A 57,671-nucleotide genomic window follows, 5' to 3' on the forward strand; every position below is an offset into this window, starting at 1 on the left:
GGGTGCCCGGCGAGCTGTCCCTGACAGCCGTCTGCCCGTCCCCGGTGGCCGCGGCGGCCCGCGTGCCGGTCACCTCGGTGGCCGTGCCGGCCGCCGAGCTGGGCGCCCGCGCGGTGCATCTGCTGGTACGGAAGCTGTCCGGGGCCCCCGTACCGGGCACCACCCTGCTGCCGCCCCGGCTGACGGAGCGGGCGAGCACGGCGCCGCGCGGGCGGTGAGACTCAGCCGAGCTGCCAGGCCTTCCCCAGCCGGTACGCGGCGCACAGGTTCACGTCCAGGAAGTACGCCCCGGCCGCCCCGCACTGCGCGTCCCCGGTCCCGGGGTCGACGGGCTGGCCATGCCCCATCCCGGTGATGCTGTACGTCTCCACGACCGCGTTCCCGGCGGGGCCCCGGTAGACGCGGTGCGGGTACCCGGCGACGGTGTCGCTGACATCGGCGGTGCGGTCGGCGCCGTGCACGTTCGTCCACTGGTCGACCAGGGCGGTCATGTTGGCCGGCTTCACCGTGTAGTCGGCCGTGCCCTGGAACACGGTGAGCGCCGGCCAGGGCCCGGAGTACCCGGGCCGCGCGGCCCGCACCCGGTCGCCCCACTGCGCGGGAGTCTGGGTGGCCCCGACGTACATGCACACGTACGCCGTCCCGGCGGCCTGCGCGCACCCGTAGGGCAGTCCGGCGACGATCCCGCCCGCGGCGAACTTCTCCGGGTAGGCGGCCATCATCACGGCGGTCATCCCGCCGCCGGCGGACAGCCCGGTGACGTAGACGCGGGACGGGTCGCCGGAGACGTCGGCGAGCTGCCGGTCGACCATCTGCGCGACCGAGGCGGCCTCGCCCTGGCCGCGTTTGATGTCGGCGGACTCGAACCAGTTGAAGCACTGGCTGAGGTTGTTGCCGCTCTGCTGCTGCGGCAGCACCACGGAGAAGCCCCACCGGTCGGCGAGGGTGGTCCAGCCGGTGCCGGAGGCGTACCCGGCGGCGTTCTGGGTGCAGCCGTGCAGGGCGACGACCACGGGGCGGCCCGCGGGCAGCCCGTCGGGGACGTAGCGGTACATCTTCAGGGCGCCGGGGTTGCTGCCGAAGCCGGTGACCTCCTGGAGGGAGGCGGCGGAGGCGGGCGCGGGGGTCAGCAGGACGGAGAGGAGCGCGGCCAGGAGGGCCGTCAGCACGGTGGGGCGCAGTGCGGCTCTGGTCTGTGTCATGGAGAGCGAAGGTAGAAGCGTGAACCACCCACCGATATGGGTGCGGCCCCCACATCCCGGGGGCGCGCCCATGTGGCCGGGCATGTGGACGGGCATGTGGACGGGCATGTGGACGGGCATGTGGCCGCGCATGACAAAGGCCCCGCCGCTCGCGCGACGGGGCCTGTGCCCACATGGGGTAAGTGGAGATGGCGGGAATCGAACCCGCGTCCAACGGTGCAGAAGCAGGGCTTCTCCGTGTGCAGTCGGCTGTGCTTTTCTCGGCCCCGGAGATCACGCCAACAAGTCTCCGACGGGCCCAGTCACTGTTGGATTTCCCTTTTCACCCCGTGACCGGGATCAAGGTTTAGTTCCCTAGATGATGCCAGGAACCGGGTCGGGAACACTCCCGGGCTGACACTCCCTTAAGTAGGGGAGCCGCTGCTCGCTACCTGAAGATCAGGCAGCGAGGGCGAGCTCGCCCTGGGAGATGGATCGCTTGGAATTGGCGATTATTTTTTTCGGCCTGTGGTTTACGAGATCATGGCCGCTTCCTCGACACGCTTCCCCTGCTTCGACAGCCGTTGTCGAAACCGATCATCCCCATGTTGTGTTGTCAAACCCTCCCGGAGGAGGTGACCCGCACCCTCAGTGAGGTGCGTAGCCATCGTACGTGACCAACGCGGGTCGATGCCAGCCTATTCCCGCGAGGCCCGGGAACCTCAGGCCCGCTGCTTGCGGCGGACCGCGGAGATCGCCCGCTCGGCCTCCCGCCGGTCCTGCTTCTCGCGCAGCGTCTGCCGCTTGTCGTACTCCTTCTTGCCCTTGGCGAGCGCGATCTCGACCTTCGCCCGGCCGTCCTTGAAGTACAGGGAGAGCGGCACGATGGTGTGGCCGGTCTCCTGGGACTTGGCCTCCAGCTTGTCGATCTCCTCGCGGTGCAGCAGCAGCTTCCGCTTGCGCCGGGCGCTGTGGTTGGTCCAGGTGCCCTGGCTGTACTCCGGGACGTGCACGTTGTGCAGCCACGCCTCGTGGTCGGTGAGCTGGACGAAGCCGTCCACCAGCGACGCCCGGCCCTGGCGCAGCGACTTCACCTCGGTCCCGGTGAGCACCAGGCCCGCCTCGTAGGTGTCGATGATGAGGTAGTCGTGGCGCGCCTTCTTGTTCTGCGCGATCAGCTTGCGCCCTTTTTCCTTAGCCATAGTGCCGCCCATTTTCGCACTACGGAGGGGGTCCCGGGGAAGCCGATTACCGGGGGCGGCTCACCTGCCGAGTCCGCTGACGACCGTCTCGGCGCGCTCCAGCGCCTGTCCGCCCGCCTCGAGGTCGGGGGTGATGCCGCGGCCGTCGACGCCGCGGCCGGAGGGGGTGCGGTAGTGGCCGACGGTGAGCTCGGCGACGGAGCCGTCGGGCAGCTCGGTCGGCATCTGCACCGAGCCCTTGCCGAAGGTGCGGGAGCCCACGACGACCGCCCGTCCGCGGTCCTGGAGGGCGCCGGTGAGGAGCTCGGCCGCGCTCATCGTCCCCGCGTCGACCAGCGCGACCAGGGGTCTCTTGGTGTCGCCGCCGGGCTCGGCGTGCAGGGCGCGCTGCTCGCCCGAGACGTCGTAGGTGGCGACCAGGCCGCCGTCGAGGAAGGCGGAGGCGGCGGTGACCGCCTCGGCGACCAGGCCGCCCGGGTTGCCCCGCAGGTCGAGGACGATGCCGGACCCCTTCGGCGCCTCGCGCACGGCGGCGCCGACCCGCCGGCCGGAGCCCTTGGTGAAGGCGGACACCTGGACGACGGTGACGCCGGAGGCGAGGGAGCGGACGGTGACCGGCTCCCGGGAGAGCCGGGCGCGCCGCACGGTCTCGCTCCACGAGCGGGAGCCGCGCTCCAGGCCGAGGCGCACGGTGCTGCCGGCGCTCTTGCCCGCCCTGTCGCCGCGCAGCAGCGAGACGACCTCGGTGACGGGCCGCCCGTCGACCTTCTTGCCGTCGACGCTGCGCAGCCGGTCGCCCGCGCGGATGCCGGCCTCGGCGGCGGGCGTGCCGCTGCCGACCCTGCTCACCTCGATACGCCCGTCCCGCTCGCGGGCCCACAGGCCGACGCCGGTGTAGGCGCCGTCGAGGGTGGCCTCGAACTTCTCGTACTCGCCGCGTGAGTACACGGCGCCCCAGCGGTCTCCGCTGCGGCTGACCGCGCGCTCCGCGGCCTCCAGCGGGGACCCGCCGTGGGCGGCGGCCTCCTCGGCTGCCCGGGCGACCTCGGCGTGGTGGCCGACGGGAGCGGCCTGCGCGGCGCCGTCCGCGGCGTCCCCGCGGTCGGTGCCGGGAAGGCTGCCCGTGGCCGCGCCGGCGACGAGCACGCTCGCGAAGACCAAGGTCAGGGCGGCGCCGCGGCGGACGCTGCGGGGCCGACAGAACGGGTCACGACCTGACATGCCGGTGAGTCTAGGACAACGCGAAGGGGCGCACGGCCTGTTGGCCGCGCGCCCCGGTTGGCAAGAGTCACACCTTCAGATACTTGCGCAGCGCGAAGAACGCGGCCAGCGCCGGCATCAGCAGGCTGGTCGCCAGGATGAGCGGAAGTTTCGTCAGGACGGCGTCCCAGCCGATGAAGTTGATCAGGCTCAGCTTCTCCGACAGGGCGAGCCCGTGGTCGATGATGAAGTACCGCGCCAGGAGCAGGAAGGCGCACGCGAGGGTGCCGCCGATCAGTCCGGCGACCGCGGCCTCCATGATGAACGGCGCCTGGATGTAGAAGCCGGAGGCGCCCACCAGGCGCATGATCCCGGTCTCGCGCCGGCGGCTGAAGGCGGACACCCGGACGGTGTTCACGATCAGCATCAGGGCGACGACCAGCATCAGCGCCATCATGGCGAGGGCGGCGATGTTCATGCCCTCCAGCAGGCCGAAGAGGTTGTCCAGCAGGCCCTTCTGGTCCTGCACGGACTGCACCCCGTCCCGCCCGTCGAAGGCGGTCGCGATGACCTGGTACTTCTCCGGGTCCTTCAGCTTGATGCGGTACGACTCCTGCATCTGGTCCGGGGTGAGGGAGCTGGCCAGCGGCGAGTCGCCGAACTGCTCCTTGTAGTGCTTGTACGCCTCGTCCTGCGACTCGTACGTCACCGTGTCGACGACCGACATCTTCTCCAGGTCGGCCTTGATCTGGCCCTTCTGGTCGTCGGTCACCGCGCCCTTGGCGCAGTTGGGGTCGGACTCGGCGTCGGACTTGTTGCACAGGAAGATGGAGACGTTGACCTTGTCGTACCAGTAGCCCTTCATCGTGCTCACCTGGTCGCTCATCAGGAGCGACCCGCCGAACAGGGCGAGCGACAGGGCGACGGAGACGACGACCGCGAAGGTCATCGTCAGGTTGCGGCGGAGACCGACGCCGATCTCCGACAGGACGAACTGGGCGCGCATGGCGTCTGATCAAGCCTTTCCGTGGAGCGTCAGTGCTGGTAGCCGTAGACGCCGCGTGCCTGGTCGCGCACGAGGCGGCCCTTCTCCAGCTCGATGACGCGCTTGCGCATCTGGTCCACGATGTTCTGGTCGTGCGTCGCCATCACCACGGTGGTGCCCGTCCGGTTGATCCGGTCGAGCAGCTTCATGATGCCGACGGAGGTCTGCGGGTCGAGGTTGCCGGTGGGCTCGTCGCAGATGAGCAGCTTGGGCCGGTTGACGAAGGCCCGCGCGATGGCGACGCGCTGCTGCTCACCGCCGGACAGCTCGCCCGGCATGCGGTCCTCCTTGCCGCCGAGCCCGACCAGGTCGAGCACCTGCGGCACGGACTTGCGGATCTCGCCGCGCGACTTGCCGATGACCTCCTGCGCGAAGGCCACGTTCTCACCGACCGTCTTGTTCGGCAGCAGGCGGAAGTCCTGGAACACGGTCCCCAGCTGCCGCCGGATCTGCGGCACCTTCCAGTTGGAGACGCGGGCGAGATCCTTGCCGAGGACGTGCACCTGCCCGTGGCTGGCCCGTTCCTCGCGCAGGACGAGCCGCAGGAAGGTGGACTTACCGGAGCCGGAGGACCCGACGAGGAACACGAACTCGCCCTTCTCGACCTCCAGGGAGACGTCCCGGAGGGCTGGGCGGGTCTGCTTGGGGTAGACCTTGGACACGTTGTCGAATCGGATCACGGATGCACCACGGGTAGCCGGGGGTAGATGAGCGTGACCATACGCGACCCGGGGAGCCGAGCGCAGTCACCGGAGGGGGTTGTGGAAGAGATGCGCCCTTTGTTCCGGTGCCGGACAAGGGCAGCACCCCCAGGGGCGCGGGGCTGTGACATGTGCGGCTCCGCCGCGTGGGCGCGAGCAACCCCAACGGCGCCGCGGGCGCGCATCCTCATGAACCACCCTCTCCGTGAGCGACCCGGCGCAGCTTCCGCGGGAACCTGGCACAGTGGAAGGGGAACGTTCACGCGGTGGTGGGCGTTGAACCCCAGAGATCGGCGCGAGGAGGGCGAGCGCATGACGTACGACCGGCTGGTGTGCGCGAACTGCGCCGCGCCCGTGAGCGAGGGCCGGTGCCCCGTGTGCCGTGCGAACCGCGAGCGGATGCAGCAGGAGAACTTCTTCGCGGGGCTGACCCCGATGACCCTGATCGTCCTGCTGGCGGTCCTGGTGGCGGCGGTGGCACTGCTCGCCCACCAGACCGTCTGACCAGGACGGCCAGAAGCCCCACAAGTCCCACAGACACGGCGAGGGCCCGGAGCGCGGCGGCGCTCCGGGCCCTTGTGTCATGTCGTGCGTACGGTGCGTACGCGCGCGGCCACCGTCAGGCGGCGGCGCCGCCGCGGCCGGCCATCAGGCGCGGGAGCACCCGGAAGCCGATACCGCCGGCGATCATCGTGGCGGCGCCGATCACCAGGAAGGTGGTCTCGGCGGCGCCGGTCTCGGCCAGCTCCTTGCCGTTGCCCTGCGCCGAGGCCGCCGGGGCCTCCTCGCCGGTGTCGGTCAGGGAGGAGGAGCCCTCCTCCTGCGGGGAGGCGCCGCCGTCGGGGTCGAGGCCGCCGCCGGGGGCGGACTCGGAGGGCGCCTCGGTGGGCTCCTCGGTGGGCTCACCCGGGGTGGTGGGCTCCTCGGTGGGCTCCTCCGGGATGGTGGGCTCCTCCGGGGTGGTGGGCTCCTCCGGGGTGGACGGCTCTTCGCCGGGCTCCTCCGGGCAGTCCGGGCTCGTGCCGATGCCGCAGCCCGGGTCCGTCTCGTCGTCGTCGCCAGGCTCGTCGCCCGGGTCCTCGTCGCCGGCGCTCAGGCTGACGCCCAGGCCGAGGCCCGCGTCGTTCGCCTCGGCGCTCACGCCGATCTCCAGGGCGGAGGCGGCGCCGGCCGCCGTGAGCGAGGCGCCGGCCGCTATCACGGCACCGGCCGCGATACGAGCGACACGGATCCGCGTCTTCTTGGTCATGTGGTTGCTACCCCCAGTAGCTCATCGTCAGTGAGGCGGCGCCCGGGGCCGTGATCAACGGAGGTAACTGTGGTGAAACGCCCCCCGGTTCACATGCGCCCCAGAAATGCGCATGCCACGCGCCACCCTTCCCACTTTCCAAAAGAACGTCAAGGGCGTTGCGTACGAGATGTCCGGCTCCGCACGCTTTGCCGCACACGGAAGCTGTGAGTGTGATGTAAATCCCGGACATCCCCGACACGACAAGCCAACTGCCGCTGTATCAGCGGCAGTTGGCTTGTCGACAAATCGGTGTGCGGGAGGGGTCTTACTTCTCCTGCTGCTTGCGCCAGCGAATTCCGGCCTCGAGGAACCCGTCGATCTCGCCGTTGAACACGGCCTCCGGGTTGCCCACCTCGAACTCCGTGCGCAGGTCCTTGACCATCTGGTACGGGTGCAGCACGTACGAACGCATCTGGTTGCCCCAGGAGTTGCCGCCGTCGCCCTTGAGGGCGTCCATCTTGGCCTGTTCCTCCTGGCGCCGCCGCTCCAGCAGCTTGGCCTGGAGGACGTTCATCGCCGTGGCCTTGTTCTGGATCTGCGAGCGCTCGTTCTGGCAGGAGACCACGATGCCGGTGGGGAGGTGCGTGATGCGGACCGCGGAGTCCGTGGTGTTCACGCCCTGGCCGCCGGGGCCCGAGGAACGGTAGACGTCGATGCGCAGCTCGGACTCGTCGATGTCGACGTGGTCGGACTGCTCGACGACGGGCAGCACCTCGACGCCCGCGAAGGACGTCTGGCGGCGGCCCTGGTTGTCGAAGGGCGAGATGCGCACCAGGCGGTGGGTGCCCTGCTCGACGGAGAGGGTGCCGTAGGCGTACGGCGCGTGCACGGCGAAGGTGGTCGACTTGATGCCGGCCTCCTCCGCGTACGAGGTCTCGATCAGCTCCGTCTTGTAGCCGCGCTGCTCGGCCCAGCGCAGGTACATGCGCTGGAGCTTCTCGGCGAAGTCGGCGGCGTCCACGCCGCCGGCCTCGGCGCGGATGTTGATCAGCGCCTCACGGGAGTCGTACTCGCCGCTGAGGAGGGTGCGGACCTCCATCTCGTCCAGCGCCTTCCTGACCGAGACGAGCTCCGACTCGGCCTCCGCGCGGGTGTCCGGGTCGTCCTCCTCCTCGGCCATCTCGAACAGCACGGCGAGATCGTCGATCCGCGAGCGCAGGGCCTCGGCCTTCCTGACCTCCGCCTGGAGGTGGGACAGCTTGCTGGTGATCTTCTGCGCCTCGTCCGGGTTGTCCCAGAGGGACGGCGCGGCCGCCTGCTCCTCGAGCACGGCGATGTCTGCCCTCATCTTGTCGAGGTCCAGGACGGCCTCGATGGACTCCATGGTGGAGGAGAGGGACTTGAGCTCTTCGGATACGTCGACGACTGCCACGCCCTCCAGCGTAACGGCTTCCCGCCGTGGGCCATGCCGGGCGGGGGCGCCCGGCTCCCTCCCCCTCGTCCAAGGGCTGCGCCCCTGAACCCCGTTTTGCGCAGTTCCCCGCGCCCCTGTGGGCGGCTTCGGGGGCTCCGCCCCCGGGCCCCCGTTCGCGCAGTTCCCCGCGCCCCTGAAGGGGCTGTCCCACCGTGGCCTGCCGGGTGTCGCAGGTCTCCCTCGCGTTCCTGGAGGGTTCGCCCCCAGACCCCCATCGCCAGTCCCCCGGCACCCCCGTGCGCGGTCTCGGGGCCCCGCCCCCAGGCCCCCGTCGCGCAGTTCCCCGCGCCCCTGAAGGGGCTGCCCCGCCGTGGCCTGCCGGGTGCCGCAAGCCTCCCTCGCGTTCCTGGAAGGTTCGCCCCCAGAGCCCCATCGCCAGTCCCCCGCGCCCCCGTGGGCGGCTTCGGGGCCCCGCCCCCAGGCACCCGTCGCGCAGTTCCCCGCGCCCCTGAAGGGGCTGTCCCACCGTGGCCTGCCGGGTGCCGCAAGCCTCCCTCGCGTTCCTGGAAGGTTCGCCCCCAGACCCCCATCGCCAGTCCCCCGCGCCCCCGTGCGCGGTCTCGGGGGCTCCGCCCCCGGGCACCCGTCGCGCAGTTCCCCGCGCCCCTACGGGGCGCGGCTCACGGGGTCGCCGGGGCCGAGTTCTCCATGTCCGGGGGTAGGGGTGGGGTGTCGTCGGAGGTGGCCAGCCAGGTGGCCACGCCTCCTGCCGCGAGGAGGGTGGCCGCCACGGCCAGGGTGAGGCGGCGGCGGCGTGTCACCGCTCTGTTGCGGGCCGAGCCGGGGCGGGGGGCGCCTGCGGCGCGGGGGGCGCGGGCCGTGCCGTGGGCTCCGCCGGCCAGTTCGTCGGGCGCGGGGACCCGCATCGACGTGTGCGTGTCGCGGTTGGAGTCGGAGGGCCGGGCGCCCGGCACCAGGGGGACCGCGCCCCGGCGGCGTACCGGCTGTCCGGCGGCGGGGGCGGCGCCGGAGAGTTCCTCGGCGGTCTCCTCGGCGTCGCCGGTGTCCGGCTCGTCCACGTCCAGCGGCGGCATCCCGGCCAGCAGGGGCAGCAGCTCCCGCAGCCGGGCGGCCAGCTCGGAGGCGCGCAGACGGGAGGCGGGGGCCTTGGCTAGGCACTGGACCAGCAGCTGCCACAGCTCGTCCGGGATGCCGGGCAGCGGCACCACCGACTCGGTGACGTGCCGGCGCAGCACCGCGCCCGGGTGGCCGCCGCCGAACGGGGTGAAGCCCGCGAGCAGCTCGTAGAGGACCGTGGCGAGGGCGTAGATGTCGACGGCGGCGCGCGGCGGGAGGCCCTCGACGATCTCCGGGGCCAGGTAGTCCGGCGTGCCGATGATCTTCGACGCGCGGGTGCGGCGCGGGGTGTCGATGAGTTTCGCCACGCCGAAGTCGGTCAGTAGGGCTCGGTGCGAGCCGCCGGGGCCGAGCGGGCCCTGCATGTCCAGCAGGACGTTCTCCGGCTTGACGTCGCGGTGGACGACCCCGGCCGCGTGCGCCGCCGCCAGGCCGTCCGCGACGTCCGCGGCGATCGCCACCGCGGCCTCCGGGGCGAGCCTGCGCTCCCGGTCGAGACGGGTGCGCAGGTCGGTGCCCCGGACGAGGTCCATGACCAGCGCGAGGTCGTTGCCGTCGACGACCAGGTCCCGCACGGACACCACGTGCGGATGCTCCAGACCGAGCAGCGCCGTCCGCTCCTGCACGAAGCGGCCGACGAGCTCCTGGTCCGAGGAGAGATCCTCACGCAGCAGCTTGATGGCGACGGGCCCCTCGGGGCCCTCGCCCAGCCACACCGTGCCGGCGCTGCCCCGCCCGAGGATCTGATGGGCGGTGTACCGGCTGCCGATTCTCCGTGCCAAGACTGCTCCTACCGACGCGTGTTGTCGCCAAAGCTACGCGTCCGGACAGGTGACCTTCACCGGAGACCCGGAAATCGGCCCCCAGATGTCGACAAAGCGGCAAACAAGCCTAGTTCGTGGGTTCCGAGGGGCCGCCGAGGTTTTCGATCCAGCCCGTGATCGAGCCGAACCAGTCGCTGAGCTGGTCCCAGTAGCCCTTGCCCGTGCCGATCCAGTCCTGGAGCGGGCTCAGCTCCCAGATGAGCCAGCTCGCCACGAACAGGATGAGCAGCGTGAACAGGCATCCCTTGAGGCAGCCGAGGCCGGGGATGCGCATCGGGTTGGCGCTGCGCTGCCGCGGCTCCCGCGCGGGCCGCTGCGGCTCCGGCGGGGGCGCGTACCGCTGCGGCGGCTGGGGCGCCTGGCGGCGCTGGCGCTCCGGCGGCGGGGCGTACTGCTGCGGCTGGGGCTGCTGCGGGTAGCCGTACCCGGGGCCGGGCTGCTGCTGGGGGTGGTGCTGCGGCGGCTGCTGGGGCTGCCGGGACACCTGCCGCTGGGGGCGGCGGCGCAGCGGGTCCTGGCTGGGGTCCAGGTACTGGACCTGGGTCTGCTCGTTGCGGTCGCGGGCCGCGCGAAGCTGGTTCTGCCAGGGGTGCGGGTCCTCGGGGCCGCCGCCGGGCTGTCCGGGCGGCACCGGGGGCATCACGGCCGTGGGGCCGGCCGGGCCGGTCTGCGGCAGGACGCTGGTCGCGGCGTTGGGGTCGTATGCGCCGTTCGGGTTCTGCGGCAGCACCTGCGTGGGGTCGGAGGCGCCCGGGGCGGACGGCTCGCCGGGGACCCGCGCGGGCGCGAGGTCGGGGGCGAGGAGCACGCCGACGTTCTCCGCGGCGGAGATCTGGCCGGAGTTCGCGTGCACGCCGATGCCCTCGGCGACGACCCGCAGACCGCGCGCCAGGTTCTCGGCGCTGGGCCGCTCCTCGGGGTTCTTGCGCAGACAGCGCTCGATGACCGTCCACAGCGGGTCGGGCACGGTGGACGGGCGGCGCGGCTCGGCGCTCAGGTGCTGGTGCAGCACCTCCAGGGCGGACGCGCCGGAGAACGGCGGACGGCCGGTGACCAGCTCGTACAGCAGGATGCCTGCGCCGTAGATGTCGACGGCGGAGGTCTGCGGGCGGCCCTCGGCGGACTCGGGCGCGATGTACGCCGGCGTGCCGACGAACTCCTGGGTGCGGGTCAGGCCCGGGGAGTCGGCGAGGCGCGCGATGCCGAAGTCGGTGAGCATCGGGTGCAGCTCGTCGCCCTGCTGCTTGAGCAGGACGTTGGCGGGCTTGAGGTCGCGGTGGACCACGCCGTCGGCGTGGCTGGCGCCGAGCGCGTCGGCGATCTGCGCGGTCAGCAGGGCCGCGGCGACGGGGGTGAGGGGGCCGTTCTCCCGCAGATAGCGGTGCAGGTCGGGGCCGTCGATGAGGTCCATGACCAGCGCCAGCAGGTCGCCCTCGACCACCAGGTCGCGGACCCGGACGATGTTGGGATGGGTCAGCCGGAGCAGCACCGAGCGCTCCCGCAGGAAGCGCATCACCACATCGGCGTCGCTCGCGAGCTCCTCCTTGAGGACCTTGATCGCGACGGTCTCGCCGGGCTGGCCCGGCACGGCCGCCTCGGCGCCCGCGGTCTCCCGCTGGCGCGCACGCCAGACGGTGCCCGTGGCGCCGCGTCCGAGCGGCTCCTCGAGCAGGTACTTGCTCCCTACCGGCCGCACGTCATGCGCTCCCTGCTGCTTGCTGGCTGGCGTACACCGTGGTCCACCCTGCTGCGGAATGTTCCGACCCACTGTAGTGCCGCCGCACGGGATACCGGCCGGCCGACTTCCGCGCCGCCCTGTGCTGGGTCTTACGCACCGGGTCCCGTTCCTGTTCGACGGTTTCGACGGTTCCGCTGAATTGTCCGCGGACTCCGCGTGTGCGGAGTCTGCCGGAAAGACGCCCGACTCTGTCCGTTGGTTGCCGCGGGCCGGACGTGACCGATCTCAAGTCGGCGCGGAACGATCATCCGTGCATCACTGGTCAGGCATTTTTACGGGCAGAGCCGACCAATCAAGATCATTTGATGCCCGGAGGCGGGCGCACTGTCCGTGACAGGTGCGAGGATGCGGGCAGTACTGGCCGTACCGTGCGCGTGTGGCGGTGGGGGACGTCCGCGGAGGGGGACCGCGGGGTGGCTTCGTCCCTCCGGTGTCGCGGGCGCCCGCGCAGAAGGGACCGCTGACGGCGATGCAGATCCGGCTGACCGTCGTAGACCCGCTGGGCCCCACCTCCCCCGTCCGGGAGCGGGCCGTGAGCTGCGACGTGCTGGTCACGGCGCCCGCGGGCACGGCTCTCGCCGCGGTCGCCTCCGCGCTCGCCTCGGCGGTTTCCGGCGGCGACTCCTCCGGCTCCACGGGCGCGCCCGTGCTGTACGCGGGTGACCAGCGTCTCGACGCCCAGCGCTGCACGCTGGGCGAGCCGCCGCTGATCGACGGCGCGGTGCTGGCGGTGGGCGCCCCGGGCGAGCCCGAGCCGCACCCGGAGCTGGACACCGCCCCCACCCGGCTGCACGTGGTCGCCGGGCCCGACGCGGGCGGGGTGCATCTGCTGCACGGCGGGGAGATCCGCATAGGACGCTCGGCCGACGCCGACGTGCCGCTGGACGACCCGGACGTCTCCCGGCTGCACTGCGCGGTGACGGTCGGCGCGGACGGCCGCGTCTCGGTCGCCGACCTCGGCTCCACCAACGGCACCACGCTGGACGGCCGCCCCGTCGGCGCCCGCCCGGTCCGGCTCACCCCGGGCGCGCTGCTGCGCATCGGCGAGTCCGCCCTGCGGCTGACCCCGGCGGAGGGCCCGTCCGCCCGTACGGCGACCACCCCGGACGGCGAGGGGCACGTACGGGTGCCGGGGCCGCGCACGGGGGAGGCCGCCCGCGACGCCGTGGGAGCGCCAGGAGGTCCCCTCAGCGCCCCCGAGGGACCGCGCGCCCCGACCCACCACGCCTACGGCTCCGCGGACCGGGCCACGCCCGGCCGCGCCGAGGCTCCTCCGTCGGGCCCCATCTCCCATGTGCCGGAGCAGAGCGGCCCCCCGGCGGCCGAGCGGCGCGGCGACGGGGCGCCCGGGCAGCGCGCCGTACGGATCGCCGCCCAGGGTGACGTGCCCCGGATGCCCCAGGGGCGGCGGGTGTCCCGGCCCGCCCCGGCCGACGAGACGCACGCGGGCCGGGGGCCGGCACACGGTCTGTACGCCGGCCCCGTGCACGGCCAGACGCGGGACGAGGCGCCCACCGCGCACCCCGGGACACCGCCCGTCGGCCCCACCGGACGCACCACCGGCGACGCCCGTGACGGGCGGTACGCCGACGCCACCGCCGCGCAGACCTCCGACGCCCCCGACGGCACCCGCAAGGGCACCCCCGTACGGGGCACCGACGTCCCCGAGCCGGCGCGGGCGCGCAGGCGGGGCGGGATCGGCGCCTGGGCGCGGCGGCTCACCGGCGGGCGGACCGAACGGGACGCCGATGCCGCCCTCCTCGACGACCCGTCGCGGGCAGCGGCGTACGCCCCCGCGCCCGCCGGCCCCGCCCAGCCCGAGACCTGGCCGGACCCGGCCACCCTGCTGCTGACCGCGCTCGGTCCCGGCCCCCGGCTGTGGGAGCGCGGCCCTGACCACCCCGAGGCGCTCGCGGTGCGGCTCGGCACCGCGGACCGGCCCGCGCCGGACGGCTCCGGGCTGCTGCCCGTCGTCCCCGTGACCGTGGGGCTGCGCGAGGTCGGCGCGCTGGGGCTGGCCGGACCGCGCGAGCGGCTGGCCGGGCTGGCCCGCGCGGCGCTCGCCCAGCTCGCCGCGCTGCACTCCCCGACACGCTGGAGATCGTCCTGATCGCCGCGGACCCGTCCCGTCCGTCGGACGAGCGCACCGCCGAGTGGTCCTGGCTGGGCTGGCTGCCGCATCTGCGGCCCGGGCACGGCCAGGACTGCCGGCTGCTCCTCGCCCACGACCGGGAGCAGGCCGCGGCCCGCGCCGACGAACTGCTGCGCCGCCTCGCCGACCACGACCACGCGGGCGCCCCGGACGGCGCCGGGCCGTACACGGTGGTCGTGGTGGACGGCGACCCGGGCGGCGCCGACGTGCGGGACGCCGTGGCGCGGCTGGCGGTCGAGGGGCCGCGCGCCGGCGTCCATCTGCTGTGCCTCGCCGAGACGCCCGCCGCCTCGCCCGCGTCCCCGGTGACGGAGACGTACGAGGCGGCCTGCGCGGTGGCGCCCGCGTTCCGTGACTGCGGGGCGGTCGCGCTGCTCAGCGGGGACGTGGCGACCGCGCTGCGGCTGCTGCGGGTGGCGCGGACCGGCGACGGCTCCCCGCCGGGCCCGGTCGGGCACGGCACGCTCGCCGCCGTGGACGCGGTGTCCGCGGCCTGGGCGGAGCGGTTCGCGCGGGCGCTCGCGCCGTTGCGGCCCGACGGGCCCGCGGCCGGGCCGCACCCGCGCGTGTCGGCGCCGCTGCCTCCGTCGGCGCGGCTCCTCGACGAACTGGGCCTGGCCCGGGCCACGCCGGCGTCGCTGATGGCCCGCTGGGCCGACGCGGCCGACGACACGGGTGCGCTCGGCGGTCGCGCGACCGCCGTCCTGGGAGCCGGTCCACGCGGGCCGGTCACCGCCGATCTCGCCGCCGACGGGCCGCACCTGCTGGTGGAGGGCCCGTCGGGCAGCGGCCGTACGGAGCTGCTGCGGGCGGTCGTCGCCTCGCTGGCCGCGGCCGAGCGGCCGGACCGGCTGGGGATCGTCCTGGTCGACGGGCGCTCCGGGGCCGGTGAGGGCCTGCGGGTGTGCACGGACGTGCCGCATGTCTCCACCCATCTGAGCGCCGACGACCCGGTGCGGATGCGGGAGTTCGCGCAGTCGCTGAGCGCCGAGCTGAAGCGGCGGGCGGAGCTGCTGGGGCGGTCGGACTTCGCCGAGTGGCACACGGGGCGGGAGCTGGCGGACCGGATGGTGGCGCAGCGGACCGCCGGGGGCGGCGGGACCGGCGGGAACGGGGATCTCGACTCGCCGCCCAGTGCGACGGTGCGGCTGCGGCCGGGCGCGGACCGGAGGAAGACGCAGGCGGCGCCTGCGCTGCCTCGGCTCGTGGTCGTCGTGGACGACCTCGACCAGCTGGTCTCCCCCGCGCTCGGCGCGCCGGGGCGGCCGGCCGCGGGGTCGGTGATGCGGGCGCTGGAGGCGGTGGCGCGGGACGGTGAGCGGCTGGGGGTGCACCTGGTCACCGCGACCGCGCCGTGTCCGCGGACGGCGCAGTCCGAGCCGGTGAAGCAGGCGTCGCTGCGGGTGGCGCTGGACGCGGTGGTCGTGGGGCGGGGGCCTGACGATCCGGCGCCGGGGCGGGGGCGGCTGGTCCTGCCGGACGGGCGGGGGACGGAGTTCCAGGGGGGCCGGGTGACGGGGCGGATCCCGCGGACGGCCACGCTGCGGCCGACGGTGGTGCCGCTCGAATGGCACCGGATGGGTGATCCGCCGGCACGGCGTCAGGTCCGCGAGCTGGGCAACGGCCCCACGGACCTCGCCCTCCTCGCCAGCGCCCTGGACAGGGCGGCCCGCCAGGTGGCATCACCAAGGGTGCCGTCACTCCTGTAAACGGCCGCGCCGAAAACACCCCCAGGGCCGCGGGGAACTGCGCGCCCGCCGGCAGGGGCGGAGTGCTGTCAACGGGCCGCTGCGAAACGCCCCCAGGGGCGCGAGGAACTGCGCGCCCAGCCACGGACGACCCGCACCGGCCGGCGTGCTCCCCCGACGCGGGGCCCATACCGCCGGCCGCACCGAAAACACCCTCAAGGGGCGCGGGGAACTGCGCGACCAGCCACGAACTGCCCGCAGCCAGGGCGGGCGGCGGCGCGCCCGCCGGCAGGGGCGGAGTGCTGTCAACGGGCCGCTGCGAAACGCCCCCAGGGGCGCGAGGAACTGCGCGCCCAGCCACGAACTGCCCGCACCCGGCGTCGAAAGGGTGCCGCTGCACCCCCGTGCCGCCCTGGGGGCACCTCCCAGACCCTTAAGGCACTGGGAGAGGCACGACTGCCCGCAGCGGCGGCGGCAGCCAGCCCGCAGCAGCGGGGTCGGAAGGACGCCATAGGGGCGCGGGGAACTGCGCGACCAGCCACCGACCGCCCGCAGGCGGACCCGCGCCGCCATGTGACCCCCGGTCACGACGGCATCACGATCGCCGAGTTGACACGGGACGCGCTCTTGCCACCCCCTCCCACCCGGCGTAGACCAGACCGCACGGAACAGCGCTCGAACGTTCGGCCAAGTACGACGGAGTACGGGAACGGGGCAGTGATGCGCAGGACGAGCAGGAACTTCCGGATACGCGGGACGGCCGGGCCGCACGGGCCGGCCGGCCCCTCCCGACGGGCCGTCAGAGCCGCCGCGGCACTGGCCGCGGGCGTGCTCGCGGTCTCCCTCACCGCCTGCGGAGGCGACGGCGACGGCGATGGCGGCGACGACAAGGGCAAGGCGTCCGGCGACACCGGAACCACCGTCACCCTGCCGAAGCTGGACGGCCAGACCCTGGAGGTCGCGGCCGTGTGGACCGGTGCGGAGCAGAAGAACTTCAAGCAGGTCCTCGCGGAGTTCGAGAAGCGCACCGGCGCCAAGGTGACCTTCGTCCCCGCCCAGGACCCGATCATCAACTTCCTCGGTTCGAAGATCGCGGGCGGCGCCCCGCCGGACGTGGCCATGCTGCCGCAGCCCGGTGCAATCAAGCAGGCCGTGGAGAAGAACTGGGCCAAGCCGCTCGGCCCGGATGCCACCAAGGAGCTGACGAAGAACTACTCGCAGGGCTGGCAGGACATCGGCAAGGTCGACGGCAAGCAGTACGGCGTCTACTACAAGGCCGCGAACAAGTCGCTGATCTGGTACAACGCCCAGGTCTTCGAGAACGCGGGCGCGTCCGAGCCGAAGACGTGGGACGAGCTGCTGAACACCGCGCAGATGGTCTACGACTCCGGCGTCACCCCGTTCTCCGTCGGCGGGGCCGACGGCTGGACCCTCACCGACTGGTTCGAGAACATCTACCTCTCGCAGGCGGGCCCGGAGAAGTACGACCAGCTCGCGAAGCACGAGATCAAGTGGACGGACCCGTCCGTCAAGGAGGCGCTGACCACCCTCGCGGCAGTCTGGGGCAAGAAGGACTACCTCGCGGGCGGCCCGAACGGCGCGCTGCAGACGGAGTTCCCGGCGTCCGTGACGCAGACCTTCACCGGCGGCGACCAGCCCAAGGCCGGCATGGTCTACGAGGGCGACTTCGTGCAGGTGAACATCGGCGAGACCAAGGCGGAGGTGGGCACCGACGCGAAGGTGTTCCCGTTCCCGGCGGTCGGCGACACCCCGCCCGTGGTGTCCGGCGGCGACGCGGCGGTGATCCTGGAGGACTCCGAGGCGGCGCAGGCGCTGGTGACGTTCCTCGCCTCCCCGGACGCGGCGGCCGTCCAGGCGAAGCTGGGCGGGTACCTCTCGCCGAACAAGAACGTGCCGCAGTCGGCGTACCCGAACGAGGTCCAGCAGAAGATGGCCAAGGCGCTGATCGACGCCGGCGACGACTTCCGCTTCGACATGTCCGACCAGGCCCCGCAGGCCTTCGGCGGCACGCCCGGCAAGGGCGAGTGGAAGGCGCTGCAGGACTTCCTGAAGAACCCGTCGGACGTGGCGGGCACACAGGCGAAGCTGGAGGCCGACGCGGCCGCGGCGTACGGGAACTGACCGGCGATGGCGGCGGACACGGCGGCGGGGGCCGCGAAGACGGCCCCTGCCGCCCCCAGGTCACGCAAGAGCGTCACCGGCACCCGCAAGGCCGTGGCGGCGCTGTTCCTGCTGCCCGCCCTGGTGCTGCTCGGGGCGCTCGTGGTCTACCCGATCGGGTACTCGGTCATCCGCAGCTTCTACGACCAGTCCGGCGACTCCTTCGCCGGGTTCGACAACTACCGGGCGCTGTTCACCGACGACGGCATCCGCACGGCGCTGAAGAACAACATCATCTGGGTGGTGTTCGCCCCGACGGTGGCGACCGCGCTCGGTCTGATCTTCGCGGTGCTCACCGAACGGGTGCGCTGGGGCACGGCGTTCAAGCTGGTCGTCTTCATGCCGATGGCCATCTCCATGCTGGCGGCGGGCATCATCTTCCGCCTCGTCTACGACCAGGACCCGGACAAGGGCGTGGCGAACGCCGTGTGGGTGGGCGTGCACGACACGTTCGCCCAGTCCTCGGCCTTCCCGAAGGCGCACCCGGGCCGCGAGTCGCCGCTGGAGCCGGCCGGCGGGGGCGCGTTCGTCACCAAGGGCACGGTGAGCGCCGGTGACACGGTGACGCTGCCGCTGGTGGGCGTCCCCCCGGACGTGATGCCGGACGACGCGAAGCCGGCGGCGGCGCCGAAGCCGGAGGACGACCGGATCACCGGCTCCGCCTGGCAGGACTTCACCCGCGGCAAGGGCGTCGGCACGCTCAACCAGGTGGACCCCTCCGAGCTGGGCTACGCCGGCATGCGGATCGAGGCGGTGAAGGACGGGAAGGTGGTGGAGACGGCCACGGCCGCCGCCGACGGCGCGTTCTCCTTCTCCTCGAAGGCCGACGGGGCGCAACTGCGGCTGCCCGCGAGCAACTTCAAGGAGCCGTACAACGGTCTCGACTGGCTCGGCCCGTCGCTGGTCACCCCGGCCGTGATCGGCTCGTACATCTGGATGTGGGCGGGGTTCGCGATGGTGCTGATCGCGGCCGGGCTCGCGGGGATGCCCCGTGAGCTGCTGGAGGCCGCCCGGGTGGACGGCGCCAACGAGTGGCAGGTGTTCCGGCGGGTCACGGTGCCGCTGCTCGCGCCGGTCCTCGCGGTGGTCACCGTCACCCTGATGATCAACGTGCTGAAGGTGTTCGACCTGGTGTTCATCATCGCGCCGGGCTCGTCCCAGGACGACGCCAACGTCCTCGCGCTGGAGCTGTACCGCAAGGGCTTCTCCGAGGACCAGCCGGGCGTCGCGAGCGCCATCGCGGTGTTCCTGCTGCTGCTGGTGATCCCGGTGATGTGGTTCAACGTACGGCGGCTGAGGCGGGAGGTGCGGCGATGAGCGCGGACGCCGGAAGCGTCACGAAGGCGGGCGTGCGGTCCGCCGAGCCGGTCCGGGCGGAACGGTCGTTGGGTTCACGGCTCGCCGGCCGGGTGAGCGGGGGCGCGGTCCGCGTCTTCCTGATCGTGGTCGGCCTGTTCTGGCTGGTGCCGACGGTCGGGCTGCTGCTGGCCAGTCTGCGCTCGCCGGAGGACATGGCGGTGGACGGCTGGTGGACGGTGTTCACCGAGCCGTCCGAGCTGACCTTCGGCGCGTACCGGACCCTGCTGGAGAACGACGACATCACCGCCTCGCTGCTGAACACGGTGTACATCACCGTGCCGGCGACCGTGCTGGTGGTGGTGATCGGCGCGCTCGCCGGGTACGCCTTCGCGTGGATGGAGTTCCCGGGCCGCGACTGGTGGTTCCTCGCCGTGGTGGGGCTGCTGGTGGTGCCGGTGCAGGTGGCGCTGATCCCGATCGCCGAACTCTTCGGCAAGCTGGGCATCTTCGGCTCCCTGACCGGTGTGGTGGTGTTCCACGTCGGGTTCGGTCTGCCGTTCGCGGTGTTCCTGCTGCGGAACTTCTTCGCGGAGATCCCGAAGGAGCTGCTGGAGGCGGCCCGGCTGGACGGCGCGGGCGAACTGCGCCTGTTCGTACGGGTCGTGATGCCGCTGGCCGGTCCGGCGATCGCCGCGCTGGGCATCTTCCAGTTCCTGTGGGTGTGGAACGACATGCTGGTCGCGCTGATCTTCACCGACTCGGGGAGCCAGCCGATCACGGTCGCCCTGCAGACGCAGGTACGGCAGTTCGGCAACAACATCGACGTGCTGGCGCCGGGGGCGTTCATCTCGATGGTGGTGCCGCTGGTGGTGTTCTTCGCGTTCCAGCGGCAGTTCGTGTCCGGTGTGATGGCGGGCGCGGTCAAGTAGGCACATCACACGTGCGGTTGGGGGGCGGACCGGCCGAGGTCCGCCCCTTCGTGCGACACGGTTCCCCCGGATGCCGCACGGTTGCGTAACCAAGGCGGGCCAACGGGCGTTGCCGGGCAGAACGCCCGCACCGACCGTTGGATGCCCCTTGCCCAGGTTCAGTGTCATTGTCCCCGCGTACCAGGTTCAGGCGTATCTGCGCGAGTGCCTGGAGTCGGTGCTGACCCAGTCGTACCCGGATCTCGAACTGATCGCCGTGGACGACTGCTCGCCCGACGCCTGCGGAGCTGTGATCGACGAGTTCGCGGCCCAAGACCCGCGGGTGCGGCCGGTGCATCTGCCGGCCAACGTCGGCCTGGGCCCGGCCCGCAACGCGGGCATGGCCCGCGCGACCGGCGACTACCTGGTGTTCCTGGACGGCGACGACACCCTCACCCCGGACGCGCTGCTCGCCGTCGCCGACCGGCTGAAGGAGACCGGCGACCCCGACGTCCTGGTCTACGACTACGCCCGCGCCTACTGGACCGGCGAGACCGTGCGCAACCAGGTCGCCGACCGGCTCGCCCAGCACGGCCCGGCGCCGTTCGCCCTCGCCGACCGGCCCGGGCTGCTCGGCCTGCTCGCGGTGGCCTGGAACAAGGCGTACCGGCGGGAGTTCGTCGAGCGGGAGGGCTTCACCTTCCCGCCCGGCTACTACGAGGACACCCCGTGGACGTACCCGGTGCTGATGACGGCGGGGACGATCGCCACCCTCGACCGGGTGTGCGTGCACTACCGGCAGCGGCGCGCCGGAGGCATCCTGCACACCACCAGCGAGCGGCACTTCGAGGTCTTCGGCCAGTACGACCGGGTCTTCGCCCACCTCGACGCGCACCCCGGCCTGGAGCGCTGGCGGCCGGTGCTGTTCCGCCGCATGGTCGACCATCTGCTCACCGTCTACACCCGCCCGGACCGGCTGCCGCGCGGCTCGCGCGCCGCCTTCCTGCGCCGGGCCCGCGACCAGTACCGGCGCCACCGCACGCCCGGCGCGCCCGTCCCGGCCCGCACCCGGGTGCGGCACGCGCTGGTCCGGTTCGGGCTGCACCGCACCTACCGCACCCTGCGCCTCGCCTCCGCCCTGGGCCGCCGCGCGGGCCGGCTGCGCCGCCGTGCGCTGCGCGGGCTGCGCCGCGTCCTGCTGGGCGCCCACTACCGCCTCCAGCGGCTGCTCCCGCTGGACTCCCGCCGGGTGCTGTTCACCGTCGAGGACGACGGCGGCTACGGCGGCGACCCGGCCGCCCTGGAGTCCGCGGTCCGCGACCACGCCCCGCACGTCCGCACCGCCTGGGCGACCCGCCCCGAGCTGCACCACACCCTGCCCGCCGCCACCCGGCACCTGGTGCCCGGCACCGCCGCCCATCTGACGGCGCTGGCCCGCAGCGCGTACCTGGTGACCGACCGCACGCTCGTGCCCGGCCTGGTCAAGCGCAAGGGGCAGATCCTGGTGCACACGCCGCCCGGCACTCCGCTGGCGTACGCGGGCCTCGACCTCCAGGACCGGCCGGCGGCGGCCCGGGACACGGACTTCGCGCGGCTGCTCGAGGGCGTCGACCAGTGGGACCACGTCGTCACCGGCGACCTGCACTCGACGCTGACGTACGAGCGGGTGCTGCCCGGCCGCTACCGGACGCTGGAGTACGGCAGACCGCGCACCGACCGGTTCCACACGGCGAGCCCGGCGGACGTGGCCGTGCTGCGGGACTGTCTGGGCGTCCCGGCGGGCGCGGTGGCGATCCTGTACGCGCCCGCTCCCCGCGACTACCGCCGCTCCCCGGTGCGCACGCTCGACCTGGAGCGCGTGGTGCGCCGGCTCGGGCCCCGGTTCGTGCTCCTGTCCCGCGCCCCGCGCCCCGACGGCGAGCCCCAGGAGGCCGCCTCCGACCGGGTGGTGGACGTGAGCGCCCACCCGGACCTGATGACGCTGTGTCTGGCCTCGGACGCCCTGGTCACCGACTTCTCCCCGCTGATGTGCGACTACGCGGGCCTGGACCGCCCGATCGTGCTGCACGCCGAGGACCGGGAGGCGTACGCGGCGGCGCGCGGCCTGTACGTCGACCCGTGGACCTTCCCGCCGGGCGCGGTCGCGGACAGCGAGGACGAGCTGATCGAGATCTTCGCCGGGGGCCGCTGGTGCGGGCCGCGCGCGACCCGGCTGCGGGCGGCGTTCCGGGACCGCTTCTGCCCGCACGACGACGGGCGCGCCGCCGAGCGGGTGGTGCGCACGGTGCTGCTCGGGGAGTTCGCCGAGCCGCTGTCCGTCCCGCCGGGGCGCCGCCGCCCGGTGCCCGCCGCCGCGAGCGCCCCGGAGACGCCCGTGGTGTCGCTGCCGCCGCAGCCGGCGGTCTTCTGACCGTCACTCAATCCGTCCGCCCGTCGTTGCCCTTACTGGGAGTACGCAATGTCCCCCGGCTCGTCACGGCCGCCCCGGCCGGCCGCCGCGCGGCGTCCGACGGGCGGCCCGCGGCGGCCGCCCGCTGAGCGGCCGCCGTCACGCCTCGTCAACGGAAAGAGCAGAATGCCCCGCTTCAGCATCATCGTCCCGTCCCATGGGTCGCAGGCCGCTGGGCCAGGCGCTGGACTCGGTCCTCGCCCAGTCGTTCGGAGACTTCGAGCTGATCCCGGTCTGCGACGCGGCGGGTCACCGGCGGCCGGTGTCGCCGCCGGCACGCCGAGCTGGACTCCCGGGTGGCGCCCGTCCACGCGCCGCCGTCCGAGGGCTGGCGGGTCGCGCAACGCGGGCGTGCGGGCGGCGACCGGGACGTATCTGCTGTTCCTCGACGGGGACGACGTGCTGGTGCCGGGCGCGCTGGCGGCGCTGGACGCGCGGCTCGCGGAGACCGGCCCGGTGGACGTGCTGCCCTGCGAGCACGAGCGGGTCCCCTGGTGGGAGGGCGAGGTCACGCGACCCGTCGCACCGCTGCTGGAGCAGACCCCGGCGGCGCCTTCCCCCGCCGCGCCCCGCGGCTGACCGGGTGGGGCTGCCCGCGTGGAGCGCGGCCTGGCGGCGCGCCTTCGTCGCCGAGCACGAACTGGCCTTCCCGCCCGGGTGGTTCACGGACGTCGGCTGGTGCGGGCGGCGCTGCTGCGGGCGGAGCGGGTGGCGGTGTCGCGCCGGGTGCTGGTGCGGCACCGGGCGCGTCGCCAGGGCGACCGGCTGCGGCTGCCCGGGCGCACCACCACGACCTGCTGGACCAGACGGAGCGGGTGCTGGACGAGGCCCGCGCGCTGGGGCTGCCGTCGGAGCGGTCGGGGCCGCTGTTCGAGCAGCTCTTCGCGGCCGTGCTGAAGACCGCCGCGCACCCCCGGCGGCTGCCGTCCGGGCGGCGGGAGTTCTTCCGCCGGGCGAGCGCCCTGTACCGCACGCACCGGCCGGCCGGTTCCGGCCGCCGGCGGCAGCCTGGGCGTGCAGCACCGGCTGCTGGCGGCCGGTCGTACGAGGCGTTCGCCGCGCTGCGCGACGCCGGCGCGCGGCCGGGCGGGCGGCGGCCGCGCTGCCCCGCCCGAGCGGTCTGCGCACCCGGCTGCACTACGGCCTCCAGCTGCGCCGCCCGCTCGACCCGGACCTCGCCGTGTACTGCGCGTACTGGGGCCGGGGCTACGCCTGCAACCCGGCCGCGATCCACGCCAAGGCCCGCGAACTCGCCCCGCACATCCGGGGCGTGTTCCTGGTGGAGGCCGACCAGGCGCACACCGTGCCCGACGGCGTGGAGTACGCGGTGCTCGGCAGCCACCGCGCCTGGGAGCTGCTGGCCCGCGCCACGTATCTGGTGAACAACGCCAACTTCGCGGAGGGCGTGGTCAAACGCCCCGGCAGCGTGCACCTCCAGACCCAGCACGGCACCCCGCTGAAGACCATGGGCGTGGACCAGTCGTTCCATCCCGTCGTGGCGGCCGCCACCGGCAGCTTCACCAAACTGCTGGGACGCGTGGACCGCTGGGACTTCAACCTCTCCTCCAACCCGCACTCCACCCGCGTCTGGGAGCGCGCCTTCCCCGGCTCGTACGAGCAGCTGGAGTACGGCTACCCGCGCAACGACGTGTACGTGACGGCCGGCGCCGACGACGTGGCCCGGGTCCGCGCCGAGCTGGGCGTCCCGGAGGGCGCGCGGGCCGTGCTGTACGCGCCGACGCACCGCGACCACCACACCGGGTTCGAGCCGGGGCTCGACCTGGAGGCGTTCTGCGAGGCGGCCGGCGAGGACGTGGTGGTGCTGCTGCGCGCGCACTACTTCTACGACCGGGGCGGGCGCAAACGCAGCGGCCGGGTCAGCCGAGTCATCGACGTATCCGCGCACCGGTCCTCGGAGGACGTGTGCCTGGCGGCGGACGCCCTGGTCACGGACTACTCGTCGATCATGTTCGACTACGCCAACCTGGACCGCCCGATCGTGGTGTACGCGGACGACTGGGAGGTGTACCGGGAGACGCGGGGCGTCTGCTTCGACCTGATGGCCGCCCCGCCGGGCCGGGTCGCGCGGACGCCCGAGGAGCTGGCGCGGGTGTTCCGCGACGGCTCGTACGCGGACGAGGAGGCGACGGCGCTGCGGGCGGCGTTCCGGGAACGGTTCTGCCCGTTCGACGACGGCCGGGCCGCCGAGCGGGTGGTGCGCCGGGTGCTGCTCGGCGAGCCGCCCGAGACCCTGCCGCCCGTGATCCCTCTCGCGGAGCGTGTCCCCGCCCCCGCGGCCGCCACCCTGGTGAGGAGCTGACGTGCCCCGCTTCACCGTCGTCGTCCCCGTCCACAACGTGCAGGGATATCTGCACGCCTGTCTCGACTCGGTGCTTTCGCAGTCGTACCGCGACCTCGAGCTGATCGCCGTCGACGACCGCTCCCCCGACGGCTGCGGGGCGATCCTCGACGACTACGCGGCCCGCGACGAGCGGGTGCGGGTGCTGCACCTGGAGGAGAACGTGGGCCTCGGCCGGGCCCGCAACGCCGGCATGCCGCACGCGACCGGCGACTACCTGCTCTTCCTGGACAGTGACGACACCCTCACCCCGGGAGCGCTGCGCGCCCTCGCGGACCGGCTCGACGAGACCGGCGACCCGGACGTGCTGGTCTTCGACTACGCCCGCACCTACTGGTGGGGCGGCACGCGCCGCAACGTCCTCGCCCATGTGCTGTCCGAGGCCGCCGGAAGCACCTTCACGGCCGCCGAACGGCCGGAGATCCTCGACCTGCTGATGGTGGTGTGGAACAAGGTCTACCGCCGCGACTTCGTCGAGCGGGAGGGCTTCACCTTCCCGCCCGGCTACTACGAGGACACGCCCTGGACCTTCCCGGTGCTGCTCAGCGCGGAGCGCATCGCCACCCTGGACCGGATCTGCCTGTACTACCGGCAGCGCCGCCAGGGGAACATCCTGTCCACCACCAGCCGCAAGCACTTCGACGTGCACGAGCAGTACGCGCGGGTGTTCCGGTTCGTCGACGCCCGCCCTGCGCTGGGGCACTGGCGGCCGTTCCTGCACGCCAAGATGGGCGAGCACTGTCTCGACATCCTGTCCAAGCCGGACCGGCTGCCGCCGTCGGACCGGGCCGAGTTCTTCCGCCGCACGGCCGAGATGTTCCACGCCCACCGCCCACCGGGCGCCCGGGTCCCCGCCGAACTGCGGGTCCTGTTGGGCTCTTACGCCGGGTACGTGCTGCGCCGCCGGGCCACGCGCACCGGCCGCGAACTCCAGCGACGGGCCCAGCAGGTCCGCGCGGTGACGGCCGCGAAGGCGGTGCGCGCCCGGTCGCTGCCGCGCCGCCCGCTGGACCCGCACCTCGCCGTGTACTCGGCCTTCTCGCACCGCGGGATGCTCGGCGACCCGGCGGCCGTCTACCGCGCGGCCCGCGAACTCGCCCCGCACATCCGGGGCGTGTGGGTGGTCGCCGACGAGGAGCGGGCGGCGACCCTGCCGCCGGGCACCCCGTACGTGCTGCCGGACACGCCGGAGTACCGCCGGGTGACCGGGCGGGCCACGTACTTCGTCAACAACGTCAACTGGGCGGGCACGCTGGTGAAACGGCAGGGCAGCGTGCACGTCCACACCCACCACGGCACCCCGCTGAAGTACGCGGGCGCCGATCTGCTGGAGAAGCCGGGCGCTCGCCTGCACTTCGACGTGCCGCAGATGCTGCGCCGGGCCGACCGCTGGGACTACGGCCTGGTCGCCAACCGCCACTCGGAGCTGGTGTGGGAGCGGGCCTTCCCCTGTCACTTCACCTCGCTGCGGTCGGGCTCCCCGCGCAACGACGTGCTGGTGCGCGGCGACGAGGAGCGGGCCCGCGCGACCCGGGAGCGGCTCGGCATCCCGGAGGGCGACACGGTGGTGCTGTACGCGCCGACCCGCCGGGACTACCGCAGGGACGGTCTGGTGGAGCGGATCGACCTGGCCCGGTTCGCCGCCGACCTGGGCGAGGGCCGCACCCTGGTGGTCCGGCTGCACCCCACGCTCGCCGACGGACCGGCCCGCGGACTCGGTCTGTCGGAGCTGCACCGGCGGGGCGTGCTGGTGGACGCGACCGACGAGCCGGAGGTGCAGGACGTGCTGCTCGCGGCGGACGTCCTGGTGACCGACTACTCGTCCGTGATGTTCGACTACGCCCTGCTGGACCGGCCGGTCGTGGTGCACGCCGACGACTGGGACGCCTTCCGCGCGAGCCGGGGCGCGTACCTGGACGTCACCGCCGAGGCGCCGGGCCATGTGACGCGCTCCTACCGGGAGCTGGCGTGGCTGTTCGCGTCGGGCACCTGGGCGGACGAGGAGTCGGCGCGGCTGCGGGCGGCGTTCCGGGAGCGGTTCTGCGAGTACGACGACGGCCGGGCCGCCGAGCGGGTGGTGCGCGCCGTGATGCTGGGCGAGCCGCTGCCGGAGCCCACGGGCGATCCCGGCCTGGTGCCCGCGCAGACCGCCGGCCGCGACCTGCTGACCCCGTCGTGAGGCCGCGCACCTGGGTGCTGCTGCTGGCCGCCCTGTTCGCGCTGATGCAGCTCGCCACCGTGGAGGGCCGCGACACCCCCGACAGCAAGAACTACGTGTCGTACGCGCTGAGTCTGACCGGCGCGGACAAGCGGGAGGCGGCGGCCGCCACCATCGACCACTACTGCTCCGGCAAGGCGGCGATGGCCCACCGCGCGCAGCTCGTGGACGTGGTGCGTTTCCACGCCCCCGACCCGGCGCCCCAGGTGTTCGAGGAGTGCCGGGAGCAGGAATGGCGTCAGGTGGAGGCGCGTCTCGCGGCCGGGGACACCGCCGGGCACACGGTGCCGTTCATGCCGGAGCGGTTCATGCGGATCTTCGAGGTGCGGCCCGGCTATCCGCTCGTCCTGGCGCCGTTCGTCGCGCTGCTCGGGGTGACGTGGGGGGTGTGGACGGCGGGCGTGCTGATCACCTGCGCGGGCGGGGTACTCGCGTACCTGGTGCTGCGCACGCTGGCGGCCCCGGTGCCGCTCGCGCTCACCGGGATGACGCTGTACCTGGTCCTGCCGTGCGGGACGACGGCGATGCGCCCGATGACCGAGGGCCTGATGCTGGCGCTCACCCTGGCCGCGCTGTGGGGCTGCGCCCTGGTGCTGGGCGGGACGCGACCCCGGGCGGGGCTGGCGCTGGTGGGAGGCGCGCTGGTCGCGCTGTTCACGGTGAAGCACTCGCAGGCGCTGTTCCTCGGCGCGTGTCTGGCGGCGGCGGGCGTGGCGGTCGCGGTAAGGCGGCGAGGGCGGGGGATGCCGGCGGGACGGGGTCCCGTGGCGCTGGCCGCGGTGGCGTGCGCGGGGGCGCTGGGCACGGTGCTGGTGTCCCGGCTGCTGGACTACCCGTCGATGTCGGAGAGCGTGCAGGACCTGCTCACGGACCACTTCGCCCGGCCGGACCGGGAGCAGCCGTGGGCGGAGTTCTTCCAGCTCCAGGGGAACTTCTGGACGGAGTGGGCCCGGCGGCAGCTGTGGGAGCCGTTCCTCCTCGCGGCGCTGGCCGCGGGCGCGTGGGGAGCGCTGCGGCGTCCGGCGTTCGGGGTGTTCCTGGCCGCGGCGGCCTGCACGGGGTTCCTCAACCAGGCGGGGCACCCGGACATCAACATCTGGGGCGACCGGCTGATCACGGTGGCCTGGCTGCTGCCGGTGCTGGGGGTCCCGCTGCTGCTGGAGCCGGTGCTGCGGCGGGCGGTGGTGCCCGCGCAGGGCGCGCCGGTGGAGCCGGTGGGCTGACCGGGCGTCACCCGAAGCGGTGATGGCCGGTCAAAGGTGAGCCATACACGGGAACAGTGGGCAAATGCCTCGAATGCTCCTTTCTCTTCGCATCCGATGAGCGCCGGCGTCCTCGTCCGGCGCCGCACGGTGGACGGCGCCACGGCGCTGCGCGGCGGCGGGTCCTGGCGCCCGTCGCCGTACCAGTGCGCCGGCTTCCTGTTCTTCCTGGTGATGACCCTGGCGTTCTGGCGGGTGCCGCTGTGCTGCGACGCGGGGCAGCACGCGGCGGTCGTGGAGCGCCTCAAGGCCGGTCTGCTGCACCCCCGGCACCCGATGGCGGACCTGCCCGGCGCGGGCAGCCCGTACTACTCGCCGTACGCCGTGGCACAGGGCGTGTTCGCGCGGCTGACCGGCCTGGGCGGCTGGGAGGTGCTGCGGCTGGCCGGGCCGGTGAACCTGCTGGTGCTGCTCACCGGGCTCGGCCGCTTCGTGCGGGTGCTGACCCCGCGCCCCTGGGCGCCGGTGCTGGCCCTGACCGCGATGGTGCTGCTGTGGGGTGTGGAGCGGGCCTGGTGGAGCGGCTACCTCAACCTGATGTCGATGACGGGCACCCTGCCCTACCCGTCGGCGTTCGCGATCGGGCTGGCGTTCTGGGCGTGGGCGCTGACCGGCGCGCGGGCCCGGGACACGGGGGGTGTGCGCTATCTGGGCCCGGGCGGTCTGCGTCCGCTGTCCGGGTACGCGGGCCTCGGTCTGCTCTACGGGCTGATCCTTCTGGTGCACCCGATCACCGCGGTCGCGGCGGCGCTGGGGGCGCTGGCGCTGGTCGCCGGGTGGCAGCGGCGGTGGTCGGCGGCGCTGGCCGGGCGCTGGGCTCTGACCGGCGCGGTGGCGCTGCTGACGGCGGCCTGCTGGCCGTACTTCGACGTGTTCGCGCTGGCCGGGGACTCCAGCGTGGACGCGATGCACCGGCGGCTGTACCTGGATCTGGCCGGGCAGTTCGGGCTGGCGCTGCTGGGGCTTCCGGCGCTGTGGCTGCGGGCCCGGCGCTCATGGCGGGACCCGCTGGTGCTGATGTTCGCCCTGGACTGCGCGGTCGTGGCGTACGGCTGGGTGAGCGGCCACTACACCTACGGGCGCGTGCTCGGGCTGACGCTGGTGCCGCTGCAGCTCGCGCTTGCGGTAGAGCTGGCGGCGCCCCGCCCGTGGCCGGTGTGGCGGCGACTGCTGGGCGGGGCCGCTGCGGCAGGGGCGGTCGCGGGGCTGCTGACCGTGCACGCGGGGGCGCTGGTGCCCCCGGCGGCGGACCCGGTCGGCTTCCGGCAGCCCCCGGACTGGCCGTCGTACGACTGGGCCGCGCGGCACATCGCCCCCGGGGAGGTGGTGATCACCGACGGCTACTACGCGATCCACGCGATCGCCGGGTACGGACCCGACCTGGCCGCACCCGCCTGGCCGGACGCCTCGCTGGACGAACGGGAGCGGCTGCGGCGGCTGGCCGATGTGCGCGCGTACCTGGATCCCGCCTCGACCCGCGCCCTGCGGGACACGGTGGTCCGCCGCTACAAGGTGCGCTGGCTGCTCCTCACCCGCTACCAGCGGGTGCCCGAGGAGGCCGTGGTGGTGGCCTGGAGCCGGCGCACCGGAGAGGTGCTGGCGCGGGTCGGGGCGGCCCCGCGGGACTACTCGACGACGAGCTCGACGTCGATGTTGCCGCGGGTGGCGTTCGAGTAGGGGCAGACCTGGTGGGCCTGCTCGACCAGCTTGCGGCCGGTCTCCTCGTCGAGGCCGTCGGGCAGCTCGACGCGGAGCGTCACGGCGAGGCCGAAGCCCTCGCCCTGCTTGCCGATGCCGACCTCGGCGGTCACGGCGGCCTCGCTGACGTCCACCTTCGCGGCACGGCCGACGACACCGAGGGCGCTGCCGAAGCAGGCCGCGTAACCGGCGGCGAAGAGCTGCTCGGGGTTGGTGCCCTTGCCGTCGCCGCCCAGCTCCTTCGGGGCGCTCAGGCCGACGTCCAGCTTGCCGTCGGAGGTGACGGCGCGGCCCTCGCGACCGTGGGTGGCGGTGGCGACTGCGGTGTAGAGCGCGTCCATGGGGACACCTTTCGTCTTCGGCGGGTGACCGGCCGGTTCCTGGGGACCCGGCCTCCGTGGATCCAAGTAGAGCACACAACTTAATTGGACACAACCAAATGGCTCGCGCAGCGCTACCCTGGACACATGACAGCGACACCCAGCCCCTCCCCGGCGACGGACGCGCCGGCCGTGTCGGACGACTGGCTCCGGCTCGACCAGCAGATCTGCTTCAGCCTCAACTCCGCCGTCCGCGCCTTCAACGGCGTCTACCGGGTGGTGCTGAAGGATCTCGGCCTCACCTATCCGCAGTACCTGGTCATGCTGGTGCTGTGGGAGGACGGCACGGTGCCGGTCAAGCGGCTGGGCGAGCGTCTGCGTCTGGACTCCGGCACGCTCTCCCCGCTGCTGAAGCGGCTGGAGGCGGCCGGTCTGGTGCACCGGGAGCGCAGCGCGCGCGACGAGCGGTCCGTGGAGGTGCGGCTCACCGAGGAGGGCGCCGCGCTGCGCGAGCAGGCCGTGCGGGTGCCGCGCCGGATCGCCGCCGCCACCGGGATGCGGGCGGAGGAGATGCGCGCGCTGAGCGCCACCCTCGCCGGCCTCACCGCCGCCCTGGACAAGGCGGCCGCGGAAGGGGCGTGACGCCCGCCGGGACCACCCCGGGGTGCGGGACGGCACGCGGCGGGCGAGCGTGGAGTGAACCTCCGCAGCGCGCCTTGAGGATGCCATGCCCCCCGACCCGTCCCCCGCCGACGCGGACGCCGGCCCCGGCGCCGTCTCGGTCGTCGTCATAGGCCACGACGACGCCGCCCACGTGGCGGACGCGGTGCGGTCCGCGCTCTCGCAGGGGCCCGCCGTGCGGGAGGTCGTCGCCGTGGACGACTGCTCCACGGACGGCAGCGCGGAGCTGCTGGAGCGGCTGGCCGCCGCCGAGCCCCGGCTGCGGGTGCTCCGCCTGCCCGTCAACAGCGGCGGCTGCGGCACCCCGCGCAACACCGGCCTCGACGCGGCGGCGTCCCCGTACGTGATGTTCCTGGACAGCGACGACGTGCTGCCGCCCGGCGCGGTGGACGCGCTGCTCGCCGCCGCGCGGGAGACGGACGCGCAGGTCACGGGGGGTCTGTGCGTGCGCCGCGAGCTGCCGTCCGGACGTGAGGTGCCGTGGGAGCCCGCCCTGTACGCCTCCCCGGCCGTCCTCGCCCGCCCGGCCGACCACCCGCGCCTGGTCCGCGACACCCTCAGCGTGAACAAGCTGTACGCGACGGACTTCCTGCGCGCCCACGGCATCCGCTTCCCGGACGGCCGCTTTCCCTACGAGGACATGGTGTTCACCGCGCGGCTGTGGGCCGCCGCCCCGCGCGTCGCCCTGGTCCCGGACCGGGTGTACGTCTGGCACGTGCGCCGCGCCGCGCGCCGGCTGTCCATCTCGCTGGACCGCGCGGACGTCGGCAACTGGCGCGCCCGCACGCACGCCTGCCGCACCGCCCACACGATCCTGCTGGACGCGGGCGAGAAGGGGCTCGCGCGCGCCGTACGGGCCAAGTTCCTCGACCACGACCTGCGCATGTACGTCCGCGAGCTGCCGCTGCGCGACGAGGACTACCGGCGCGCCTGGTGGGCGCACACCCGCGAGCACCTCGCCGAGTACGACGCCGCCGACCGCTCCGGCGACCCGGCCGCCCCCGGCCTGCTGCTCGCCCGGGTGCTGCTCGCCTCCCCCGAGCCGCGCGACCTGCCCCGGCTGCGCGAGCTGGCCGCACGCCCGGCCCGGCTGTGCCCGCCGTACGCCCGGACCGCCGAGGGCGCGCCCTGCTGGTCGGCGAAGCTGCCCGAGGTCACCCTGGAGACCCTGCCCGAACGTCCGGTCCGCCTGCTCCCGCTCGCCGTGGACGCCGAACTGCGCGCCCGCACCCGCCTGCTGCGGCTGCGCCTGCACGAGCTGTACGGCGCGGTCGGGCGGGCCGGTCCGGTCGACGCGGAGGTGGAGTGGCGCCACCGGGACCGCGCGGGCCTGGCCCTGCGCCGCACAGTCCCACTCCGCCCGTCCGCCGACGACACCTGGACCGCGGTCGCATCCGTCCCCCTGGACCGCCTGGCGACGCTCGGCGCGGGCGCCTGGGACCTGCGCCTGAGGCTGCGCTTCCGGGACGGAGCGGCCCGCACGGTCTCGGCCCACGCCCTGCCCGGCCCGGGCCTGCTGCGCCCATGGGCGGTCCCGAGCCACAGGTACGGCCTGATCCTGGTCCGCCCGTACGCCACGCACGGAGGCGCGCTGGCCCTGCGGGTGGCGGCGGGCGCTCAGGGGGCGGGGCGGGTACTGGCGGGACGGATGCGGAGGTGGTGGCCGTGACGCGGGCCGGAGCCGCGTCCGCCCGCCCCGGGGACGCACCGGCCGGCGGATGCCGACGCCCCGCAGGAAACGAGCCGGCCCATCCCCGGAAACACACCCGCCCGCAGAATGCGACACCCCCCGTACACGAACCCGCCGACGCCTGCACCCACGGCCGCCCTGACACAGGCCCGCGCCGCCTGTCCCGCCGCGCTCCGCGCCACCCTGAGCCACAGGCGCGGCCCGGACGCTCGTCCGCCCTCTACCCTCTACGCCACTGCCGGAGGCACGCCCGCCCGGCGAGTGGCGGCCGGGGCTCAGGGCGCGGTCCAGCCACTGGCAGGACGCCTCCGCCGACAGCCGTCCCGGCGCGAGTCCGAACTCACAGCGCCTTGAGCGCCGCCGCCGTCGCGCGGGCCAAGCCCTCCAGGTACCCCTTCGGCAGCTTCGGGCTGCGGATCACCACCGAGCGCCAGTACAGCGGTCCGGAGATCAGGTCGAGGGCCAGGGCGTGGTCCACGCCGGCGCCGATCTCGCCCCGCTTCTGGGCCGCCGTCACGATGCCCTTGGCGACCCCGTCCTGGCCCTCGCGCAGGGCCTTCTGCACGGCCTCGGCGATCTCCGGGTTGCGGGCGGCCTCGGCCTGGAGGTCGGGGAGGATCTGCGAGGCGACGGGATGGCGCAGGGCGCGTGAGCTGACCTCGTAGAGCAGCCGCAGGTCGCTCTCCAGGGAGCCGGTGTCGGGCGCGGGCAGGCCCTGGACGGCGAGGGCGGAGACCACGTCGAGGACGACGTGCAGCTTGGAGCGCCAGCGGCGGTACACCGCGGTCTTGCCGACGCCCGCGCGGCGCGCGATGCCCTCGATCGACATCCGGGCGTAGCCGACGGCGGCGAGCTCCTCGAACACGGCCGTCCGGATGGCCTCGGTGACGTCCTCGCGCAGGACGGCGGCCCCGGCGGGAGCCCGGCGGCGCGGACGTGGCTCGGGCGCGTCGGCGTTCGTCATGCGCTCCAGCATAGGGGCCGCCCGCGTAGCGACGATACGGTTGCGTTCCGACGTACATTCCACCTACGCTCGTCGACACGACGATACGGTACCGTTCCGACGTCAGAACCGTAGCAACCGTCGCCCCACCCCCCTCCTAGCGAAAGCAGCGGATGTGAGTCAGGCACTCGGCACACCGCCCGCCGCGTCGGCGCGTCCGGAACCGCACGGGACCGACCTCGCGGCCCTCGCCGCCCGGCACGGCCTCACGGTCAGCGGAGCCCGCCCGCCCCTCGGCGCGTACGTCCGCCAGCTGTGGGGGCGGCGCCACTTCATCCTGGCCTTCTCGCAGGCCAAGCTGACGGCCCAGTACAGCAAGGCGAAGCTGGGCCAGCTGTGGCAGGTGGCGACACCGCTGCTGAACGCGGCCGTGTACTTCTTCATCTTCGGCCTGCTGCTCGGCGCCCGTAAGGGCATACCCAGCGACGTCTACGTGCCGTTCCTCGTGACGGGCGTGTTCGTCTTCACGTTCACGCAGAGCTCGGTGCTCGCGGGCGTGCGGGCGATCTCGGGCAACCTGGGGCTGGTACGGGCGCTGCACTTCCCGCGGGCGTCGCTGCCGATCTCGTTCGCGCTCCAGCAGCTCCAGCAGCTGCTCTTCTCGATGCTCGTCCTGGTCGTCGTCATGATCGGGTTCAAGAGCTACCCGGACGCGTCCTGGCTGCTGGTGATCCCCGCGCTGGCGCTGCAGTTCGTGTTCAACACCGGGCTCGCGCTGATCTTCGCGCGGATGGGCAGCAAGACCCCCGACCTGGCGCAGCTGATGCCGTTCGTGCTGCGGACCTGGATGTACGCGTCCGGCGTGATGTTCTCCATCCCCGCGATGCTCGAGGACAAGAACGTCCCCGCCTGGCTGGCGGACGTCCTGCAGTGGAACCCGGCCGCCATCTACATGGACCTCGTGCGGTTCGCGCTGATCGACAAGTACGACGCGTCCTACCTGCCCCCGCACGTCTGGGCGTTCGCGCTCGGCTGGGCAGTAGTGGCCGGCGCGGTCGGCTTCGTCTACTTCTGGAAGGCAGAGGAGAGGTACGGCCGTGGCTGACACCCCCCAGGACAGGAGGCCGACGGTCGTCGCCGACGGCGTCGACGTGGTCTACCGGGTCAACGGCACCGGCGCCGGACGCGGCACCGCGACCGCCGCGCTCAACCGCATGCTCCGCCGCAAGGAGACCGAGAAGGCGTCCGGCGTGCGCCGGGTGCACGCCGTGCGGAACGTGTCCTTCGTGGCGTACCGCGGCGAGGCGATCGGACTGATCGGCACCAACGGCTCAGGCAAGTCCACGCTGCTCAAGGCCGTCGCCGGACTGCTCCCGGTGGAGAACGGCAACATCTACACCGACGGCCAGCCGTCCCTGCTCGGCGTCAACGCGGCCCTGATGGCCGACCTCACCGGCGAGCGCAACGTGATGCTCGGCGGGCTCGCGATGGGCATGTCCCGCGAGGAGGTGAAGGCGCGCTACCAGGACATCGTCGACTTCTCCGGGATCAACGAGAAGGGCGACTTCATCACCCTCCCCATGCGCACCTACTCCTCCGGCATGGCGGCCCGCCTCCGCTTCTCCATCGCCGCGGCCAAGGACCACGACGTGCTCCTCGTCGACGAGGCCCTCGCGACCGGCGACCGCTCCTTCCAGAAGCGCTCCGAGGCCCGCATCCGCGAGCTGCGCAAGCACGCCGGCACGGTGTTCCTGGTCAGCCACAACAACAAGTCCATCCGCGACACCTGCGACCGGGTGCTGTGGCTGGAGCGCGGGGAGCTGCGCATGGACGGGCCGACGGACGAGGTGCTCCGCGAGTACGAGAAGTTCACGGGCGCCCGTTAGCAGCCCCGGCGCGGGCGCGGACACCGCCGTTCGGGCGGACTTCCCACGGACCGATTCGCCCCATCGGTGTCACTATGTCTGGATAGCGACCGACGGGTAACGACCGACGGGACCGTCCGCGCCGACGAGCAGCCGAAGGAGCCCCGTGATGCCCCAGCTCAGCGTCATCGTCCACGGGCCGAACACGCAGGACCACCTGACCGGCCTGCTCGACTCGCTCGTCGCCCACCCGCTGCCGGACGTGGAGGTCGTCGTCGCCGCCGTCGGCGACTGGGCCCGTGAGACGGCCGAGCGGCACACCCCGCAATTCCAGGTGGTCCCGCTGCCCGACGGCACCTCCGGCGCGGCGGCGAGAGCGGCGGGGGCCGCGCGGGCCACCGGCCGCTGGCTGCACTTCGTCCGCGCCAAGGACGCCCTCCCGCCCGGCAGCCCCCGCGCCGTCGCCGAACGCACCGCCGAACTGCCCGACACCGTCGACGTCCTCCTCCTGGACCATCTGCGCAGCACCTGGCGCAGCGCCGCCCTGCCCTCGGCGGACGGCCCCCTCCTCGCCCGCGCCGGACGCACCGAGCCGGCCCTCGCCGACAGCGCCTACCTGCTGCGCCTCACCCCGCTGCTCGGCACCCGCGTGCTGCGCGCCGACTTCTGGCGGGCCCACGAGGAGCACCTCACCACCGACGACGAGCCCCGCGCCGCCCTCGCCGCCCTGCTGCTCGCCGACCGCGTCTCCTGCCTGCCGCACATCGCCTACGAGGACCGGCGGCTGCGCCCCGCGAGCCTCCCGCCCGTCACCCCCGAGCAGCACCTCGCCGCGGTCGACCGCTACGAGGCCCTGCTCGACCTCGCCCAGGACCGGCCCGCGGTCTACACCGTGCTCTACGAGATCATGGTCCGCGACTGCCTGCGCACCTTCGCCCGCGGCGCCGTGCCCGAGCCGGCCGCGCGGGAGTTCTTCCTGCGGGCCGGATCCGCCGCCGCACGCCGCCGCCCCGAGGGGTACCGCCGGCCCGGCGGCCCGGAGGGCGTGCGGCGCGCGCTGCTGGAGGAGGGCGCCTACACCCGCTACCGGGCCTTCCAGGCCGCCAACCACGCCCGCCGCGCCGTGCGCTCCACGGTGCGCGCGGGACGGCGGCAGGCGGGCGCCCTGATCCGCGACCACCAGTACCGCACGGCGCTGCGCCGCCCCGTCGACCCGCACCTCGCGGTGTTCTCCGCCTACTGGAACCGGGGCGTCGCCTGCAACCCGGCCGCGATCGCCGCGAAGCTCGCCGAGCTGGCCCCGCACATCCATCCCGTGTGGGTGGTGACCGCGCGCAACGCGGCCCTGCTGCCGCCCGGCACCGACCACGTGGTCCCCGGCACCCGCCGCTACTGGGAGACGCTCGCCACGGCGAAGTACCTGGTCAACAACGTCAACTTCCCGAACGCGGTGGTCAAACGCCCCGACGCGGTGCATGTGCAGACCCACCACGGCACCCCGCTGAAGCGCATGGGCCTCGACCAGATGGCCTACCCGGCCGCCGCGCAGGGCCTGGACTTCGACGCCCTGCTGGCGCGCGTCGACAAGTGGGACTACAGCGTCTCCGCCAACAGCCACACCACCCGCATGTGGGAGCGTGCCTACCCGTCCCGGTACGTCTCCCTCGACCACGGCTATCCGCGCAACGACGTGTACTACACGGCCGGCGCCGACGAGGTGCGCGCGGTCCGCGAGCGGCTCGGCATCGCCCCCGGCCGCCGGGCCGTCCTCTACGCGCCCACCCACCGCGACTACGAGGCCGGCTTCACCCCGCGCCTGGACCTGGCCGCGCTCGCCGACCGGCTCGGCGAGGACACCGTCCTGCTGGTGCGCGCCCACTACTTCTACGACCCGGGCCTCACCCCGCTCGCCGGCCTGCGCCGCTCGGGCCGCGTGATCGACGTGTCGTCGTACGACCCGGTCGAGGAGCTGTGCCTGGCCGCCGACGCACTGGTCACGGACTACTCGTCGATCATGTTCGACTACGCCAACCTGGACCGCCCGATCGTGATCCACGCCGACGACTGGGAGACGTACCGCACCACGCGCGGGGTGTACTTCGACCTGATGGCCGAGGCGCCGGGGCCGGTGGCGCGCACCCAGGACGACCTCACCGAGATCCTCGCCGGCGACGCCTGGCGCGACGAGGGCGCGGCGAAGGCGCGGGCCGCGTTCCGCCGCCGGTTCTGCGAGTTCGACGACGGCCGGGCCGCCGAGCGGGTCGTGCGCCGGGTGTTCCTCGGCGAGGACGAGGCGTCCCTGCCCCCGGTGCTGCCGCCGGAGGAGCGCACCCCGGCGCCGGCCCCCCAGGAGGTGACCGCGTGATGTCCACGACCCGGCTCCCCGACGTCACCGTCACGGTGATCGTGCACAACGACGCCGGACGGCTGCCCCGCGCCGTGCGGTCCGTGTGCCGCCAGACCCACCGCGACCTGGAGATCGTCATCAGCGACGACCACTCCACGGACGACACCCCCCAGGTGGCGCGGGAACTGGCGGCCGCCGACCCGCGCATACGGTACCTGCGGCTGCCGGAGAACAGCGGCGGGTGCAGCGCCCCCCGCAACCGCGCCCTGGAAACCGCCCGGGCGCCGTACCTGATGTTCCTCGACAGCGACGACGAACTGCCGGAGGGGGCGGTCGCCGCGCTGCTGGCCGCACACCGGGAGCGGGAGATCGACTTCGCGATGGGCGCGGTGCGGCGGATCCGGGTGGACACCGGGCGCCGCTCCACCTGGATGCCGCACCTGGTGGGCGAGCGCCGCACCCTGGACGGCATCGAGGACGACCCGCGGCTGTTCTTCGAGCACCTGGCGACCAGCAAGATGTACGCCCGCGCCTTCCTCGACCGGCACGCGCTGCGCTTCCCGGAGGGCATCCACTACGAGGACCAGCTGTTCTCGGCGCAGGCCTACTGCCTGGCGGAGCGGTTCACGATCGTCCCCGAGCCGGTCTACCTCTGGTACATAGCCCCGTACGTGAGCTCCGACGCCGCGTCCATATCCAACCAGCGGCACCTGATCGGCAACGTCCGCGACCGGATCCATGTGCAGCGGCTGATCGACGCGTTCCTGGCGGAGAGCGGGCACGAGGGGCTGCGCGAGGACAAGGACCACAAGTTCCTGAAGCACGACTTCCGGATGTACGCGGGCGATCTGCCGTACCGCGACGAGGAGTGGCTGTCCGCCTTCGCCGACGAGGTGAACCCGTACCTGGAGACGCTGTCCCCCGGCGCGTACGCGCGGCTGCCGCGCGCCGAGCGGGTGGTGCTGCAGCTGGTCCGGGACCGCCGTCTGCCGGAGGCCGCGCTCGCGGCACGGGGGCTGGGGTACGGCGTCGCCCCGAGGCGGATGGCCGCCGACGCGGACGGCCGGGTCTACTGGGGCGACCGGGTGCCGGGCAGCGTGGCCGCCCGCCGGGAGCTGGACCTGACCGAGCTGGAGCCGGACACCCGCCCGTTCCCCGGCGCGCTGTTCCGGCACGAGATCACCGACATCGCCCGCGTCCCCGGGGGCGGCGCCCGGATCGACCTCACGGTGCGGACCTACGACCCGGCGCTGCGGCTCCCCGTCGGCCCGCACCGGGCGAGCCTGGTGATCTCCCCGGGCCGGCGCCGCCTCACCGTGCCGTTCCGCCTGGACCCGGTGCGGCCCGGCGTGTTCGAGGGCACGGTACGGCTGGACCTGGCCGGGGCGCGGCTGCCGCTGGGCGGCTTCGCCGGGGTACGGCACCCGCTGGTCCGGCTCGCCGCCGGCGGCCAGAGCAACCAGGCGCTGCTGCTGGCGCCCCTGGACTTCCCGCCGCTGACCGCCCGCGTCCCCTACCGCTCCGGGGCCGCCCCGCACCAGGTCACCGTCGAGCCCGAGGGCCACAACCCGGGCCGCCTCCAGATCCGCTGGCAGCCGGCCGGCGCCCCGGCCGCCCTCCGCCCGCTCGCCACCCGCCTGGTCCACCCGCGCCTGCGACGGGCGGTGCAGCTGGTGGCGGGCGCCGTGCACTGACGGCCGGCGCCCCTACCGCGCCGCCCCTCACCGGTCACCGCCGACCGGGCGGCCCACGCCCCGGCCGGCCACGGGCAACTCCCCCGGCCCTTTCGCCGCGGCGCGCCGTGCGCCCGGCGACGACGGCAACCCCCTGCACCGACCGTCCGCGCTTCCCACCGCTCCGCCCCCGGACCAGGTCACCGTCCCACCGGATCCACGCCCCGCAGCCCCCCGGCCGTCCGCATCGGGCCGCGCAACCCGGTGGTCGGCCCCCCGCGCCGACGTGTGCGGCCCCAGCGCTCGGGAGCCGCACCTCTGCTGTCCACCGTCCAGCGGAGAGCCACGCCTCGGAAGGCCACAGCCGACTCACCCGGGGCCCTCCTCGCGCGGGCCGCACGCCCCGTGCGCCCCATGCGCCCCGGGCCGTACGACAGGTGACGGGTGCCCTGCGCCGACCTCACGCCCCCGGGGAGGCCACGGCCGCCCGCACCGTCCACCCCGGCCCGCCGGGCCCTGCGACTGCCGTCGGGTCCCGCCCCCCTCACGGCACCGCGTACAGCACCTCCCCCCGCGGCCCCCGGGCCACCGCCCGCAGCGCCGGGTCGTGCAGTACGCCCCGGTGGTCCAGCACCCAGCGCACCTCGTACTCCCGCTCGATGCGCCGCCGCTCGAACGGTGACGTGCCCGCCGCGAAGTACGCACGGGTGGCGGCGACGCGGCGTTCCTCGTCGGCCAGGAAGAAGTCCGGGTAGCCGGGGGCGACCGTGTAGGGGCCGTAGGCCGGGACCTGGCGGGCGACCCGGCCGTCGGCCATGACGACGTCTCCGTACCGCACCCGGGAGGTGATCCACCCGTACCCCGGCCACGGCCGCCGGTACTTCTCCGCGACCGGACCGGGCAGCGCGTCGGCCGGGACGACGTAGCCGAGCGCGCCCGCCTGCGCCCAGGCGCCGGCCAGCAGCGCCGCGGCGAGCAGCGCCGCCCACACCCGCCGTGACCCCGCCTCCACGACCGCGAGCGCCGCCGCGAGCTGCGCCGGGATCACCGCCGCCGGAAGGGCCCGCGCCCATGAGTAGTGTCCGGTGACCCGGCCCGCCGCGACGGCCAGCACACCGAGGGCGCAGAACACCACCAGCGGGTCCCGGTGGTCGCGCCGCCACCGCGCCACCAGCGCGGCCACCCCGAGCAGCGCGAGACCGAACCGCGCCACCGGGTGCGCGTACAGCACCCGGTGCACCGTCTCCAGCCGCTCCCCCGCGTCCGCCAGTGCGAAGAAGTCGTAGTACGGCCACGCCCCGAGCACCGAGACGCCCAGCAGCAGCGCCCCGCCGAGCCGGGGCCACACCGCGCGCCCGGGACGCGCGGCGGCCACCGTGGCGGCCGCGCCGGCCGTGGCCACCACCCCGGAGAACTGGTGGCAGAGCAGGATCACCGCCCACAGCACGCCCAGCCCCAGCCACACCCTCCACCCGGCGGGCCGGCGCAGCGCCCCGCTCAGCCAGGTCCAGAAGTGGAAGGCGAGCCCCAGCGTGAAGGTGCTCGGATACGCGGCGGTCAGGGCGAGCGAGTGCAGCCCGGTGAAGCCGCTCCACAGGAGGGGCTCGGTGCCCCACAGGAACCACAGGGACAGCAGCGCGAGCACGGGGGCGGCCGGGTGCGCGCTCAGCGTCCGCACGTACCGCCACACGCCCGTGACCAGCAGCGACAGCCCGACCGCGGCGGCCAGCCGCAGCACCACGAAGACGTCGAGGCCGGTCGCCCGGGCGACACCGCCGAGCACCAGCGTCCACGGCGAGTAGTACGGGCTCGGGGTGTTCGCGTCGACCAGCGGGTTGCCCGGGGCGAGCGGGGAGTGCCGCAGCCGCTGCACGGTCGCCGCGTGGATGCCGAGGTCGCCCATCCACGGCAGCCGTACGACGACCAGGACCAGCAGAAGCAGGACCAGTCCGGTGACGCCCGTGGCCAGGGCCCGGCCGACGGCGGCCGGGCGGATGCCGGAGCGCCGTGCGCCGGTCTCCCCGGACACGCCGGACGACGAGAAGCGGACAGTCACACGGGAGCCCTATCCCGTCGCACCGCCGTCCCCACGGGTTCGCCGCCGTTTCCCGCCCAACGCACCACACACGCGCGAGGGGCGCCCCGGACCGTGACGGTCCGAAGCGCCCCTCGACGGGTCCGCCGCGCTACGAGTTCCTGAGCAGCGTGCGCATGGTCCGCATGGCCACCGACAGGTTGGCCAGGTCGAACGAGTCGGAGTTGTGGATCTCCTCCAGGGTGGTGCGGGCCCGGCCCAGCAGCGCCGCGTTCTTCTGCTCCCACAGCGCGAACCGCTGCTCCGGCGTCGACGCGTCGTCGCCCTCCGCGAGCACGTCCGCGGTGACCGCCGCGTGCGCCGCGTACAGGTCCTCGCGGATCGCCGCGCGGGCCATGGACTGCCACCGGTCCGCGCGCGGCAGCTCGATGATCCGGTCCATCAGCTGGGTGATCCGCAGCCGGTCGGCGAGGTCGTAGTACACCTCGGCGACGTTCAGCGGCTCCTTGCCCATCCGGTCGGCCACCGACACGATGTCGAGCGTCGGGAAGGCGGAGGAGAACCCGGCGACGCGCGTGGCCAGCTCGTCCGGGACCCCGGCCCCGCTGAGCTCGTCGTAGATCTTCCGGTACCACTCCAGGTCCTCGCCGCGCAGCAGCTTCGGCAGCTGCGACCAGACCAGCTCCACCCGCTCGGCGAAGAACGACACCGTCTCCTGGAGCTGCAGCGGCTGCGGCCGGTTGTTCAGCAGCCAGCGCGTGCCGCGCTCCACCAGGCGGCGGGAGTGCAGCCGGATCCGGGTCTGGGTGGCCGCGTCGACCTTGTTGTCGAGCGCCTCCACGCCGTCCCACACCCACGAGGAGCGGAAGATCGCGCGGGCCGCGGTCTGCGCCCGGACGATCTCCTCCAGCGACGCCCCGGTCTCCTCGCGCATCCGGTGCAGATACGTGGTGCCGCCGGTGTTGACCGTGTCGTTGACCAGCACGGTCGTGGTGATCTCACGGCGCAGCGGGTGGGTGTCGATGTACTCCCCGAACTGCTCGCGCAGCGCGGTCGGGAAGTACGCGTGCAGCAGGCCCTTCAGGTACGGGTCGTCGGGCAGCGAGGTGTGCAGCAGCTCGTCGGCGACGGTGATCTTCGTGTACGCCAGCAGCACCGCCGTCTCCGGCCCGGTCAGGCCCTGCCCGGAGGCGAGCCGCTCGCGGATCTGCCGGTCGGTGGGCAGGAACTCCAGCGCCCGGTCCAGATGGCCCTCGCGTACCAGGTGCTTCAGGAAGCGCTGCTGCGCGTGGATCATGTCCTTCGACTGGGCGAGCGCATTGGCGATGGCGGTGTTCTGCGCGTAGTTGTTGCGCAGCACCAGGCGGCCGACCTCGTCGGTCATCTCGGCGAGCAGCTTGTTGCGCTGCTTCACCGTCATGTCGCCTTCCTTGACCAGGCCGTTCAGCAGGATCTTGATGTTCACCTCGTGGTCGGAGGTGTCCACGCCCGCGCTGTTGTCGATGGCGTCGGTGTTGATCCGGCCGCCGTGCAGCGCGAACTCGATCCGGCCGAGCTGGGTCAGGCCCAGGTTGCCGCCCTCGCCGACGACGGAGACGCGCAGGTCCTTGCCGTCGACGCGGATCGCGTCGTTGCTCTTGTCGCCGACGTCCGCGTTCGACTCGGTGGACGCCTTGACGTAGGTGCCGATGCCGCCGTTCCACAGCAGGTCGACCGGCGCCCTGAGGACGGCCTTCATCAGGTCGGCCGGGGTCATCTTGGAGATCTTCTCATCGATGCCCAGCGCCTCACGGATGTGGCTGTTGATCTGGATCGACTTCGCCGTGCGCGGGAAGACGCCGCCGCCCGCGGAGATCAGCTCCGTGTCGTAGTCGGCCCAGCTGGAGCGCGGCAGCTCGAACAGCCGGCGGCGCTCGGCGTACCCGGTGGCCGCGTCCGGGTTCGGGTCGATGAAGATGTGCCGGTGGTCGAAGGCGGCGACCAGGCGGATGTGCTCGCTGAGCAGCATGCCGTTGCCGAACACGTCGCCGGACATGTCGCCGATGCCGACGACCGTGAAGTCCTCGCTCTGGGTGTCCACGCCCAGCTCGCGGAAGTGCCGCTTGACGGACTCCCAGGCGCCGCGGGCGGTGATGCCCATCTTCTTGTGGTCGTAGCCGGCCGAGCCGCCGGAGGCGAAGGCGTCCCCGAGCCAGAAGTTGTAGCTCTCGGCGACCTCGTTGGCGATGTCGGAGAAGGTCGCGGTGCCCTTGTCGGCGGCGACGACCAGGTAGGTGTCGTCCCCGTCGTGCCGGACGACGTCCGCCGGCGGCACGACCTCGCCGCCCACCATGTTGTCGGTGATGTCGAGCAGCGCGGAGATGAACGTCCGGTAGGAGGCGATGCCCTCGGCCATCCACGCGTCGCGGTCGACGGCCGGGTCGGGCAGCTGCTTGGCGACGAAGCCGCCCTTGGCGCCCACCGGCACGATGACGGTGTTCTTCACCATCTGCGCCTTGACCAGGCCGAGGATCTCGGTGCGGAAGTCCTCACGCCGGTCGGACCAGCGCAGACCACCGCGCGCGACCTTGCCGAAGCGCAGGTGCACGCCCTCCACCCGCGGCGAGTACACCCAGATCTCGTACGCCGGGCGCGGCGCGGGCAGGTCGGGGATGGCCTGCGGGTCGAACTTCATGGAGACGTAGTCGTGCGGCTCGCCGCCGCTCGCCTCCTGGAAGAAGTTGGTGCGCAGCGTCGCCTTGATGACGGTGAGGAAGGAGCGCAGGATGCGGTCCTCGTCGAGGCTGGCGACCTGGTCGAGGGCGGCGTCGAGCTCCTCCAGCAGGGCGTCCACCAGCTCGTACCCGGCGCGCTGCCGGTCCGGCGACATCCGCGCCTCGAACAGGGAGACCAGCAGCCGGGTGGTGTGGACGTTGTGGCGGAGGGTGTCCTCCATGTAGTCCTGGCTGAAGGTGGATCCGGCCTGGCGCAGGTACTTGGCGTACGCGCGCAGCACCACCGCCTGGCGCCAGGTCAGCCCGGCGCTCAGCACGAGGGCGTTGAAGCCGTCGTTCTCCGCCTTGCCGGTCCAGGTCGCCGCGAAGGCGTCCTGGAAGCGCTCGCGGGCGTCGTCGCCGAGGTAGTCCACCCCGCCGCCGGGCGCCTGCGGCATGCGCAGCCCGAAGTCGTAGATGTAGGCGACGCTGCGGTCGTCGCACCGCAGCTCGTACGGCCGCTCGTCGATGACCTCGACGCCCAGGCGCTGCAGCACGGGCAGCACCGCGGACAGGGAGACGGCCTGGCCGGTGCGGTAGATCTTGAAGCGGCGCTCGTCGGGCGCCGCGCCCACCGGCTCGTACAGGCTGAGCGCGAAGTCGTGCTGCTCGCCGAGCTCCTCCAGGCGCACCAGGTCGGCCACGGCGCTGCGCGGGCTGTGGTCGGCCTTGTAGCCCTCGGGGAAGGCGCCCCCGTAGCGGCGCAGCAGCTCGGCGGCGCGCTCCTCGCCGAACTCGGTGGTCAGCGCCTCGGAGAAGCCGTCGGACCAGGAGCGGGCGGCCTCGGCGAGCCGGGACTCGAGGCGTTCCTTGTCGCTGTCGGACAGATGGCGCAGCTCGGTGCCCTGCGGGACGCGGACGACGAAGTGCAGCCGGGAGAGGACCGACTCGGTGTTCCACGCGGTGAAGTCGACGCTGACGCCGCCGAGCTCCTCCTTGAGGATGTCGATGATCCGCAGGCGCACCGCGGTGGTGTAGCGGTCGCGCGGCAGGTAGACGAGGGCGGAGTAGTAGCGCCCGTACTCGTCCTGGCGCAGGTACAGCCGCAGCCGGCGGCGCTCCTGGAGGTAGAGCACCGAGGTGGCGATGGCCTGCAGCTCCTCGACCGGGGTCTGGAACAGCTCGTCGCGCGGGTAGGTCTCCAGGATCTGGAGCAGGTCGCGTCCGTCGTGGCTGTGCGGGGAGAAGCCGGCCCGCTCCAGGACGTCCTCGACCTTGCGGCGGATCACGGGCACCCGGCGCACGGACTCGGTGTACGCGGCGGAGGAGAACAGTCCGAGGAAGCGGCGCTCGCCGATGACGTTGCCGTCGGCGTCGAACTTCTTCACGCCGATGTAGTCCAGGTACGACGGCCGGTGCACGGTGGCGCGGCTGTTGGCCTTGGTGAGGATCAGCAGCTTGTGCTCGCGGGCCTTGGCGCGGGCGTCGGCGGGCAGCCGCTCGAAGGACGGGCTGACCGGGTGTTCCTCGTCGGTCGCGTGGTGCGGGTCGGAGCGCAGGATGCCGAGTCCGGTGCCGGGCACGGCGGCCAGCGAGTCGTCGGCGCGCAGTTCGTACTCGCGGTAGCCGAGGAAGGTGAAGTGGTCGTCGGCGAGCCAGTGCAGCAGCTCGCGGGCCTCCTCGACCTGCAGCGGGGGCAGGTCGGCGGGCATGGGCTCGTCGGGCAGGGCGTCGGCGAGGGAGGTGGCGGCCTGGCGCATCTTGCCCCAGTCCTCGACGGCCTCACGGACGTCGGAGAGCACCCGCAGCAGATCGGCGGTGATCTGCTTGAGGTCGCCGCGGTCGGTCTCGCGGTCGATCTCCACGTGAATCCAGGACTCGACGTGCGCGTCGTGCGGCAGGTCGCGGGCGTCCTGCGGGAGGTCGCCGCCGACCGGGTCGGGGAGGACCTCGATCAGCTTGCCGGTGACGTCCCGGCGGACCACGAACTGCGGGTGGATCACGACGTGGATGCCGCGGCCCTGGCGGGTCAGCTCGTTGGTGACGGAGTCGACGAGGAAGGGCATGTCGTCGGTGACGACCTCGACGACGGAGTGGCTGCAGGTCCAGCCGTTCTCCTCGACGGTCGGGGTGTGCACCCGGACGTTGGCCGTGCCCTGCGGGCGGTTCTCGGCGAGCCGGCGGTGCGAGACGGCGGCCCCGAAGATGTCGACCGGGTCGCGGTCGGTGAGGTCCTCCGGGGCGGTGTGCAGGTAGTAGCGCTGGAGGAACGCGAGGACGGCATCCCGGTCGGGCGTGTCCCCCTCCGTGGTCCCAGTCGGTAGTTTCCCCCCGGCCGGGCTGTTCTCAGCTACCCGGGCGGCTCGGTCGAGCAGCTCGGCCTTGGCTTCGTCCAGCTTGGTCTGCATGGTCCTCTGGCTCCTGTCGCGCGCCGTTGCGTGACGTAGAAGGAAGTACGGTCTCCGACCCTGAGGTGCGGCGGTACGACACGGGGTGTCCGGTCTGTGCCGACGGTATGCCGCAGGGTGAGAGGAGCGGGGGCGTCTCGGCGGAATTCGGTGCGTCCGACGGGTGTGACGTGGATCTCCGTGACGCCTGCCCCTCCGGGGTGCGCCGCGTCCCGTGCCGCCCGCGAGGATCAGCGGTCGCCACCCGGTCACGGATGTCCTCCGTGGTCGCCGGGCGCACAGCGGGGACGCCACGGTCCCCGCGAGCTATCGCGCTGATCACGGTGCCTAGGCTATCGCTCTCCGGAGGGGCCCCGTCATGAGCCGTATGTGTACAAAACCGGGGGGCGAACTTTGACGTTTCGCACAGTGCGCCCGGGCCCCTGGATCAGCCGGAGACCGCGAGGCGCTCCGCCTGCGCCACGGCTTCGCTCAGGCTGTCGACGACCGGAACCCCGACCGCCTCCAGACTGGCCCGGCCGTGCGAGCCGCCGGACCAGAGGACGGCGTGCGCGCCGACGTGGAGCGCGGCCAGCGCGTCGTCGGCCGCGTCCCCGATCACCACCGTGCGGCGCGGGTCCACCGCGTCGCGCAGCGCGTCCAGGTGGCGGACCATGTGCTCGGCCTTGCTGCCGCCGGAGAGGCCGGTGCGGCCGTCGACGCGTATGAAGTGGGAGGAGATCCCGAAGTCCTCCACCAGCGGGACCAGGTCCTCGTGCCCGTACATGCTGAGGATGGACTGGCTGCGGCCCGCCGCCACCCAGTCCTTGAGCAGGTCCTCCACGCCGTCGGCGAGACCGCAGCGCACCCGGTGCTCGGTGTAGTGGCGGTGGAAGACGGCGTCCATGACCTCCCACTCGGCCTGGCTGGGCAGCCGGCCCATCAGCCGCTCGTAGAAGCGCGGCACCGGCACGCAGTACAGCTCCCGGTAGAGCTCCAGCGTGATGGGCGCGAGGCCCAGCTCGGCGAAGGCCGCGTTCGTCGCCCCGATGACCGCGTCGACGTCGTGGAACAGCGTGCCGTTCCAGTCCCAGACGATGTGCGCGTCCGTGTGCGTCCCCATGCGGAAAACCTACCCGGGCCGTCAGGAGACGAGCTGCGGGATCTCCTGCGTCGCGAACCACAGCAGCTCGTGGTCCTCCGCGCCGTCCACGACGAACTGCGCGTCGTCGTCGCCCTTGTCCGCCGCGTCCAGCGCCCGCGCGGCGGCCGCCACGTCCTCCTCGGCGTCCTCCGCGTCCACGTGCACCGCGGCCGCCTTCGCGAGCCGTACGGGCCCGGCGAGGCGCACCTCGCCCAGCGTGGCCGGGTCCGGTCCCCGGCCGGGGTCGGCGGAGGCGGCGCCGTCGGCCACGTCCACGGCGACCACGACCCTGCGGCGGGGCGCGGCGGGGTCGGCGGCGAGGAGGCGCAGGGAGGCCAGCGCGGCACGGCCGAGCGCGGCGTACTCCAGTTCCTCGATGTCGTCGGAGACGTACCACTCGCGCAGCGCGGGCGTCACGGCGTACGCGGTGAACGGCCCGTCGCCCAGCTGCCCCGTCCTGTGCGCCTCGGCGAGCCCGGGGAGGGTGAGGGGGACGTAGACGCGCATGGTCGGCCGCTTTCGTCAGCTCGGATCACTTCTTCGGCAAGGTCTCAGAATACGTCGCACCCGTCCCCCTTCGAGCCCTCGCGACCCCCTCCGGGGCCGTCACCGTGAGTCCGGGGATTCACCCGCCCGACCCGCTTGAACAGAGGCTCGTCACGACGACGACCACCCGGATAAGTGAACTTCCCACCCCGTCCCGCACACCCCCGCCCTTCCTTGCCCCGCCCCCGCACGGCCCCGTACAAGATCCACGTCACGAAGTTACTGCCCGGTACCCGGCTCCCCCGCCGGCCCGGCCTTCAGAACGGGGCCCTCGTGCACAAGGTCATGAGCAGAACACCACGCCGCTCCCCCGCGGCGGTCCCCCCGCGTGTCCCCACAGCGGGCACCCCCCTCTCTCCGTCCCCGGGCCCGGGCCGCCCCAGAGCCACGCCGAGCCGCCGCACCCGTCCCACGGACAACCGCCCGGCGGGCCGCGCGCCGACGCGCGGCGGCCGTACGGGCTCAAGGCCGGGAGCGCCGTCCGCCGCGCCGTACGAGCACCTGGGCGGGCCGCTCGAGCCCAAGGACGGAGCACCCGCGGGCACACCCGCAGGGGCCGCGGGAACCGCGCCCGCGGGCTGGGGCTCAGCACCCGTAGGGGCGCCCGCCCAGGCCGCACGCAGGGCGCCGGACGGCACCGCGCCCATGCGGCCGGGCGGGATGCCTCGGGGCGTCCCGCAGCCCCGGCCCACCGACCGGTTCGCCGAGCTGCTCGTCGCCGTGCTCAGCGGGCAGCGCCCCGTCCACGCCATGCTGCGGCACAGCGCCGGGCAGGCCTACGACGAGCTGATCCGGCTCGCGGAACGCGGGCCTCTGCGGACGCGGGGCGTGCGGCCCGTCGTGCGGGACATCGGGTGGTTCGTGCCACGCGAGGGCGCCATCGAGGCGTTCGCGCGGATCGGCGCCGGGGACAGGCTCCGCGCGATGGCGTTCCGGCTGGAGCGCGGCCGGGACCTCCGCTGGCGCTGCACCGCCGTCGAACTGGGCGGCCCCCGCTGACGACCCCGCACAACGGCCGGGGCCGGACACCCTCAGGTGCCCGGCCCCGGCCGTCAGTGCCGTCGGTGCGACGGCGGTCACGTCACTTCTTGCGGCGACGCCCGCCCCGCGCCTGCTTGCGGCGCTCCGCACGGGTGAGCCCGTCCGCCGACGAGCGCACCGGCTCGTCGTCGGTGGCCAGCTCGCCCTCGATGGTGCCGCCCTCGCCGTCCACCGTGGGAGCGGAGAAGTGGAGGCTCCGCCGCTGCGGGGCGTCCAGCCCCTTCGCCCGGATCTCCGGCCGCGCCTGCGCCGGCACCGCGTCCTGCTTCTCCAGGTCGGCGGTGGGCTTGACGTCCTCGACCGGCACCTCCTCGACCTGCTGCTCGACCTGGACCTCCAGGTTGAACAGGTAGCCGACGGACTCCTCCTTGATGCCGTCCATCATCGCGCTGAACATGTCGAAGCCCTCGCGCTGGTACTCGACCAGCGGGTCCTTCTGGGCCATCGCGCGCAGGCCGATGCCCTCCTGGAGGTAGTCCATCTCGTAGAGGTGCTCGCGCCACTTGCGGTCCAGCACCGACAGCACGACCCGCCGCTCCAGCTCACGCATGATCTCGGAGCCGAGCTGCGCCTCGCGCGCCTCGTACTGGGCGCGGATGTCGTCCTTGATGGACTCGGAGATGAACTCGGCGGTCAGACCGGCACGGTCGCCGGCCGCCTCCTCCAGCTCCTCGATGGTGACGCTCACCGGGTAGAGCTGCTTGAAGGCGCCCCACAGCCGGTCCAGGTCCCAGTCCTCGGGGAAGCCCTCGGCGGTCTCCGCCTGGACGTACGCGTCGATGGTGTCGTCCATGAAGTGGTGGATCTGCTCCTGCAGGTCCTCGCCCTCCAGGACGCGGCGGCGCTCGCCGTAGATGACCTCGCGCTGCCGGTTCAGCACCTCGTCGTACTTCAGGACGTTCTTACGCGTCTCGAAGTTCTGCGTCTCCACCTGCGACTGCGCGGACGCGATCGCACGGGTGACCATCTTGTTCTCGATCGGCACGTCGTCCGGCACGTTCGCCATGGACATCACGCGCTCGACCATCTGCGCCTTGAACAGCCGCATCAGGTCGTCGCCCAGCGACAGGTAGAAGCGGGACTCGCCCGGGTCGCCCTGACGGCCGGAACGGCCGCGCAGCTGGTTGTCGATACGCCGCGACTCGTGCCGCTCCGTGCCCAGCACGTAGAGGCCGCCGAGCTTCTCGACCTCTTCCTTCTCGGCCTTCACGGCCTGCTCGGCGCGCGCCATCGCCTCCGGCAGGGCCGCGGCCCACTCCTCGATGTGCTCCTCGGGGTCGAGGCCGCGCTGCCGCAGCTCCGCCTCCGCGAGGTCCTCGGGGTTGCCGCCGAGCTTGATGTCCGTACCACGGCCGGCCATGTTCGTCGCGACCGTGACCGCGCCGCGGCGGCCGGCCTGGGCGACGATCTGCGCCTCACGCTCGTGGTGCTTGGCGTTCAGCACCTCGTGCTGGATGCCCCGCTTGGAGAGCTGCTGCGACAGGTACTCGGACTTCTCGACCGAGGTGGTGCCGACGAGGATCGGCTGGCCCTTGCGGTGCTTCTCCTCGATGTCGTCGACGACCGCCTCGAACTTGGCGACCTCGGTGCGGTAGATCAGGTCCGACTGGTCCTTGCGGACCATCGGCCGGTTGGTCGGGATGGGCACCACGCCGAGCTTGTAGATCTGGTGGAACTCGGCGGCCTCGGTCATCGCCGTACCGGTCATGCCGGACAGGCCCGGCAGTTCCTTGCCGTTGTGGTCGTGGCGCTTGTAGAGGCGGAAGAAGTTCTGCAGCGTGATCGTGGCGAGGGTCTGGTTCTCGTCCTTGATCGGCACGCCCTCCTTGGCCTCGATGGCCTGGTGCATGCCCTCGTTGTACCGGCGGCCGGCGAGGATACGTCCGGTGTGCTCGTCGACGATCATGACCTCGTCGTCGATGATGACGTAGTCCTTGTCCTTCTTGAAGAGCTCCTTGGCCTTGATGGCGTTGTTCAGGTAGCCCACCAGTGGCGTGTTCACCGACTCGTAGAGGTTGTCGATGCCGAGCCAGTCCTCGACCTTGGCGACGCCGGACTCGTGGATGGCGACCGTGCGCTTCTTCTCGTCGACGTCGTAGTCGCCGGTCTCCTCGATGCCCTTGAGCGGGTTGCCCGGCTCACCGCGCTTGAGGCGCTTCACCAGCTTGGCGAAGTCGCCGTACCACTTGGTGGCCTGGTCCGCGGGGCCGGAGATGATCAGCGGCGTACGGGCCTCGTCGATGAGGATCGAGTCGACCTCGTCGACGATGGCGAAGTTGTGGCCGCGCTGCACCAGCTCGTCCTTCGACCACGCCATGTTGTCGCGCAGGTAGTCGAAGCCGAACTCGTTGTTCGTGCCGTAGGTGATGTCGCACGCGTACTGCTCGCGGCGCTGGGCCGGCGTCATGTTGGCGAGGATGCAGCCGACGCTCAGGCCCAGGAAGCGGTGGACGCGGCCCATCATCTCCGAGTCGCGCTCGGCCAGGTAGTCGTTGACCGTGATGATGTGGACGCCCTCGCCGGACAGGGCGTTCAGGTACGCGGGAAGCGTGCCGACGAGGGTCTTGCCCTCACCGGTCTTCATTTCCGCCACGTAACCCATGTGCAGGGCCGCGCCGCCCATGATCTGCACGTCGTAGTGGCGCTGGCCCAGCACGCGCCGGGCGGCTTCACGGACGGTGGCGAAGGCCTCGGGCAGCAGGTCGTCCAGGCTCTCACCGTCGGCGTAGCGCTGCTTGTACTCATCGGTGAGGGCCCGCAGCTCGGCGTCGGAGAGGCCTTCGAAGTCCTCTTCGATGGAGTTGACCTGGTCCGCGATGCGGTGCAGCTTGCGCAGGATTTTGCCTTCGCCTGCACGCATGATCTTCGAGAGGACGGACACGGGGGTTGGTCTCCTTGCCGGTCGGGCCTGGGACGGTCGGTTTCCGTTTCACTGACTGAGCAACGGCCATCGTATGCGAGGACCCCGTCACGCCGGGAGGCCTGCCGGGGCGGTGACCGTCCGCCGCAGCCGAACCGTGGCACGGCTGCTACACGGACAACGTCCCAGGCGCCCGGATGGTGCCGCAGGCGTACGGCGAATCACACGCAGGGTGATCATCGGACCACCGCTGGGGAAAGGTATGGCGTCCGCCGCCGCGACGTGCGCAGAATCGCCCGATGGAACCCGTCACGCTCACCACCGACCGTCTGTTCCTGCGCACCGTCGGCCCGCAGGACACCGACACGGTGTACCGGATCTGCCAGGACCCGGACATCCAGCGCTGGACCACGATCCCTTCGCCGTACCTCCCCGAGCACGCGCGCGGTTTCACCGAGCAGATGGTCCCGGACGGCTGGGCGAACGGCACGATGTTCACCTTCGGCGTCTTCCTGCCCTCCGGGGAGCTGGCCGGCATGCTCGGCATCACCATGCGCTCGCTCGCCACGGGTGAGGTCGGCTTCTGGAGCGCCAAGGAGCACCGCGGCAACGGCTACATCACCGAGGCCACCGTGGCCGCGTGCCGCTGGGCCTTCACCGAGATGTCCGTCGACCGCATGGAGTGGCGCGCCGAGGTCGGCAACACGGCCTCCCGCGCGGTCGCCGAGCGGGCCGGCTTCACGATCGAGGGCGTGCTGCGCTCCTCGCTCGTCAACAAGGGGGTGCTGCGCGACGGCTGGGTCGGCTCCCTCCTCCCCTCCGACCTGGGCCTTGCTTCGACCACCCCGTACGTGCCGGCCCGGGGCTGACGCCACGGCGCCCGCCGTTGTCAGTGGGGCCCTCTAGGGTGCGGACGTATGACGACCCTGCCGCGTCCGACCACGGAACTCTCGGCCGACGAGGCCCGCCGCATCGCCCTGCGGGCCCAGGGACTCCTCGGCGCCCCCGACCGCCGCGCCGGTGTGCGCGGCGTCCTGCGCCACCTCGGCGCGGTGCAGCTCGACACGATCTCCGTCCTCGCCCGCTCGCACGAGCTGATTCCGTACGCCCGTCTCGGCGCGGTGGGCCGCCGCGCGGTGGAGGAGGCGTACTGGAAGCAGGGCGACCGGCCCGCCCACACCTTCGAGTACTGGTCGCACGCCGCGTGCATCCTGCCCGTCGAGGAGTGGCCGCACTTCGCCTTCCGCCGCCGCGCCTACCGCGCCCGCCCGCACTGGAACCACGAGCTGCCCGACGATGTGTACGACCAGGTGATCAAGCAGCTGCGCACCGACGGGCCGCTGACCGCCACCGAGCTGGGCGGCGCCAAGCGCACCAGCGAGTGGTGGGACTGGTCCGGCACCAAGGTCGCCGTGGAGCGCGCCCTGATGTACGGCGAGGTGGTGTGCGTGGAGCGGCGCGGCTGGAAGCGGGTCTACGACCTGGCCGAGCGGGCCGTGCCGGCCGAGCTGCTGACCGAGGAGCCGACGGACGAGGAGTGCCTGCGCCGTCTGGTGGGGCTGGCGGGGCGGGCGCTGGGGGTGGGCACGCGCGCGGACATCGCGGACTACCACCGGCTGAAGGGCGAGCAGGTCGACGCGGTGATCGCCGACTCGGGTCTGGTGCCCGTCACGGTCGAGGGCTGGTCCAAGCCGGCCTGGGCGGACCCTCAGGCCCTGGCCACGCCGCCGCGCGGCCGGCACCGCACGACGCTGCTGTCCCCGTTCGACTCCCTGATCTGGGAGCGGGCGCGCACGGAGCGCATCTTCGGCTTCACCCACCGCCTGGAGGCCTACGTCCCGAAGCCCAAGCGGATCTACGGCTACTTCGCGATGCCGGTGCTGGCGGGCGGGCGCCTGGTGGGCCGGGTGGACCCGGCGCGCGAGGGACACACGCTGGTCGCCCGGCAGGTCACGCTCGCCGGGCGCGCGGCGGTGCCGCAGGTGGCGCAGGCGCTGGTGGAGGCGGCGGGCTGGGTGAACTGCGCGGACGTGCGCGTGGAGCGGGTGGACGCGCCGGAGCTGCGCGAGCCGCTCACGGCGGAGCTGGCCCGGCTGCTCGGCTGAGCCCGGCCCCGCGTCCCCGGAGGCCGATGAGGCCGGCGGAGGTCAGCGGACGTCAGCGGATCTCGAGGATCTTCTCCCGCATCGCGTAGACCACGGCCTCCATCCGGGAGTGCAGCTGGAGCTTCTCCAGGATGTTGCGCACGTGGTTCTTCACGGTGTTCTCGGAGATGAACAGCTCCTTGGCGATGTCCCGGTTGTTCATCCCCGTGGCGACGAGCTTGAGGACCTCCAGCTCGCGGTCCGTCAGCCGGGGCGCGGGGACGAGCCGGCGCTCGTCGGTGCGCTGGATCATCGACTTGAACTCGGTGAGCAGCTTCGACGCCATGGAGGGGCTGATCTGCGACTGCCCGTCGGCGACGGCGCGGATGGCGGTGGCGACCTCGTCGGTGGAGATCTCCTTGAGGAGATAGCCGGTCGCGCCCGCCTTGATGGCGTCGTAGAGGTCGGCCTCCTCGTCGCTGATCGTCAGCATGATGATCTTGGCGCTGGGGGCGACCTCCTTGATGGAGGTGCAGGCCTCGATGCCGCCCCGCTTGGGCATCCGCACGTCCATCAAAACGATGTCGGGCAGCAGGTCGGCGGCCTTCTCCACGGCCTCGGCGCCGTCACCGGCCTCGCCGACGACCTGGATGTCCTCCTCGGCGGCGAGCACGATCTCCAGACCGCGGCGGAACAGCGCGTGGTCGTCCACCACAAGGACTCTGATCGGCTCCTTGCGCGGAGTGTCCGCGTCCGGGCCCATGCCGACGACGCCGTCGTCGGCATCCTCGTCCCGCATCGGTCCGAAGCTGTCCGCCATCGCGTTCCTCCCCCTGAAGGCCGTGGCCTGTGGTCCTGACCATCGCCAACCCAAGGCAACGGCCCACCGGTTGGGCCGCTGCCGCCATGATTCCATGCCGCACCGTCAGCGGGGTGCCGGTGTGGACGCCGGGTGGTGGCACGCCGGTGCCCCTGGGGGCGCACACGCGCACCAGGGGCACCTGCTGTGCTGTCGCCGGCGGGTCAGCCGCCGAGGGTTCCGCCCGCCTCGGGGGAGTGGTTCTCGGTGACCATCGTGTCGGTCCTGAGGTGGATCACGCCGTAGTCGTAGGCATGGCGACGGTAGACGACGCTGGGCTCCTTGGTCTCGGAGTCGACGAAGAGGTAGAAGTCGTGCCCGACCAGCTCCATCTCGTAGAGCGCCTGGTCGAGGGTCATGGGGGCGGCCACATGGGTCTTCTCGCGGACGACCAGCGGCCCGTCGCCCTGGACCTCCAGAGAGCCGATCTTCTTCGTGGGGACCGCCTGCTCCTCCTCCCGCGCCGTGCTCGCGCCGGTCCCGTTGAGGGTGGCCACGCCGGGCACGTGGTCGGGGACCTCGGCGGCGGGGATCCTGCGCGCGCCGCGCCGTGAGAAACGCTTGTCGTGCTGCTTGCGCAGCCGGGCGTCCAGCTTCTCCGCTGCCAGGTCGAGCGCCGCGTACGGGTCGCTCGCCGCCGCCTCCGCCCGGATCACCGGACCGCGGGAGCGGAGCGTGATCTCCACCCGGTCACAGCGGTCGGCCTGTCGGCGGTTGGGCTCCTTGGACACCTCGACGTCGAGGCTCATCACCTTGCCATCGAGCTTCTGGATCTTCTCCAGGTTCAGCTTCTCGGCCACGTGCTTCCGGAACCGCTCGGGCACCTCGGTCTTGCGGCCCTTGACGACGATGTCCACGCAGAACTCCGTTCCCGGGTCACTCCGCTTCGCTGCGGATGTGTCTCCCTTTTGCACCAGGCCCCGGTGTCGTCCGGAGCCTCGGACTCGGTGACGCCCACCTCCTCCCCCGTGCGAGAGATCTCCAGTCCACCGGTGCGGGTGATGTCGAAAAGGCCCGCACCACCGCATTCCGATCAGAGGGGTGTGGCCTGCGGCTTTCCCTCACAAACGAACATATCTCGCGCGGACGGATGGCGTCACCCTCTACCGCGACGTACCTCCATTCAGGGGAATTAACCCTCTGATTACCTGCAACGACGTAAGTTCTCAGTCAGTTTCGGTGTATTCCGAACGCATCCGGTGACGCCGCCACGACGGCCGCGCACACCACGCCGGGCGCCGCCCCGACGTGTTCTCCGCCCGCCTCCTTCGCCGTACGGCCGGGCTGCCGGTCCGCTCCACTCCACGCCGGCGGCGGTGTCCGCCGTTGTCCTGACCCTTCCCCTGTCTCACTCAGGTACACGAACGCGGGCCGCGAATTGCTCGATGCCTTCCGGCCCCTTTCGGCCGGTTCCGTTTCCGGGCCGGGCGGCCCTTGTGCGGCTCTCACCGCGCGCGCCGCCTCGGCGAGGGTCGCCCCGGTCGTCATCAGGTCGTCGACCAGCACCACCCGGCCCCGGCGCAGCAGCCGGGCGCAGCCCGGAACCACTCCGAGGGCGCCCGCGACGTTGGCCGTCCGCTGCCTCGAGCCGAGCCCCGACTGGTCGGCCACCGGCCGCCGTTGCCGCAGCGCGGCGAGTACGGCCGCGGGTACCCCAGTCCGCCGCAGCTCATCCGCCGCCGCGTACGCGATCCGCCGCGCGGGATCGTGCCCCCGCGCCCGCACGGCCCGCCGGGCGGAGGGCACGGGGACGAGCAGTACGGGGGTGTGTGCGGCCGTGCCTGTACCGCCCCGGCTGCCGGGCCGTCCGCGCGCCGCCGCCGCTCCCAGTCCCACCCGCACCGCACCCGCCAGGGCCTCGCCCAGCGGCCGGGCGAGGGCCAGGGCGCCGCGCTCCTTGTGGGCGAGCAGCACGGCGCGCACCTCGTCGGCGTACGGAGCGGCCGCGTGCACGGGCGGCAGTCCACGGGGCTCGGGCGCCGGCCGCACCCGGCGCGCGCCGCCGCTCAGCGCCGTACGGCACCGGTCGCACAGCACGGCGCGGGGCCTGCCGCATCCGCCGCACTCGGCCGGAAGCACCAGGTCGGCCAGGTCCCGCCACCAGCTCCGCATGGGCTCACTGTGCCAACGCCCCGGCCACCCGGCCACCCCTGTGGACAACCGTGTGACCAGCGCCGGAACCACTCGAACACCGGCGCGACAGCCCTCCGCGTGACCTCAGCCCGGATAGACCGGTGCCGCCGCCTCCGTCACCTCTGCCACCTTCTGCCACTGCGCCCCCGACGGCAGCCGCACGATGCCGTCCACCGAGAACGCCACCAGCGGCGCGCTCTCGTCACCGGCGGCGGTGAGCGCCTTGACGCCGGTCAGCGCGGCGGGCGGCGGCACGTCCGGGGTGGAGCCGTCGACCTCGACGTACTTCATCTGCTCCACGCCGCCGTGCTCGCGGCCGACGACCACGAGCCGGCTGTCCCCGGCCCACGACATGGCCGTGACCTGCTCCAGCTCGGGCGTCGCCGAGCGGAGTTCCACCACGGTGACCGTGGGGTGCTCGCCCGACCCGGCATCGTCCGGGCCGCTGCGCTCGACGCGTCCGATGAGCAGCGACCGCTGGTC

The 57,671-nt window shown here is 73.2% G+C and carries 38 protein-coding genes, 1 other RNA gene and 2 pseudogenes (2 of these 41 only partly in view); 20 read left to right on the forward strand and 21 right to left on the reverse strand.

The annotated features are described in order from the left end of the window. A protein-coding gene (locus tag AY578_RS12580; RefSeq protein ID WP_019525822.1) for a LacI family DNA-binding transcriptional regulator crosses the window boundary here: on the forward strand, positions 1-218 show its 3' end. The gene continues 790 nt to the left of window position 1, outside the view; 218 of the gene's 1,008 nt are visible here — the last part of the coding sequence; the start codon falls outside the window, past its left edge; its stop codon occupies positions 216-218. A 3-nt stretch (positions 219-221) separates the two neighbouring features. Here the strand turns inward: AY578_RS12580 and AY578_RS12585 are convergent, their stop codons facing one another. The 6 genes from AY578_RS12585 to ftsE all read right to left on the reverse strand — a co-directional run bounded on the left by AY578_RS12585 (position 222) and on the right by ftsE (position 5,308). Next, on the reverse strand, positions 222-1,202 hold the full coding sequence (locus AY578_RS12585; RefSeq protein ID WP_215188530.1) for an extracellular catalytic domain type 1 short-chain-length polyhydroxyalkanoate depolymerase: 981 nt from the start codon (positions 1,200-1,202) through the stop codon (positions 222-224). A gap of 180 nt (positions 1,203-1,382) precedes the next feature. Beyond that, positions 1,383-1,786: a transfer-messenger RNA gene (ssrA, locus tag AY578_RS12590) on the reverse strand. A 117-nt stretch (positions 1,787-1,903) separates the two neighbouring features. Continuing rightward, complete coding sequence (smpB, locus tag AY578_RS12595; RefSeq protein ID WP_019525820.1) at positions 1,904-2,383, reverse strand: SsrA-binding protein SmpB; 480 nt, start codon at positions 2,381-2,383, stop codon at positions 1,904-1,906. 60 nt (positions 2,384-2,443) lie between these two features. Beyond that, a complete protein-coding gene (locus AY578_RS12600; RefSeq protein ID WP_199781917.1) occupies positions 2,444-3,604 on the reverse strand; it encodes a S41 family peptidase in 1,161 nt (386 codons plus the stop codon). A gap of 67 nt (positions 3,605-3,671) precedes the next feature. Further along, positions 3,672-4,589, reverse strand: a complete 918-nt coding sequence (gene ftsX, locus AY578_RS12605) for a permease-like cell division protein FtsX (protein WP_019525818.1) — start codon at positions 4,587-4,589, stop codon at positions 3,672-3,674. A 29-nt stretch (positions 4,590-4,618) separates the two neighbouring features. Continuing rightward, positions 4,619-5,308 carry a cell division ATP-binding protein FtsE gene (ftsE, locus tag AY578_RS12610; protein ID WP_019525817.1) on the reverse strand — a complete coding sequence of 230 codons (690 nt, stop codon included), beginning with the start codon at positions 5,306-5,308 and terminating at the stop codon, positions 4,619-4,621. A gap of 333 nt (positions 5,309-5,641) precedes the next feature. On the opposite strand from ftsE, the gene AY578_RS12615 reads away from it, so the two are divergent. Then, on the forward strand, positions 5,642-5,833 hold the full coding sequence (locus tag AY578_RS12615; protein WP_019525816.1) for a hypothetical protein: 192 nt from the start codon (positions 5,642-5,644) through the stop codon (positions 5,831-5,833). A 115-nt stretch (positions 5,834-5,948) separates the two neighbouring features. Here AY578_RS12615 and AY578_RS12620 read toward each other — a convergent pair whose 3' ends face one another. The 4 genes from AY578_RS12620 to AY578_RS12635 all read right to left on the reverse strand — a co-directional run bounded on the left by AY578_RS12620 (position 5,949) and on the right by AY578_RS12635 (position 11,631). Beyond that, positions 5,949-6,578 carry a hypothetical protein gene (locus AY578_RS12620; protein ID WP_215188529.1) on the reverse strand — a complete coding sequence of 210 codons (630 nt, stop codon included), beginning with the start codon at positions 6,576-6,578 and terminating at the stop codon, positions 5,949-5,951. Positions 6,579-6,885: 307 nt separating this feature from the next. Beyond that, on the reverse strand, positions 6,886-7,992 hold the full coding sequence (gene prfB, locus AY578_RS12625) for a peptide chain release factor 2 (RefSeq protein ID WP_019525814.1): 1,107 nt from the start codon (positions 7,990-7,992) through the stop codon (positions 6,886-6,888). Between the two features lie 662 nt (positions 7,993-8,654). After that, positions 8,655-9,893 (reverse strand): serine/threonine-protein kinase, encoded by a 1,239-nt coding sequence (locus AY578_RS12630; RefSeq protein ID WP_019525813.1) that lies wholly within the window; start codon positions 9,891-9,893, stop codon positions 8,655-8,657. A 109-nt stretch (positions 9,894-10,002) separates the two neighbouring features. Further along, entirely contained in the window at positions 10,003-11,631 is a 1,629-nt protein-coding gene (locus AY578_RS12635; protein WP_215189310.1) for a serine/threonine-protein kinase, read from the reverse strand. Positions 11,632-12,142: 511 nt separating this feature from the next. Between AY578_RS12635 and AY578_RS12640 the strand changes: the two are divergent. The 9 genes and pseudogenes from AY578_RS12640 (at position 12,143) to AY578_RS12680 (ending at position 29,866) form a co-directional block, all read left to right on the forward strand. Continuing rightward, a pseudogene (locus AY578_RS12640) lies at positions 12,143-15,534 on the forward strand (FtsK/SpoIIIE domain-containing protein). Between the two features lie 699 nt (positions 15,535-16,233). Further along, entirely contained in the window at positions 16,234-17,655 is a 1,422-nt protein-coding gene (locus AY578_RS12645; RefSeq protein ID WP_019525810.1) for an ABC transporter substrate-binding protein, read from the forward strand. 6 nt (positions 17,656-17,661) lie between these two features. Continuing rightward, complete coding sequence (locus AY578_RS12650) at positions 17,662-19,011, forward strand: carbohydrate ABC transporter permease (protein ID WP_019525809.1); 1,350 nt, start codon at positions 17,662-17,664, stop codon at positions 19,009-19,011. Beyond that, a complete protein-coding gene (locus AY578_RS12655; RefSeq protein ID WP_136239866.1) occupies positions 19,008-19,922 on the forward strand; it encodes a carbohydrate ABC transporter permease in 915 nt (304 codons plus the stop codon). Before AY578_RS12650 ends, AY578_RS12655 begins: the two co-directional genes overlap by 4 nt. 148 nt (positions 19,923-20,070) lie before the next feature. Further along, positions 20,071-22,311, forward strand: a complete 2,241-nt coding sequence (locus AY578_RS12660; RefSeq protein WP_258902370.1) for a bifunctional glycosyltransferase/CDP-glycerol:glycerophosphate glycerophosphotransferase — start codon at positions 20,071-20,073, stop codon at positions 22,309-22,311. A gap of 165 nt (positions 22,312-22,476) precedes the next feature. Further along, positions 22,477-24,670, forward strand: a pseudogene (locus tag AY578_RS12665) (bifunctional glycosyltransferase/CDP-glycerol:glycerophosphate glycerophosphotransferase). A gap of 1 nt (position 24,671) precedes the next feature. After that, positions 24,672-26,888, forward strand: a complete 2,217-nt coding sequence (locus AY578_RS12670; protein ID WP_258902371.1) for a bifunctional glycosyltransferase/CDP-glycerol:glycerophosphate glycerophosphotransferase — start codon at positions 24,672-24,674, stop codon at positions 26,886-26,888. Continuing rightward, positions 26,885-28,150 (forward strand): hypothetical protein, encoded by a 1,266-nt coding sequence (locus tag AY578_RS12675; RefSeq protein ID WP_161231907.1) that lies wholly within the window; start codon positions 26,885-26,887, stop codon positions 28,148-28,150. The genes AY578_RS12670 and AY578_RS12675 overlap by 4 nt, the downstream gene beginning before the upstream one ends. Before the next feature lie 96 nt (positions 28,151-28,246). Then, positions 28,247-29,866, forward strand: a complete 1,620-nt coding sequence (locus AY578_RS12680) for a hypothetical protein (protein WP_019525803.1) — start codon at positions 28,247-28,249, stop codon at positions 29,864-29,866. Here AY578_RS12680 and AY578_RS12685 read toward each other — a convergent pair. Further along, entirely contained in the window at positions 29,815-30,228 is a 414-nt protein-coding gene (locus AY578_RS12685; protein ID WP_019525802.1) for an organic hydroperoxide resistance protein, read from the reverse strand. The two genes, AY578_RS12680 and AY578_RS12685, sit on opposite strands and share 52 nt — an antisense overlap. A 126-nt stretch (positions 30,229-30,354) precedes the next feature. Here AY578_RS12685 and AY578_RS12690 point away from each other — a divergent pair, with 126 nt between their 5' ends. Both AY578_RS12690 and AY578_RS12695 read left to right on the forward strand, forming a co-directional pair. Beyond that, positions 30,355-30,849, forward strand: coding sequence for a MarR family winged helix-turn-helix transcriptional regulator (locus AY578_RS12690; protein ID WP_026243971.1), 495 nt, complete (start codon positions 30,355-30,357; stop codon positions 30,847-30,849). Positions 30,850-30,934: 85 nt separating this feature from the next. Then, positions 30,935-32,557, forward strand: coding sequence for a glycosyltransferase (locus AY578_RS12695; RefSeq protein WP_161231908.1), 1,623 nt, complete (start codon positions 30,935-30,937; stop codon positions 32,555-32,557). A 361-nt stretch (positions 32,558-32,918) separates the two neighbouring features. Here the strand turns inward: AY578_RS12695 and AY578_RS12700 are convergent, their stop codons facing one another. Next, positions 32,919-33,554, reverse strand: a complete 636-nt coding sequence (locus tag AY578_RS12700) for a TetR/AcrR family transcriptional regulator (RefSeq protein WP_019525799.1) — start codon at positions 33,552-33,554, stop codon at positions 32,919-32,921. A 142-nt stretch (positions 33,555-33,696) separates the two neighbouring features. Here AY578_RS12700 and AY578_RS12705 point away from each other — a divergent pair, with 142 nt between their 5' ends. The 4 genes from AY578_RS12705 to AY578_RS12720 all read left to right on the forward strand — a co-directional run bounded on the left by AY578_RS12705 (position 33,697) and on the right by AY578_RS12720 (position 39,427). Then, positions 33,697-34,626, forward strand: a complete 930-nt coding sequence (locus AY578_RS12705) for an ABC transporter permease (protein WP_028959138.1) — start codon at positions 33,697-33,699, stop codon at positions 34,624-34,626. Continuing rightward, positions 34,619-35,407 carry an ABC transporter ATP-binding protein gene (locus AY578_RS12710; RefSeq protein WP_028959137.1) on the forward strand — a complete coding sequence of 263 codons (789 nt, stop codon included), beginning with the start codon at positions 34,619-34,621 and terminating at the stop codon, positions 35,405-35,407. Before AY578_RS12705 ends, AY578_RS12710 begins: the two co-directional genes overlap by 8 nt. A gap of 148 nt (positions 35,408-35,555) precedes the next feature. Continuing rightward, on the forward strand, positions 35,556-37,751 hold the full coding sequence (locus AY578_RS12715; RefSeq protein ID WP_019526581.1) for a CDP-glycerol glycerophosphotransferase family protein: 2,196 nt from the start codon (positions 35,556-35,558) through the stop codon (positions 37,749-37,751). Further along, entirely contained in the window at positions 37,751-39,427 is a 1,677-nt protein-coding gene (locus AY578_RS12720; protein WP_136239871.1) for a glycosyltransferase family 2 protein, read from the forward strand. Before AY578_RS12715 ends, AY578_RS12720 begins: the two co-directional genes overlap by 1 nt. Positions 39,428-39,950: 523 nt before the next feature. On the opposite strand, the gene AY578_RS12725 is transcribed toward AY578_RS12720, so the two are convergent. From AY578_RS12725 to AY578_RS12740, 4 genes are all read right to left on the reverse strand, one after another. Next, the gene (locus AY578_RS12725; protein ID WP_206310432.1) at positions 39,951-41,462 is read right to left on the reverse strand and encodes a putative glycosyltransferase family protein; all 1,512 of its coding nucleotides are present in this window, start codon (positions 41,460-41,462) and stop codon (positions 39,951-39,953) included. Between the two features lie 130 nt (positions 41,463-41,592). Beyond that, the gene (locus AY578_RS12730) at positions 41,593-46,542 is read right to left on the reverse strand and encodes an NAD-glutamate dehydrogenase (protein ID WP_019526578.1); all 4,950 of its coding nucleotides are present in this window, start codon (positions 46,540-46,542) and stop codon (positions 41,593-41,595) included. A 427-nt stretch (positions 46,543-46,969) separates the two neighbouring features. Beyond that, positions 46,970-47,644, reverse strand: coding sequence for an HAD family hydrolase (locus tag AY578_RS12735; protein WP_258902372.1), 675 nt, complete (start codon positions 47,642-47,644; stop codon positions 46,970-46,972). 21 nt (positions 47,645-47,665) lie between these two features. Then, positions 47,666-48,172, reverse strand: coding sequence for a DUF6912 family protein (locus AY578_RS12740; RefSeq protein ID WP_136239829.1), 507 nt, complete (start codon positions 48,170-48,172; stop codon positions 47,666-47,668). A 699-nt stretch (positions 48,173-48,871) separates the two neighbouring features. Between AY578_RS12740 and AY578_RS34075 the strand changes: the two genes are divergently transcribed. Further along, a complete protein-coding gene (locus AY578_RS34075; protein ID WP_370879040.1) occupies positions 48,872-49,210 on the forward strand; it encodes an Rv3235 family protein in 339 nt (112 codons plus the stop codon). 82 nt (positions 49,211-49,292) lie between these two features. Here AY578_RS34075 and secA read toward each other — a convergent pair whose 3' ends face one another. Further along, on the reverse strand, positions 49,293-52,133 hold the full coding sequence (gene secA, locus AY578_RS12750) for a preprotein translocase subunit SecA (RefSeq protein WP_019526574.1): 2,841 nt from the start codon (positions 52,131-52,133) through the stop codon (positions 49,293-49,295). 278 nt (positions 52,134-52,411) lie between these two features. Between secA and AY578_RS12755 the strand changes: the two genes are divergently transcribed. Both AY578_RS12755 and AY578_RS12760 read left to right on the forward strand, forming a co-directional pair. Next, positions 52,412-52,981: a GNAT family N-acetyltransferase gene (locus tag AY578_RS12755; RefSeq protein ID WP_137210241.1), complete on the forward strand. Its 570-nt coding sequence runs from the start codon at positions 52,412-52,414 to the stop codon at positions 52,979-52,981. A gap of 48 nt (positions 52,982-53,029) precedes the next feature. Next, positions 53,030-54,217, forward strand: coding sequence for a winged helix-turn-helix domain-containing protein (locus tag AY578_RS12760; protein ID WP_019526572.1), 1,188 nt, complete (start codon positions 53,030-53,032; stop codon positions 54,215-54,217). Positions 54,218-54,269: 52 nt separating this feature from the next. Here the strand turns inward: AY578_RS12760 and AY578_RS12765 are convergent, their stop codons facing one another. The 4 genes from AY578_RS12765 to AY578_RS12780 all read right to left on the reverse strand — a co-directional run. Further along, positions 54,270-55,016 carry a response regulator gene (locus tag AY578_RS12765; protein WP_006132445.1) on the reverse strand — a complete coding sequence of 249 codons (747 nt, stop codon included), beginning with the start codon at positions 55,014-55,016 and terminating at the stop codon, positions 54,270-54,272. A 203-nt stretch (positions 55,017-55,219) separates the two neighbouring features. Further along, a complete protein-coding gene (hpf, locus tag AY578_RS12770; protein ID WP_019526571.1) occupies positions 55,220-55,912 on the reverse strand; it encodes a ribosome hibernation-promoting factor, HPF/YfiA family in 693 nt (230 codons plus the stop codon). A 313-nt stretch (positions 55,913-56,225) separates the two neighbouring features. Then, complete coding sequence (locus AY578_RS12775) at positions 56,226-57,167, reverse strand: ComF family protein (RefSeq protein ID WP_136239832.1); 942 nt, start codon at positions 57,165-57,167, stop codon at positions 56,226-56,228. 105 nt (positions 57,168-57,272) lie between these two features. Next, positions 57,273-57,671, reverse strand: the 3' end of a protein-coding gene (locus AY578_RS12780) for an LpqB family beta-propeller domain-containing protein (protein ID WP_026244083.1). It continues 1,449 nt past the right edge of the window; the window shows 399 of its 1,848 coding nt (coding positions 1,450-1,848); its start codon lies off the right edge, out of view; it ends in the stop codon at positions 57,273-57,275.

It is taken from the genome of Streptomyces thermocarboxydus, assembly GCF_024760485.1.
GTDB classification, from domain to species: domain Bacteria; phylum Actinomycetota; class Actinomycetes; order Streptomycetales; family Streptomycetaceae; genus Streptomyces; species Streptomyces cellulosae.

Bases quoted from the DNA above. Each gene is read 5' to 3' on its own strand.
- AY578_RS12585 (WP_215188530.1), bottom strand. From the start codon at position 1,202: ATGACACAGACCAGAGCCGCACTGCGCCCCACCGTGCTGACGGCCCTC.
- smpB (WP_019525820.1), bottom strand. From the start codon at position 2,383: ATGGCTAAGGAAAAAGGGCGCAAGCTGATCGCGCAGAACAAGAAGGCG.
- AY578_RS12600 (WP_199781917.1), bottom strand. From the start codon at position 3,604: ATGTCAGGTCGTGACCCGTTCTGTCGGCCCCGCAGCGTCCGCCGCGGC.
- ftsX (WP_019525818.1), bottom strand. From the start codon at position 4,589: ATGCGCGCCCAGTTCGTCCTGTCGGAGATCGGCGTCGGTCTCCGCCGC.
- AY578_RS12615 (WP_019525816.1), top strand. From the start codon at position 5,642: ATGACGTACGACCGGCTGGTGTGCGCGAACTGCGCCGCGCCCGTGAGC.
- AY578_RS12620 (WP_215188529.1), bottom strand. From the start codon at position 6,578: ATGACCAAGAAGACGCGGATCCGTGTCGCTCGTATCGCGGCCGGTGCC.
- AY578_RS12645 (WP_019525810.1), top strand. From the start codon at position 16,234: ATGCGCAGGACGAGCAGGAACTTCCGGATACGCGGGACGGCCGGGCCG.
- AY578_RS12650 (WP_019525809.1), top strand. From the start codon at position 17,662: ATGGCGGCGGACACGGCGGCGGGGGCCGCGAAGACGGCCCCTGCCGCC.
- AY578_RS12655 (WP_136239866.1), top strand. From the start codon at position 19,008: ATGAGCGCGGACGCCGGAAGCGTCACGAAGGCGGGCGTGCGGTCCGCC.
- AY578_RS12680 (WP_019525803.1), top strand. From the start codon at position 28,247: ATGAGCGCCGGCGTCCTCGTCCGGCGCCGCACGGTGGACGGCGCCACG.
- AY578_RS12685 (WP_019525802.1), bottom strand. From the start codon at position 30,228: ATGGACGCGCTCTACACCGCAGTCGCCACCGCCACCCACGGTCGCGAG.
- AY578_RS12690 (WP_026243971.1), top strand. From the start codon at position 30,355: ATGACAGCGACACCCAGCCCCTCCCCGGCGACGGACGCGCCGGCCGTG.
- AY578_RS12695 (WP_161231908.1), top strand. From the start codon at position 30,935: ATGCCCCCCGACCCGTCCCCCGCCGACGCGGACGCCGGCCCCGGCGCC.
- AY578_RS12700 (WP_019525799.1), bottom strand. From the start codon at position 33,554: ATGCTGGAGCGCATGACGAACGCCGACGCGCCCGAGCCACGTCCGCGC.
- AY578_RS12715 (WP_019526581.1), top strand. From the start codon at position 35,556: ATGCCCCAGCTCAGCGTCATCGTCCACGGGCCGAACACGCAGGACCAC.
- AY578_RS12720 (WP_136239871.1), top strand. From the start codon at position 37,751: ATGTCCACGACCCGGCTCCCCGACGTCACCGTCACGGTGATCGTGCAC.
- AY578_RS12730 (WP_019526578.1), bottom strand. From the start codon at position 46,542: ATGCAGACCAAGCTGGACGAAGCCAAGGCCGAGCTGCTCGACCGAGCC.
- AY578_RS12735 (WP_258902372.1), bottom strand. From the start codon at position 47,644: ATGGGGACGCACACGGACGCGCACATCGTCTGGGACTGGAACGGCACG.
- AY578_RS12740 (WP_136239829.1), bottom strand. From the start codon at position 48,172: ATGCGCGTCTACGTCCCCCTCACCCTCCCCGGGCTCGCCGAGGCGCAC.
- AY578_RS34075 (WP_370879040.1), top strand. From the start codon at position 48,872: ATGCCTCGGGGCGTCCCGCAGCCCCGGCCCACCGACCGGTTCGCCGAG.
- AY578_RS12755 (WP_137210241.1), top strand. From the start codon at position 52,412: ATGGAACCCGTCACGCTCACCACCGACCGTCTGTTCCTGCGCACCGTC.
- AY578_RS12760 (WP_019526572.1), top strand. From the start codon at position 53,030: ATGACGACCCTGCCGCGTCCGACCACGGAACTCTCGGCCGACGAGGCC.
- AY578_RS12765 (WP_006132445.1), bottom strand. From the start codon at position 55,016: ATGGCGGACAGCTTCGGACCGATGCGGGACGAGGATGCCGACGACGGC.
- AY578_RS12775 (WP_136239832.1), bottom strand. From the start codon at position 57,167: ATGCGGAGCTGGTGGCGGGACCTGGCCGACCTGGTGCTTCCGGCCGAG.